The sequence below is a fragment of the Micromonospora sp. NPDC049139 genome, assembly GCF_055586845.1.
This window is the reverse complement of sequence record NZ_JBVJHK010000017.1, coordinates 1-53,697: the sequence shown is the minus strand read 5'-3', so window position 1 is coordinate 53,697 and position 53,697 is coordinate 1. Positions and strand designations below refer to the sequence as shown.

Annotated in this window: 62 protein-coding genes, 1 tRNA gene and 2 pseudogenes (1 of these 65 only partly in view); 38 read left to right on the top strand and 27 right to left on the bottom strand. The window is 74.6% G+C overall.

Features of this window, described 5'->3' with window-relative positions:
* Positions 1-736 carry the 5' portion of a hypothetical protein gene (locus ACZ6Q9_RS25130; protein WP_393453071.1) on the bottom strand. 677 nt of this gene lie to the left of the window's left edge, so only the first 736 of its 1,413 coding nucleotides appear in the window; the start codon lies at positions 734-736; the stop codon falls past the left edge of the window.
* A gap of 124 nt (positions 737-860) precedes the next feature.
* Between ACZ6Q9_RS25130 and ndhC the strand changes: the two genes are divergently transcribed.
* On the top strand, positions 861-1,238 hold the full coding sequence (ndhC, locus tag ACZ6Q9_RS25125; protein ID WP_350678128.1) for an NADH-quinone oxidoreductase subunit A: 378 nt from the start codon (positions 861-863) through the stop codon (positions 1,236-1,238).
* Between the two features lie 95 nt (positions 1,239-1,333).
* Here the strand turns inward: ndhC and folP are convergent, their stop codons facing one another.
* Positions 1,334-2,203 carry a dihydropteroate synthase gene (gene folP, locus ACZ6Q9_RS25120; RefSeq protein WP_393258144.1) on the bottom strand — a complete coding sequence of 290 codons (870 nt, stop codon included), beginning with the start codon at positions 2,201-2,203 and terminating at the stop codon, positions 1,334-1,336.
* Between the two features lie 214 nt (positions 2,204-2,417).
* Between folP and ACZ6Q9_RS25115 the strand changes: the two genes are divergently transcribed.
* The 4 genes from ACZ6Q9_RS25115 (at position 2,418) to ACZ6Q9_RS25100 (ending at position 5,114) form a co-directional block, all read left to right on the top strand.
* A complete protein-coding gene (locus ACZ6Q9_RS25115; protein ID WP_393453068.1) occupies positions 2,418-3,224 on the top strand; it encodes a DivIVA domain-containing protein in 807 nt (268 codons plus the stop codon).
* Positions 3,221-3,718: an SRPBCC family protein gene (locus ACZ6Q9_RS25110; protein WP_393453065.1), complete on the top strand. Its 498-nt coding sequence runs from the start codon at positions 3,221-3,223 to the stop codon at positions 3,716-3,718. Before ACZ6Q9_RS25115 ends, ACZ6Q9_RS25110 begins: the two co-directional genes overlap by 4 nt.
* 177 nt (positions 3,719-3,895) lie before the next feature.
* The gene (locus ACZ6Q9_RS25105; protein ID WP_393453062.1) at positions 3,896-4,477 is read left to right on the top strand and encodes a DNA-3-methyladenine glycosylase I; all 582 of its coding nucleotides are present in this window, start codon (positions 3,896-3,898) and stop codon (positions 4,475-4,477) included.
* Positions 4,478-4,490: 13 nt separating this feature from the next.
* Complete coding sequence (locus tag ACZ6Q9_RS25100; RefSeq protein WP_393453059.1) at positions 4,491-5,114, top strand: hypothetical protein; 624 nt, start codon at positions 4,491-4,493, stop codon at positions 5,112-5,114.
* 105 nt (positions 5,115-5,219) lie between these two features.
* On the opposite strand, the gene ACZ6Q9_RS25095 is transcribed toward ACZ6Q9_RS25100, so the two are convergent.
* Together ACZ6Q9_RS25095 and ACZ6Q9_RS25090 are read right to left on the bottom strand one after the other, a co-directional pair.
* Positions 5,220-6,011: an enoyl-CoA hydratase/isomerase family protein gene (locus tag ACZ6Q9_RS25095; RefSeq protein WP_393453056.1), complete on the bottom strand. Its 792-nt coding sequence runs from the start codon at positions 6,009-6,011 to the stop codon at positions 5,220-5,222.
* Positions 6,008-6,832, bottom strand: coding sequence for a PaaX family transcriptional regulator (locus ACZ6Q9_RS25090; protein ID WP_393258155.1), 825 nt, complete (start codon positions 6,830-6,832; stop codon positions 6,008-6,010). The genes ACZ6Q9_RS25095 and ACZ6Q9_RS25090 overlap by 4 nt, the downstream gene beginning before the upstream one ends.
* 190 nt (positions 6,833-7,022) lie before the next feature.
* Between ACZ6Q9_RS25090 and ACZ6Q9_RS25085 the strand changes: the two genes are divergently transcribed.
* Together ACZ6Q9_RS25085 and ACZ6Q9_RS25080 are read left to right on the top strand one after the other, a co-directional pair.
* Positions 7,023-7,190, top strand: a complete 168-nt coding sequence (locus tag ACZ6Q9_RS25085; protein WP_007455245.1) for a DUF3117 domain-containing protein — start codon at positions 7,023-7,025, stop codon at positions 7,188-7,190.
* A 129-nt stretch (positions 7,191-7,319) separates the two neighbouring features.
* The gene (locus tag ACZ6Q9_RS25080; RefSeq protein ID WP_396829767.1) at positions 7,320-8,792 is read left to right on the top strand and encodes a leucyl aminopeptidase family protein; all 1,473 of its coding nucleotides are present in this window, start codon (positions 7,320-7,322) and stop codon (positions 8,790-8,792) included.
* A 40-nt stretch (positions 8,793-8,832) separates the two neighbouring features.
* On the opposite strand, the gene ACZ6Q9_RS25075 is transcribed toward ACZ6Q9_RS25080, so the two are convergent.
* Positions 8,833-9,420, bottom strand: a complete 588-nt coding sequence (locus ACZ6Q9_RS25075) for an O-methyltransferase (RefSeq protein ID WP_357693991.1) — start codon at positions 9,418-9,420, stop codon at positions 8,833-8,835.
* A 299-nt stretch (positions 9,421-9,719) separates the two neighbouring features.
* On the opposite strand from ACZ6Q9_RS25075, the gene ACZ6Q9_RS25070 reads away from it, so the two are divergent.
* Positions 9,720-11,045, top strand: a complete 1,326-nt coding sequence (locus ACZ6Q9_RS25070) for a S1C family serine protease (RefSeq protein WP_396829765.1) — start codon at positions 9,720-9,722, stop codon at positions 11,043-11,045.
* Positions 11,046-11,120: 75 nt separating this feature from the next.
* A complete protein-coding gene (locus tag ACZ6Q9_RS25065; RefSeq protein ID WP_393258163.1) occupies positions 11,121-11,543 on the top strand; it encodes a twin-arginine translocase TatA/TatE family subunit in 423 nt (140 codons plus the stop codon).
* Positions 11,544-11,757: 214 nt separating this feature from the next.
* Here ACZ6Q9_RS25065 and ACZ6Q9_RS25060 read toward each other — a convergent pair whose 3' ends face one another.
* The 3 genes from ACZ6Q9_RS25060 to ACZ6Q9_RS25050 form a co-directional block, all read right to left on the bottom strand.
* A complete protein-coding gene (locus ACZ6Q9_RS25060; protein ID WP_393258165.1) occupies positions 11,758-12,906 on the bottom strand; it encodes an Mrp/NBP35 family ATP-binding protein in 1,149 nt (382 codons plus the stop codon).
* A gap of 156 nt (positions 12,907-13,062) precedes the next feature.
* Complete coding sequence (locus tag ACZ6Q9_RS25055) at positions 13,063-13,680, bottom strand: DUF1003 domain-containing protein (RefSeq protein WP_393258168.1); 618 nt, start codon at positions 13,678-13,680, stop codon at positions 13,063-13,065.
* Positions 13,673-14,956: a magnesium transporter MgtE N-terminal domain-containing protein gene (locus tag ACZ6Q9_RS25050; RefSeq protein WP_350701507.1), complete on the bottom strand. Its 1,284-nt coding sequence runs from the start codon at positions 14,954-14,956 to the stop codon at positions 13,673-13,675. Before ACZ6Q9_RS25050 ends, ACZ6Q9_RS25055 begins: the two co-directional genes overlap by 8 nt.
* Before the next feature lie 33 nt (positions 14,957-14,989).
* Between ACZ6Q9_RS25050 and ACZ6Q9_RS25045 the strand changes: the two genes are divergently transcribed.
* Both ACZ6Q9_RS25045 and ACZ6Q9_RS25040 read left to right on the top strand, forming a co-directional pair.
* Positions 14,990-15,859 carry a PhzF family phenazine biosynthesis protein gene (locus ACZ6Q9_RS25045; protein ID WP_396829764.1) on the top strand — a complete coding sequence of 290 codons (870 nt, stop codon included), beginning with the start codon at positions 14,990-14,992 and terminating at the stop codon, positions 15,857-15,859.
* Positions 15,860-15,951: 92 nt separating this feature from the next.
* A complete protein-coding gene (locus tag ACZ6Q9_RS25040) occupies positions 15,952-16,461 on the top strand; it encodes a hypothetical protein (protein ID WP_393258174.1) in 510 nt (169 codons plus the stop codon).
* Positions 16,462-16,501: 40 nt separating this feature from the next.
* Here ACZ6Q9_RS25040 and ACZ6Q9_RS25035 read toward each other — a convergent pair whose 3' ends face one another.
* On the bottom strand, positions 16,502-17,284 hold the full coding sequence (locus ACZ6Q9_RS25035; RefSeq protein WP_393453047.1) for an HAD family hydrolase: 783 nt from the start codon (positions 17,282-17,284) through the stop codon (positions 16,502-16,504).
* A 104-nt stretch (positions 17,285-17,388) separates the two neighbouring features.
* On the opposite strand from ACZ6Q9_RS25035, the gene ACZ6Q9_RS25030 reads away from it, so the two are divergent.
* Together ACZ6Q9_RS25030 and ACZ6Q9_RS25025 are read left to right on the top strand one after the other, a co-directional pair.
* Entirely contained in the window at positions 17,389-18,348 is a 960-nt protein-coding gene (locus ACZ6Q9_RS25030) for a DMT family transporter (RefSeq protein ID WP_393258180.1), read from the top strand.
* A gap of 137 nt (positions 18,349-18,485) precedes the next feature.
* On the top strand, positions 18,486-20,687 hold the full coding sequence (locus ACZ6Q9_RS25025) for an APC family permease (RefSeq protein WP_393258183.1): 2,202 nt from the start codon (positions 18,486-18,488) through the stop codon (positions 20,685-20,687).
* Between the two features lie 28 nt (positions 20,688-20,715).
* On the opposite strand, the gene ACZ6Q9_RS25020 is transcribed toward ACZ6Q9_RS25025, so the two are convergent.
* Complete coding sequence (locus ACZ6Q9_RS25020) at positions 20,716-21,468, bottom strand: GNAT family N-acetyltransferase (protein WP_396829763.1); 753 nt, start codon at positions 21,466-21,468, stop codon at positions 20,716-20,718.
* 40 nt (positions 21,469-21,508) lie between these two features.
* Entirely contained in the window at positions 21,509-22,333 is an 825-nt protein-coding gene (locus ACZ6Q9_RS25015) for an SDR family NAD(P)-dependent oxidoreductase (RefSeq protein ID WP_396829762.1), read from the bottom strand.
* Positions 22,334-22,461: 128 nt separating this feature from the next.
* Here ACZ6Q9_RS25015 and ACZ6Q9_RS25010 point away from each other — a divergent pair, with 128 nt between their 5' ends.
* Positions 22,462-23,418 (top strand): HpcH/HpaI aldolase/citrate lyase family protein, encoded by a 957-nt coding sequence (locus tag ACZ6Q9_RS25010; protein ID WP_396829760.1) that lies wholly within the window; start codon positions 22,462-22,464, stop codon positions 23,416-23,418.
* 57 nt (positions 23,419-23,475) lie between these two features.
* On the opposite strand, the gene ACZ6Q9_RS25005 is transcribed toward ACZ6Q9_RS25010, so the two are convergent.
* The gene (locus ACZ6Q9_RS25005; RefSeq protein ID WP_396829759.1) at positions 23,476-23,982 is read right to left on the bottom strand and encodes a DUF4190 domain-containing protein; all 507 of its coding nucleotides are present in this window, start codon (positions 23,980-23,982) and stop codon (positions 23,476-23,478) included.
* 120 nt (positions 23,983-24,102) lie between these two features.
* Between ACZ6Q9_RS25005 and ACZ6Q9_RS25000 the strand changes: the two genes are divergently transcribed.
* Entirely contained in the window at positions 24,103-25,008 is a 906-nt protein-coding gene (locus tag ACZ6Q9_RS25000; RefSeq protein WP_350701482.1) for an SDR family NAD(P)-dependent oxidoreductase, read from the top strand.
* 19 nt (positions 25,009-25,027) lie between these two features.
* Here the strand turns inward: ACZ6Q9_RS25000 and ACZ6Q9_RS24995 are convergent, their stop codons facing one another.
* Positions 25,028-25,579, bottom strand: coding sequence for a DUF4190 domain-containing protein (locus ACZ6Q9_RS24995; protein ID WP_396829758.1), 552 nt, complete (start codon positions 25,577-25,579; stop codon positions 25,028-25,030).
* Between the two features lie 174 nt (positions 25,580-25,753).
* Here ACZ6Q9_RS24995 and ACZ6Q9_RS24990 point away from each other — a divergent pair, with 174 nt between their 5' ends.
* Positions 25,754-26,950, top strand: coding sequence for an acyl-CoA dehydrogenase family protein (locus ACZ6Q9_RS24990; RefSeq protein WP_393258201.1), 1,197 nt, complete (start codon positions 25,754-25,756; stop codon positions 26,948-26,950).
* Between the two features lie 12 nt (positions 26,951-26,962).
* On the opposite strand, the gene ACZ6Q9_RS24985 is transcribed toward ACZ6Q9_RS24990, so the two are convergent.
* From ACZ6Q9_RS24985 to ACZ6Q9_RS24970, 4 genes are read right to left on the bottom strand one after another with little or no spacing between them, the layout of a single operon-like run.
* Positions 26,963-27,100, bottom strand: coding sequence for a hypothetical protein (locus tag ACZ6Q9_RS24985; protein WP_396829756.1), 138 nt, complete (start codon positions 27,098-27,100; stop codon positions 26,963-26,965).
* Between the two features lie 45 nt (positions 27,101-27,145).
* Positions 27,146-27,553 (bottom strand): CoA-binding protein, encoded by a 408-nt coding sequence (locus tag ACZ6Q9_RS24980; protein WP_396829755.1) that lies wholly within the window; start codon positions 27,551-27,553, stop codon positions 27,146-27,148.
* A 22-nt stretch (positions 27,554-27,575) separates the two neighbouring features.
* A complete protein-coding gene (locus ACZ6Q9_RS24975) occupies positions 27,576-28,316 on the bottom strand; it encodes a hypothetical protein (protein ID WP_393453023.1) in 741 nt (246 codons plus the stop codon).
* A gap of 23 nt (positions 28,317-28,339) precedes the next feature.
* Positions 28,340-29,389: an Rv2578c family radical SAM protein gene (locus ACZ6Q9_RS24970; protein ID WP_393453670.1), complete on the bottom strand. Its 1,050-nt coding sequence runs from the start codon at positions 29,387-29,389 to the stop codon at positions 28,340-28,342.
* A gap of 101 nt (positions 29,390-29,490) precedes the next feature.
* On the opposite strand from ACZ6Q9_RS24970, the gene ACZ6Q9_RS24965 reads away from it, so the two are divergent.
* A complete protein-coding gene (locus tag ACZ6Q9_RS24965; protein ID WP_350701473.1) occupies positions 29,491-29,910 on the top strand; it encodes a thiol-disulfide oxidoreductase DCC family protein in 420 nt (139 codons plus the stop codon).
* Here the strand turns inward: ACZ6Q9_RS24965 and ACZ6Q9_RS24960 are convergent.
* From ACZ6Q9_RS24960 to trxA, 3 genes are all read right to left on the bottom strand, one after another.
* A complete protein-coding gene (locus ACZ6Q9_RS24960) occupies positions 29,874-30,791 on the bottom strand; it encodes an HTTM domain-containing protein (RefSeq protein ID WP_396829752.1) in 918 nt (305 codons plus the stop codon). The two genes, ACZ6Q9_RS24965 and ACZ6Q9_RS24960, sit on opposite strands and share 37 nt — an antisense overlap.
* Positions 30,788-31,228, bottom strand: coding sequence for a hypothetical protein (locus ACZ6Q9_RS24955; protein WP_393258212.1), 441 nt, complete (start codon positions 31,226-31,228; stop codon positions 30,788-30,790). Before ACZ6Q9_RS24955 ends, ACZ6Q9_RS24960 begins: the two co-directional genes overlap by 4 nt.
* 134 nt (positions 31,229-31,362) lie before the next feature.
* The gene (gene trxA, locus ACZ6Q9_RS24950; RefSeq protein ID WP_091098340.1) at positions 31,363-31,725 is read right to left on the bottom strand and encodes a thioredoxin; all 363 of its coding nucleotides are present in this window, start codon (positions 31,723-31,725) and stop codon (positions 31,363-31,365) included.
* A 547-nt stretch (positions 31,726-32,272) separates the two neighbouring features.
* Between trxA and ACZ6Q9_RS24945 the strand changes: the two genes are divergently transcribed.
* The 11 genes from ACZ6Q9_RS24945 (at position 32,273) to ACZ6Q9_RS24895 (ending at position 40,940) form a co-directional block, all read left to right on the top strand.
* Positions 32,273-32,788, top strand: coding sequence for a MaoC family dehydratase (locus tag ACZ6Q9_RS24945; RefSeq protein ID WP_350678051.1), 516 nt, complete (start codon positions 32,273-32,275; stop codon positions 32,786-32,788).
* Between the two features lie 61 nt (positions 32,789-32,849).
* Positions 32,850-33,374 (top strand): hypothetical protein, encoded by a 525-nt coding sequence (locus tag ACZ6Q9_RS24940; protein ID WP_393258217.1) that lies wholly within the window; start codon positions 32,850-32,852, stop codon positions 33,372-33,374.
* Between the two features lie 124 nt (positions 33,375-33,498).
* Positions 33,499-34,122, top strand: coding sequence for a TrmH family RNA methyltransferase (locus ACZ6Q9_RS24935; protein WP_357694048.1), 624 nt, complete (start codon positions 33,499-33,501; stop codon positions 34,120-34,122).
* 83 nt (positions 34,123-34,205) lie between these two features.
* Positions 34,206-34,904 carry a DUF6758 family protein gene (locus ACZ6Q9_RS24930; protein ID WP_396829748.1) on the top strand — a complete coding sequence of 233 codons (699 nt, stop codon included), beginning with the start codon at positions 34,206-34,208 and terminating at the stop codon, positions 34,902-34,904.
* Between the two features lie 133 nt (positions 34,905-35,037).
* A complete protein-coding gene (locus ACZ6Q9_RS24925; protein WP_007455302.1) occupies positions 35,038-35,196 on the top strand; it encodes a hypothetical protein in 159 nt (52 codons plus the stop codon).
* Between the two features lie 6 nt (positions 35,197-35,202).
* Positions 35,203-36,078: a PH domain-containing protein gene (locus ACZ6Q9_RS24920; RefSeq protein WP_350678039.1), complete on the top strand. Its 876-nt coding sequence runs from the start codon at positions 35,203-35,205 to the stop codon at positions 36,076-36,078.
* 102 nt (positions 36,079-36,180) lie between these two features.
* Positions 36,181-37,110, top strand: a complete 930-nt coding sequence (locus ACZ6Q9_RS24915; RefSeq protein ID WP_396829746.1) for a SigE family RNA polymerase sigma factor — start codon at positions 36,181-36,183, stop codon at positions 37,108-37,110.
* A gap of 56 nt (positions 37,111-37,166) precedes the next feature.
* Positions 37,167-38,393, top strand: a complete 1,227-nt coding sequence (locus ACZ6Q9_RS24910; RefSeq protein ID WP_396829744.1) for a hypothetical protein — start codon at positions 37,167-37,169, stop codon at positions 38,391-38,393.
* 47 nt (positions 38,394-38,440) lie between these two features.
* Positions 38,441-39,307: a PHP domain-containing protein gene (locus ACZ6Q9_RS24905; RefSeq protein WP_396829742.1), complete on the top strand. Its 867-nt coding sequence runs from the start codon at positions 38,441-38,443 to the stop codon at positions 39,305-39,307.
* A 40-nt stretch (positions 39,308-39,347) separates the two neighbouring features.
* Entirely contained in the window at positions 39,348-39,962 is a 615-nt protein-coding gene (locus tag ACZ6Q9_RS24900) for a MarC family protein (protein WP_357457187.1), read from the top strand.
* Positions 39,963-40,097: 135 nt separating this feature from the next.
* On the top strand, positions 40,098-40,940 hold the full coding sequence (locus ACZ6Q9_RS24895) for a RecB family exonuclease (protein ID WP_393259190.1): 843 nt from the start codon (positions 40,098-40,100) through the stop codon (positions 40,938-40,940).
* A gap of 5 nt (positions 40,941-40,945) precedes the next feature.
* Here ACZ6Q9_RS24895 and ACZ6Q9_RS24890 read toward each other — a convergent pair whose 3' ends face one another.
* Together ACZ6Q9_RS24890 and ACZ6Q9_RS24885 are read right to left on the bottom strand one after the other, a co-directional pair.
* A complete protein-coding gene (locus tag ACZ6Q9_RS24890; protein ID WP_396829739.1) occupies positions 40,946-41,803 on the bottom strand; it encodes an oxygenase MpaB family protein in 858 nt (285 codons plus the stop codon).
* Between the two features lie 164 nt (positions 41,804-41,967).
* Entirely contained in the window at positions 41,968-42,396 is a 429-nt protein-coding gene (locus ACZ6Q9_RS24885) for a Fur family transcriptional regulator (protein ID WP_350701451.1), read from the bottom strand.
* A 194-nt stretch (positions 42,397-42,590) separates the two neighbouring features.
* Between ACZ6Q9_RS24885 and ACZ6Q9_RS24880 the strand changes: the two genes are divergently transcribed.
* A complete protein-coding gene (locus ACZ6Q9_RS24880) occupies positions 42,591-43,073 on the top strand; it encodes a DUF2231 domain-containing protein (protein ID WP_396829737.1) in 483 nt (160 codons plus the stop codon).
* A 108-nt stretch (positions 43,074-43,181) separates the two neighbouring features.
* Here the strand turns inward: ACZ6Q9_RS24880 and ACZ6Q9_RS24875 are convergent, their stop codons facing one another.
* Positions 43,182-43,508 carry a hypothetical protein gene (locus ACZ6Q9_RS24875; protein ID WP_396829735.1) on the bottom strand — a complete coding sequence of 109 codons (327 nt, stop codon included), beginning with the start codon at positions 43,506-43,508 and terminating at the stop codon, positions 43,182-43,184.
* Between the two features lie 250 nt (positions 43,509-43,758).
* Between ACZ6Q9_RS24875 and ACZ6Q9_RS24870 the strand changes: the two genes are divergently transcribed.
* The gene (locus ACZ6Q9_RS24870) at positions 43,759-43,941 is read left to right on the top strand and encodes a hypothetical protein (protein WP_396829734.1); all 183 of its coding nucleotides are present in this window, start codon (positions 43,759-43,761) and stop codon (positions 43,939-43,941) included.
* A 307-nt stretch (positions 43,942-44,248) separates the two neighbouring features.
* Positions 44,249-44,470, top strand: coding sequence for a hypothetical protein (locus ACZ6Q9_RS24865; RefSeq protein ID WP_393453710.1), 222 nt, complete (start codon positions 44,249-44,251; stop codon positions 44,468-44,470).
* A gap of 14 nt (positions 44,471-44,484) precedes the next feature.
* Here the strand turns inward: ACZ6Q9_RS24865 and ACZ6Q9_RS24860 are convergent.
* Positions 44,485-44,625: pseudogene (locus ACZ6Q9_RS24860) on the bottom strand (FmdB family zinc ribbon protein); the annotation flags it as partial.
* A 113-nt stretch (positions 44,626-44,738) separates the two neighbouring features.
* Entirely contained in the window at positions 44,739-45,374 is a 636-nt protein-coding gene (locus ACZ6Q9_RS24855) for a 5-formyltetrahydrofolate cyclo-ligase (RefSeq protein ID WP_393452999.1), read from the bottom strand.
* An 85-nt stretch (positions 45,375-45,459) separates the two neighbouring features.
* Here ACZ6Q9_RS24855 and ACZ6Q9_RS24850 point away from each other — a divergent pair, with 85 nt between their 5' ends.
* From ACZ6Q9_RS24850 to ACZ6Q9_RS24825, 6 genes are all read left to right on the top strand, one after another.
* The gene (locus ACZ6Q9_RS24850; RefSeq protein ID WP_396829732.1) at positions 45,460-47,922 is read left to right on the top strand and encodes a diguanylate cyclase; all 2,463 of its coding nucleotides are present in this window, start codon (positions 45,460-45,462) and stop codon (positions 47,920-47,922) included.
* A gap of 9 nt (positions 47,923-47,931) precedes the next feature.
* On the top strand, positions 47,932-48,894 hold the full coding sequence (locus ACZ6Q9_RS24845; protein WP_396829731.1) for a UTP--glucose-1-phosphate uridylyltransferase: 963 nt from the start codon (positions 47,932-47,934) through the stop codon (positions 48,892-48,894).
* A complete protein-coding gene (locus tag ACZ6Q9_RS24840) occupies positions 48,891-50,204 on the top strand; it encodes a molybdopterin molybdotransferase MoeA (RefSeq protein WP_357694079.1) in 1,314 nt (437 codons plus the stop codon). Before ACZ6Q9_RS24845 ends, ACZ6Q9_RS24840 begins: the two co-directional genes overlap by 4 nt.
* Before the next feature lie 131 nt (positions 50,205-50,335).
* On the top strand, positions 50,336-50,944 hold the full coding sequence (locus tag ACZ6Q9_RS24835; protein WP_393258250.1) for a GNAT family N-acetyltransferase: 609 nt from the start codon (positions 50,336-50,338) through the stop codon (positions 50,942-50,944).
* 178 nt (positions 50,945-51,122) lie between these two features.
* Positions 51,123-51,914, top strand: a complete 792-nt coding sequence (sepX, locus tag ACZ6Q9_RS24830) for a divisome protein SepX/GlpR (RefSeq protein WP_396829730.1) — start codon at positions 51,123-51,125, stop codon at positions 51,912-51,914.
* Positions 51,915-52,101: 187 nt separating this feature from the next.
* A tRNA-Ala gene (locus ACZ6Q9_RS24825) sits at positions 52,102-52,178 on the top strand.
* Positions 52,179-52,239: 61 nt separating this feature from the next.
* Here ACZ6Q9_RS24825 and ACZ6Q9_RS24820 read toward each other — a convergent pair.
* On the bottom strand, positions 52,240-52,998 hold the full coding sequence (locus ACZ6Q9_RS24820) for a tyrosine-type recombinase/integrase (RefSeq protein ID WP_396829729.1): 759 nt from the start codon (positions 52,996-52,998) through the stop codon (positions 52,240-52,242).
* On the opposite strand from ACZ6Q9_RS24820, the pseudogene ACZ6Q9_RS24815 reads away from it, so the two are divergent.
* Positions 52,990-53,226, top strand: a pseudogene (locus tag ACZ6Q9_RS24815) (NUDIX hydrolase); the annotation flags it as partial. The gene ACZ6Q9_RS24820 and the pseudogene ACZ6Q9_RS24815 sit on opposite strands and share 9 nt — an antisense overlap.
* On the opposite strand, the gene ACZ6Q9_RS24810 reads toward ACZ6Q9_RS24815, so the two are convergent.
* Positions 53,196-53,606: a phosphohydrolase gene (locus tag ACZ6Q9_RS24810; RefSeq protein ID WP_396829728.1), complete on the bottom strand. Its 411-nt coding sequence runs from the start codon at positions 53,604-53,606 to the stop codon at positions 53,196-53,198. The pseudogene ACZ6Q9_RS24815 and the gene ACZ6Q9_RS24810 sit on opposite strands and share 31 nt — an antisense overlap.
* Positions 53,607-53,697: the final 91 nt, after the last annotated feature.

Sequence of the window (53,697 nt, the reverse complement as noted above, 5' to 3'; positions counted from 1 at the left end):
CGGTGACCTGGACGGAGCCGCTGAGGGGCATCTGCCGCCAGGCGTCGCCGCTGACGCGTACGCGGATCAGGGTGCTGAACCGGGCACCCGGCGCGCTCGTCCACTCGCCGCAGCGGTGTGCCCCGCCGCCGACGTGGGCGCAGCCCCGGGTGCCGGCGTCGGTCAGCCCGGCCGGGAGCGTGTAGGCGAGCCGGATCCGGGCGGGCGCCGCCCCGGTGTTGGTGACGGTCACCCGCAGCGTGGTCACGGTGCTCGGCGCGTTCCAGTAGGCGGCGGTCAGGGTGATGTCGCCGGTGGTGACGCGGACCGCGGCCGGGGGAGCCGCCGGGCTGCCCGGGGCGGGCGCGCTCGGGCGCACCGGCGGCACCGACGGCGCCGTCGGCGGCGCGCTGAGGGTCGGTGCGGCGGTGGTCGGCGCCGGGTCCTCCGGGGCCGTGGTCGTCGGGGTCGGCTCGGTCGTCCCGGCCGGCGGCGTGGACTCCGGCGGCGGAGAGGTGGTCGGCGGCGCCTCGCTGGGCACCGGTCCGGTGTCCGTCGGGTCCGCCGTCGACGGCTCCGCGCCGGGCTCGCCGACCGGGTCCGTGGCGGCGGTGGCGACCCGGGCGGCGGTGGGGGCCGCAGCCGCCCAGCCCGGCACCGCGGCGACCGTGAGCCCGACCGCGAGGGAGATCGCCAGCAGGGGAACGGTACGCCGGTCACCCGCCCGCCGGCCGGGCCGTACGTCCACGCGGGCCATCTGTCCTCCGTGACGATGAGTGAGGGTTCCAATGTTCGGCAACCGTTGTCCACTGGCACTAGTCCCGCCCGGAAACAAGTCCGTAACGCTCGGCCGGCCGCGCGGGGCGGTAGGCTGATCGACCGTGACCGGTTACCTGGGCTCGTACGCGACGCTCGGGCTGCTGCTGCTCGCCAGCGTCCTCTTCTTCGTTACGGCGTTCTCGGCCAATCGGGTGTTACGTCCTGCCCGTCCGGCCGATCCCTACGGCAAGCGGGCTAGCTACGAGTGCGGCCTCGACCCCGTTGGCGCCGACTGGGCCCAGATGCAGATCCGTTACTACGTGTACGCGTATCTCTACGTGTTGTTCGCCGTGGAGTCCGTGTTCCTCTTCCCCTGGGCGGTGGTCTTCGACCGGCCGGGGTTCGGGATGGTGACGGTCGTGGAGATGGCGGTCTTCGTCGCGGTGCTGGCGCTGGGCATCCTCTACGCCTGGCGGAAGAACATCCTGCGCTGGACCTGACCTGAGCCCGGCCGGCCCGGGCGCCGGCGACCGTCCGGCTCCCACCGCCCGCGTCGGCCGCCGTGATCAGGTCGGGCCGCGCGAGGTCGTCGTGGTCAGGCCAGGCCGCGCCGGGTCGCCGCGGGCGGGCGGTCACCGCGGATCGACGCGACCATGTCGAGCACCCGGCGGGTGGGGCGTACCTGGTGCGCCCGGAACACCCGGGCGCCCAGCCAGGCGGAGACGGCGGTGGCCGCCAGCGTCCCTTCCAGCCGCTCGGCCACCGGCAGGTCCAGCGTCTCGCCGACGAAGTCCTTGTTCGACAGGGCGACCAGCAGCGGCCAGCCGGTGTCGGTGAGCTCGTCGAGCCGGCGGGTGATCTCCAGCGAGTGACGGGTGTTCTTGCCGAAGTCGTGCGCCGGGTCGATCAGGATCCCGTCGGCCCGTACGCCCAGCCCGACCGCGCGCTCGGCGAGCCCGGTCACCGTCGCGACCACGTCGGCGACCACGTCGGGGAAGGCCGCCCGGTGCGGCCGGGTCCGGGGCGCCAGACCACCGGCGTGTGAGCAGACCAGCCCGGCGCCGGTCTCCGCCGCCACCCGGGCCAGGACCGGGTCGGCGCCGGACCAGGTGTCGTTGAGCAGGTCGGCGCCCGCGGCCACCGCCTCCGCCGCGACCTCGGCCCGCCAGGTGTCGATCGAGATCACCACGTCGGGGAAGGCGGCCCGGACGGCGGCGATGGTCGCCACCGTGCGCCGGATCTCCTCGGCGACGTCGACCTCGGCGCCCGGGCCGGCCTTGACCCCGCCGATGTCGATGATCTCGGCGCCCTCCTCGACCGCCCGCTCCACGGCGCGCAGCGCGCTGTCCTGGGCGAAGGTCGCGCCCCGGTCGAAGAACGAGTCCGGCGTCCGGTTGACGATCGCCATCACCACCAGCTCGCCCGGGCCGAACGTCCGCCCACCGAGCCGAAGCGCCCCGGCCATACCGCCTCCTGAAAGGTCCGCGCCGTCGTCCCGTCCCCGTCGCCGGCCGATCACGACGCTATCCGGTCCGCCGCCGCCGGGCCCGGTCGGTCGTCGCCGTGTCGTCGCGCTCGCTCCGCCCGTCGTCGCCGCCCGCCGGGCCGGCGCCCCGGTTCCGGTGCGCCGGTGGGGTGGTGGGGTCGCTCCGGCCCCTTCGACATGCCACGATCTGTGCATGGATCAGGTTCTGCTCCTGCTTGTCGTCGCGCTGACCGTCGCGGCCGTGGTGTTCGGTGTGACCGTGCTGGTCACCGGCCGGGATCCCGGCCTGACGCCGGCCGAGCCGGACGGGCGCGCCGTGCCGCTGCCGGCCACCCGCCCGCTCCGCGAGGCCGACGTGGGTGAGGTCCGGTTCGACACGGCGCTGCGCGGCTACCGGATGGACCAGGTCGACCAGGCGATGCGCCGGGCGGCCTACGACATCGGCTACAAGTCCGAGCTCGTCGGCGTGCTGGAGGCGGAGGTCGCCGCGCTGCGCGAGGGGCGGACCGCGGACGCCGACGCCCTGCGCCGCGCCCGGGAGCAGGCGGCCGGGACGACCGCCGCCGAGGCGTCGCCGCAGGCACGGGGGGCGGTGCCGGTCGGGGCCGACCGGCCGGACGCCGCCGGGAACCGGGACCTGGTCGTCGAGCCGATCCCCGCGTTCGTAGACCCGGGCACCGCCCCGGCGACGGGTGACGCGCCGCCGGCCGGGTCGACCGGGTGGGCGGCGTCGGCTCCCGGCGCCGACTCCACCGGGCGCCCCGACGACGCACCCGCCGCCCCGGCGGGCGGCGACGGCACCGGGGACCGGACCGGCCGCGTCGCCGCCGGGGAAGAACCACGTGAGTCCCGGCGCGAGGACCTGACCGGCGGCGACGACCGGGCGATGTCACCGTCGGGCGACGATCGGGTGACGGCACCCTTGGGCGACGACGACACGACGGCGCCGGCGGGCGACGCCGGGCGGCAGGGGCCGGTGGTCCGGTCGGAGTCGGCGTGACCGGGCCCGTGGGCGGCGACAACCTGCGCGAGGCGGCACAGCCCGGCGCGGGCGAGGTCACCGCCACGGTGATCGTCGACGCGCCGGCGGAGCGGGTCTTCGCGGCGCTGACGGCCTGGGAGCGGCAGTCGGACTGGGTCCCGTTCACCACCGTCCGTGTGGTCGAGGGGGACGGCGGCGAGGGCAGCCTCGTCGAGGCGGTCACCGCGCTCGGCCCGGCCGTGCTACGCGACGAGATGCGGGTGGTCCGGGTGGACGCGCCCTACGAGGTCCGGGTGGTGCACTGCGGGAGGCTGCTGCGCGGCCCCGGCGTGCTGCGCTGCACGCCGCTGGCCCGGGACCGCACCCAGGTGGTCTGGCACGAGTGGTTCCACCTGCCCGGCGGCCCGGCCGGGCGGGTGACCTGGCCGGTGCTGTGGCCCGGCTCGAAGTTCGGCCTGACCCAGGCACTGAAGAAGTTCGGCCGGCTGGTCGAGCAGGGCCGGCTGCCCTGACCGTCGGGCGACTGCATGATCGACTCGACATCCCTGACAGTCGGGGTGTCGACCCGACCGGGACGCCCCGATCTCATTGACCTCGGGCTGACCGAGCCGTGCCCGCGGCGCGCGTACGGACGCCGGAGGGCGACCGCGGGCGACGGGGCCGTCGGGCCCGTGCCCTAGCGTGGACGCGTGACTGACCTGGTGATCGGCGCCGACGGGCTGCCGCGCTGCGGCTGGGGGACCAGCACCCCGGACTACGCCGCCTACCACGACATCGAGTGGGGCCACCCCCTGCACGGCGACGACGCGCTCTACGAACGGATCACGCTGGAGGCGTTCCAGTCGGGGCTGTCCTGGCTGACCATCCTCCGCAAGCGCCCGGCGTTCCGGCTGGCCTTCGACGATTTCCGGATCGAGACGGTGGCCGGCTACGGCGAGGCCGACGTGGCCCGGCTGCTCGCCGACGCCGGCATCGTCCGCAACCGTGCCAAGATCGAGGCGGCGATCGCCAACGCCCGGGCGGCGCTGGAGCTGCCCGAGGGGCTCTCCGCGCTGCTCTGGTCCTTCGCCCCACCGCCCCGACCGGCCCGGCCCACGTCCTTCGCGCAGGTGCCCGCGCTGACCGCCGAGTCCACCGCGATGGCCAAGGCGCTCAAGAAGCGCGGCTTCCGGTTCGTCGGCCCCACCACGGCCTACGCGCTGATGCAGGCCACCGGGATGGTCGACGACCACCTTGCGGGCTGCCACGTCGTGGCGGCGCGGGCGGCGTGATGGGATGGAGGGCATGACGACCGACACCGCGCACCGGGTGGACGGGGCGGCCCACGCCGACGGCACGGGGGCCTGGGCCGTGCTGCTTCCCGGCGGGCGCTACGAGGCCGAGCGGCTCGTCCACCACGACACGCTCGAACTGACCGGCCTGGCCGCCGCCGACCGGCCCCGTCCCGGCGACCGGGTGGCGGTGCTGGCCGACGAGCCGCCCCGGCTGGTGGCGCTGGGTCGGGTCGCCGCGGCCAGCGGACAGGAGCGGGAGGACCCGGAGGATCCGCTCTCCGACCGGGGCGAGGCGCCGCTGGTGGTGGCGTACACCCGGCGGGCCTTCGACGAGCCGGTGCCGGCCGAGGCGGTGGCGCTCGACGGGCCGGTGACCGCGCTGGACCCGACGGTGTTCCGGGAGTTGGCCGACAAGCTCGGCCCGCCGCCGCAGCGGCGCTCCTGGCTGGTCAGCCTCGACCTGCCGATCGAGGCCGCCTCGCCCGCCGAGGCGGTCCGGCTGTTCTGGGCCTACGTGCAGGAGCTGGGGCCGCGTGAGCTGCCCGCCTTCGTCTCTCCCTCCGGCGACGAGCTGGCCATGCAGGCGTTCGTGCTCGGCGCGGAGGCCAACCAGGATCCGGAGGAGGACGACTGACCTGACCGGGGCGACGTCGCCGCGACGGCGCCGGGCCGGGGCGGTTGCGCCGATGCCGGGCCACCCGGGCGGTCGCGACGCGACGCCCGGGCGGAGCCGGAGGCGTCAGCGGCCCTCGAAGGCCGGCTTCTGCTTGTTGACGAAGGCGACGGTGGCGGCCCGGTGGTCGGCGGTGCCCCCGCAGATCGCCTGCGCCTGCGCCTCGGCGGCGAGGGCGTCGGCGAGGGTGCCCGCGTCGGCGATGGAGAGCTGCCGCTTGATCGCCCCGTACGCGACGGTCGGGCCGGCGGCCAGCCGGGCGGCCAGCTCCTGCGCGGTCGGCAGCACCTGCTCGTCGTCCTCCACCAGGCGGTTGAGCAGCCCGAGCTGGCGGGCGTCCGCCGCGCGCACCGGCTCGGCCAGCATCAGCAGCTCGACCGCCTTGGCGTGGCCGACCAGCCGGGGCAGCGTCCAGGAGGCGCCGGTGTCGGCGGCGAGCCCGACCCTGGCGAAGGCCATCAGGAAGCTGGTCGACGGCCCGCCGATGCGGATGTCGGCCAGGAAGGCGAGCGAGGCGCCCGCCCCGGCGGCCATCCCCCGCACCGCCGCGACCACCGGCTTCGGCAGGTTGGCGAGCCGGGCGGCGATCGGGTTGTAGTGCGCCCGGACGGTGTGGAGCGGGTCGCCGTCGTTGGACTCCAGCGTCTGCACGTGCTCGCGCAGGTCCTGGCCCGCGCTGAACGACTGGCCCGCGCCGGCGAGCACCACCGCCCGGCAGGAGCGGTCGTTCTCCAGCTCCGCCAGGGTGTCCCGCAGCGCCTCCTTGAGCGCCACGTCGAGCGCGTTCATCGCCGTCGGGCGGTTCAGTGTCAGGGTGACGACGGCGTCGGTGCGGTCGACGAGCAGGGGCTCGGTCACGTCTCACGACCCTTCTGTCGGGCGAGGCGGTTGCCGGCGTCGAGGCACTGCTCGACGTACCGGTCTGCGGCCGGCCGCAGCCGGGCCGCGTGCCGGTCGAAGAAACTGGCCGCGGCGGTGCCGGGCCAGCGTTCGGGGAGCAGCGCCGGCGGCAGCTGCGGGTCCCGGAAGAGGAAGGTACGCCACGCGTGCACGAGCCGGAACCGGGCGGCGTACGCCTCCTCGTCCTGGCTGCGTACGGTGACGCCGGCCAACAGCGGCCGCTGCTCGGCGACGAACTGCTCGTACGCCTGGCCGATCTCGGTCAGGTTCCAGGCGCGGCGCACGACGCCCATCGCGCCGGGGGTGCCGGAGGTGTGCGCGGCGGTGAACCGTTCGTAGCGCACACCCGCCTCGTCGAGCAGCACGTCCACGTCCTCGCCGGGGCGGGTGGCCACCCAGGTGCAGTCGTCCAGGGCCCCGTAGCCGAGGAAGGTCAGGTTGGCGGCGAGGCGTTGGCGCTCCCGCCGCGCGGCGGGTGCCTCCAGCACCAGCAGGTCGAACCGGCCGTCCCAGGTGATCCGGCCGGTCCGGTAGATCCGGGCGGCTGCCTCGTCCAGTCGGCGGGCGGCTTTCGGTGTGATCGAATATCCCGGGCCGGAGGTGAGCCGGCACGGATCCAGCCACCCCTGGCGGACCATCCGGGAGACCGCCGTACGCACGGCGGGCGGGGCGATCCCGAGCGGCGCCAGCAGCTTGACCAGGGCGGCGACGGGTGCCCGGCCGCCCCTCGCCCGGAGGTGGTCGCCGTACAGGTCGAAGAGTGCCGACCGTGCCTGCATGACCGCACATTGTGACAGGCCTTCTCAGGATAAGCTAGATGCTGTTACATCAATGCTGCTTCGGTTTGGGTCCGGCGGTGTTCATCAGGGAAAATCGTTGGTCGACACCCCCGCGTACGTTGCGGGTGGTCAAGACGAAGTGGCTGTGGGGCAACCCACCGACCCTGGTGTAGGTCTGAGGGGAGACAACATGGCGGCGATGAAGCCGCGGACGGGCGACGGTCCGCTGGAAGTCACCAAGGAGGGCCGGGGCATCGTCATGCGGGTCCCGCTGGAGGGCGGTGGCCGGCTCGTCGTCGAGATGACTCCCGACGAGGCCAACGCGCTCGGTGACGCGCTCAAGGCGGCTGCCGGCTGACCGAGGAGCGGTCCGCGCGCCCGCGCGGGCGTTTCGTCAACCCCTGAGCCACCGGCCCGGCCGGTGGCTCAGGGTCTTCATTCCCCGCGGAGCCCGGCTCCGCGAGCTTTCCTGGAGGTACGGCTCCGCGTGCTCGCCATTCGTCTGCTCGTCGAGCCGGAACGGCCCGACGTCCTCGTGCTGCCCGTGCGGCCCGCCGCGGCCGACGACGCCCCGGCCCGGCCGGTCCCGACCGACGTGGCGCTGCCCGACGGTGTGGCCGAGGAGGCCGCCGCCCTGGTCCCGGCCGCGCGCGCGACCGGGCGGCCCGGCGAGGTCCAGGCGCACCTCCGGCCCGGGCGCGACCCCGGCCGCCTGCTGCTGCTCGGGATCGGCGAGGGCGACGAGGCGGAATGGCGGACGGCCGGCGCGGCGCTCGCCCGGGCCGCCAAGGATGAGACGCGCGTCACTCTGGTCATGCCGGCCGGGGCCACCCCGGCGGCCGTACGCGGGCTCGTCGAGGGGCTGCTGTTGGCGTCGTACCGGTTCCGGCTGACCGAGGCGGGCGCCGCCGCGGCGCTGGCCGGGGTCGACGTCGTGGTGGCCGATCCGGACGCGCACGGGCCGGCCGTGGCGGCTGCCGGCACGACCGCCCGGATGACCAGGTTCGCCCGCGACCTCACCAACACCCCGTCGTCGGTCAAGAACCCGGAGTGGTTCGCCGGCCAGGTCGCGCTCGCCGCGGCCGAGGTCGACGTGCCGGACCTGCACCTGCGGGTACGCGGCCCGGAGGAGCTGGCGGCGGAGGGCTTCGGCGGTATCCTCGCGGTCGGCGGCGGCTCGGCCAGCGCGCCGCGCCTGGTCGAGCTGGACTGGCGACCGGCCGGCGCGCGTACGCACGTGGTGCTGGTGGGCAAGGGGATCACCTTCGACACCGGCGGCATCTCGATCAAGCCGGTGCCGGCGATGAAGCTGATGCGCAAGGACATGGCCGGCGCGGCGGCGGTGGTCGCGGCCACCCTCGGCGCGGCGGCGCTGCGCCTGCCCGTCCGGGTCACCACGCTCGCGCCGCTGGCGGAGAACATGCTCAGCGGCTCGGCGTTCCGCCCCGGCGACATCGTCCGCCACTACGGCGGCACGACCAGCGAGACCACCAACTCCGACGCCGAGGGGCGGCTGGTCCTCGCCGACGCGCTCGCCTACGCGGTCGCCGAGCTCAAGCCCGACCTGCTGGTGGACCTCGCCACGCTGACCGGGGCGAACGCGGTCGCGCTGGGCAAGCGGATGGGCGCGCTCTACAGCGAGAACGACGGACTCGCCGCCGACGTGCTGGCCGCGATCGGGGCCGCCGGCGAGGCGGCCTGGCGGATGCCGCTGCCCGCCGACTACGTCGAGCACCTCGGCAGCGACCTGGCCGACCTGCACAGTTCGCCGGACCGGGGCGCGGGCTCGGTGATGGCCGCCCTGTTCCTGCGGGAGTTCACCGGCGAGCTGCGCGACCGGTGGCTGCACGTGGACATGTCCGCGCCGTCGTGGGCCGAGGGCGACGACGCCGAGCTGACCAAGGGCGCGACCGGCTGGGGCGTACGCTCGCTGCTGCGCTGGCTGGCGACGCTGGGCTGACCGCCGGGCGGCGCCGGCCCCCGGCGGGCCGGCGCCGGCGTCAGCACTTCACGGCGGCGAGCAGCCCGTGGCCGACCGGCAGCAGCGCCGGGGTCCAGTGTTCCGACTCCCGGACCGCCTTGATCGTCTCGCGGATGGTGACCGTCTCGACGTCCCGGGCGGCGGGGTCGGCGATCCGGCCGTCGGCCAGCATGCCGTTGAGCGCCAGCACGCCGCCGGGCCGCAGCAGCCGCAGCGCCGCGTCCACGCAGGCGGCGAACCCGGTCGACTCGGCGTCCACGAAGACCAGGTCGTACGCGCCGTCGGCGAGGCGGGGGAGCACGTCCAACGCCCGGCCGGTGATGATCCGGGTCCGGCCGGCGGCGAAGCCCGCCTCGGCGAAGATCCGGCGGGCGATGCGCTGGTGCTCCACCTCCACGTCGATCGTGGTGAGTACGCCGTCGGCGCGCATGCCGCGCAGCAGCCAGACCCCGCTGACCCCGGTGCCGGTGCCGATCTCCACCACGGCGCGGGCGCTGCCGGCGGCGGCGAGCAGCCGCAGCGCCGCGCCGGCGCCGGGGGTGACCGCGTCGAGGCCGACCTCCCGGGCCAGGCTGCGGGCGGTGCGCAGTACGAGGTCCTCGGTCACGTAGGACTCGGCGAACTGCAGGGCCTGGGTCGTCGAACTGCCGGAACCGGCGACCGTGGCGATGGGACACCTCCGGGCGGCGCGAGTGGTGCGGGGGCGGGTGGGCACTGTGAGCCTAGAGGCGACGTCGAACGGACGCAGCCGCGCGTCCGCCACCCGACGATCACGGCCGGCAACCGGTGACTGAGTCCGTGGCATCCGTGTAATCCTGGAAGCGGTATTCCGTCGATCGCGACCGGGCGGCCCCCTCGCCGGTTCCGTGGCGCGCGGGATCCGGGGAAGGACTGGGAGGCACCGACGTGACCGACGGCTGGGACTGGCGCCAGCCCGGGGGGACTCCGGCACCGGCGCGACCGCCGGGGCCCGGGTACCCGCCGGCGGGGCCGCCACCGGCGCTCCAGGGCGCCGCGGGCGGCACGACCTCGCCCTGGTGGTCCGACGCGCTCGCCGACCCGTGGCGCGACCCGGCCGCGCCGGCCGCCGTGGTGCTGCCGGCCGCCCCGAGCCCCGGCACCGAGCCCGAGCCGGTCAGCGACCCGGACGCACCGGGCCGGCCGACGCTGCGCCAACTCCTGCTCATCCCGCTGATCACCGCGCTGCTCGCGGGCAGCCTCGGCGGTGCCCTCGGGTACGCCTTCGCGGTGCGCGGCGGCGCCGGGGGCGGGCCGGTGCTCGGCGCCGACCCCCAGGCCCCCGGCCTGGCCCAGCGCCGGCCCGAGTCGCTCGCCGGGGTCGCCGAGCGGGTGCTGCCCAGCGTGGTGACCGTCCGGGTGGCCAGCCTCGGCGGCACCAGCGAGGGCTCCGGCTTCGTCGCCAGCGCCGACGGGCACGTGATCACCAACGACCACGTGGTGGCGGGAGCGACCGGCGGCAAGGCGTCGGTGATCTTCAACGACGGCAGCTCGGCCCCGGCCACCGTGGTCGGGCAGGACCCGGAGTCCGACATCGCGGTGATCAAGGTCTCCCGGACGGGCCTGCGCCCGGTCGAGTTCGGCGACTCGGACGCGCTGGCCGTGGGCGACCCGGTGCTGGCCATCGGGTCGCCGCTCTCGCTGGCCAACACGGTCACCGCCGGCATCGTCAGCGCGCTGGACCGGACGATGCAGGCCGGCGAGCCGGGCGGCCCCACGCGTTACTACGCGGCGATCCAGACCGACGCGGCGGTCAACCACGGCAACTCCGGCGGCCCGTTGGTCGACGGGGCCGGCCGGGTGATCGGCGTCAACTCGACGATCAAGTCGCTGGTCTCGGACGGGCAGGAGGCGGGCAACATCGGCCTCGCCTTCGCCATCCCGATCAACCAGGCCAAGCGGGTCACCCAGGACATCATCGGCACCGGCAAGGCCCGGCGGACGGTCATCGGCGCCCAGGTGGGCGGGCAGGGCGCGGGCGCCAGCGGGGCCGGCGTACGCCTCGCGGCCGTCGAGCCGTCCGGGCCGGCGGCCGGCGCGGGGCTGAGGGCCGGCGACGTGATCCTCAAGCTCGCCGGGCGGCCGATGACCGAGCCGACCGACCTGATCGCCCTGGTGCGGAAGTTCGCGCCGGGTTCGGTGGTGACGGTGGAGTACCGCCGGGGCTCCGACCGGCAGAACGCCTCAGTGACGCTGGCCGCAGACGCCAAGTAGCAGCCGGTCACCCCCTCCCCGCGCGGCGTCCGACGTGCGTAGTCTTGCTGCTGACGCGGAGAGGAGGCCCGTGCAGTGTTCGACAACCTGAACTGGTGGGAGATCGGTGGGCTGCTGCTCCTGGCGCTGCTGATCTTCGGCGACCGGCTGCCTGCCGTGATCAGTGACGGCCTGCGGATGGTGCGCAACCTGCGCAAAATGGCCCACAGTGCCACCACCGACCTCAGCCGGGAGTTGGGCACCGACATCCAGCTGGAGGATCTGCACCCCAAGGCGTTCATCCGCAAGCACCTGCTCAGCGAGGAGGACGAGCAGGCGATCCGGAAGCCGCTGCAGGGCGTCTACGACAACCTGCGCGCGGACGTCACCGGCGTGCACAACGAGCTGAAGGACGTCGCCTCCGCAGCGGACCTGCGGTCGAAGGGCACCCGCCCGAGCACCACCACCGGCGGCGCGCCGGCCCCCGCCCCCCGCGTCAGCTACGACGACGCCACCTGAGACCCCGCGCCCACCGCTTCGGCCTGACCAGCGCCCCCGGCCTGCCCGGGCATCGTTGCGACGGGGTGCCGGGCCCGGCGCACCGGCCCGACGCCCGCGGGTCGCCGGGCCGGTGCCACGCCGTACGCCTCGTGGGAACGGCGACGGGGCGGCGCTCCCGGGGGAACGCCGCCCCGGTCGGGTGGCGACAGCGCCGGCGGGGCCGGCGGGCGGATCAGCGGCCGGCGGGCTTGAGACCCAGCGGCTTGCCGAGCAGCGACTCCCGCCGCAGGGCGAGCCGGTCGGCGACCTGGCCCAGCGCCTTCGCGGCCGGCGACTCCGGCTCGGCCAGCACGATCGGCGTGCCCTCGTCACCGGCCTCGCGGACCCGGGTGTCGAGCGGCACCTGCCCGAGCAGCGGCACCTGCGCGCCGATGGTCTTCGTCAGCGACTCGGCGACCGTCTGGCCGCCGCCCGCGCCGAAGACCTCCATCCGCGAGCCGTCCGGCAGCTCCAGCCAGGACATGTTCTCGATGACGCCGACGACGCGCTGGTGCGTCTGCAGGGCGATCGCGCCGGCCCGCTCCGCCACCTCGGCGGCGGCGGTCTGCGGCGTCGTGACGACCAGGATCTCGGAGTTGGGCAGCAGCTGGGCCAGCGAGATGGCCACGTCGCCGGTGCCCGGGGGCAGGTCGAGCAGGAGCACGTCCAGGTCGCCCCAGTAGACGTCGGCGAGGAACTGCTGCAACGCCCGGTGCAGCATCGGGCCCCGCCACACCACGGCGGCGTTGCCGGCGGTGAACATGCCGATCGAGATGACCTTCACGCCGTGCGACTGCGGCGGCATGATCATGTCCTCGACGCGGGTCGGGCGGCCGTCCGCGCCGAGCATCCGGGGCACCGAGTGGCCGTAGATGTCCGCGTCGACCACGCCGACGGAGAGCCCGCGGGCGGCCAGCGCCGCGGCCAGGTTGACCGTCACGCTGGACTTGCCGACGCCGCCCTTGCCGCTGGCGACCGCGTACACCCGGGTGCGGGAGCCCGGCTGGGCGAACGGGATGACCGGTTCCTGGGAGGCGCCGCCGCCACGCAGCTTCGCCTGGAGCTCCTGGCGCTGCTCGGGGCTCATCACACCGAACTCGATCTCCACGCCGGTCACCCCGGGCACCGCGCCGACCGCCGCCGTGATGTCCGCGCGCAGCTTGTCCTTCAGTGGGCAGCCGGCGACGGTGAGCAGCAGCTCGACCCGTACGACGCCGTCGTCGCCGACCTCGGCGGAGCGGACCATGCCCAGCTCGGTGATGGGCCGGCGGATCTCCGGGTCGTTGACGGTGGCCAGCGCGGCCTGGATCGCGTCGGAGACGGTGCTGACGGGTGCTGACATGCCCGCAATGCTACGTCGGGGGTGACCCCGCGCCGCCGCCAGCGGGGCCCGGTGTGAGCGAATCGATGACGACGGTTGGGGGTGGACCGCCTGCGGCGCGAAATGGGACGTTCAACCCGAACGCCGCCCGCCCGGCCCCCCGGGGCGAGCGGCATTTCACGCGTCCCGGGCCTCCGGCCGGCCGTCCCGGGCCCAGTCGCCGTCCAGGTCGTCGCGGGGCTCGTCGAGCCCGCCCCCGCCCTGCTCGAGCTGCGTGGACCGCTCCTGGTGGCGGCGCTCCAACCGCTGCCGGCGCTGGCTCGCCTCGTCCAGCTCCTCGGCCAGCCGGGCCAGCTCCGAGCGGAGGAAGTCCCGGGTCGCCACCTCGCCCATCGCGTTGCGCAGCGCGGCGATCTCCCGCGCCAGGTACTCCGTGTCGGCCTTCTGCATGGTCGCCCGCCGGCGGTCCTCCTCCAGCGCCACCCGGTCCCGGTCCGCCTGGCGGTTCTGCGCCAGCAGGATCAGCGGGGCCGCGTAGCTGGCCTGGAGGGACAGCACCAGGGTCAGGAACGTGAAGGTGTACGGGTCGAAACGCAGGTGCGCCGGGGCCAGGGTGTTCCAGCCGAACCAGAGCGCGATCACGACCGTCATGTAGACGATGAAGTTCGCCGTCCCCATGCCCCGGGCGATGCCCTCCGACCACCGCCCGAACGCCTCTGGGTCGAACCGGGGCAGCTTGACGCCCCGGGGCTCGCGTGGCTGGTCGAGCCGCGGCGCCCGTCGCTGGTCAGCCATCCGCGCCGCCCACCGGCTCGGTGGCGGCCGGGCTCGCGGCGGCGTCCCGGTCCCGCCAGTCCCGGGGGAGCAGGTGGTCCAGCACGTCGTCGACCGTGACCGCGCCCACCAGCCGGTTGTTGCGGTCGACCACCGGCATGGCCACCAGGTCGTACGTGGCCATCCGGCGGGTGATCTCCGGCAGCGGGGTGGTGGCCCGCAGCGGGTCGATGTCGTTGACCACCACCCCGCCGAGCAGGTCGGCCGGCGGTTCGCGGAGCAGCCGCTGGAAGTGCACCATGCCGAGGTAGCGGCCGGTCGGGGTGGTCATCGGCGCCCGGGACACGAAGACCTGCGCGGCGATCGCGGGCGACAGCTGCGGCTCCCGGATCCGGGCCAGGGCCTCGGCGACCGTGGCGTCGGGCGGCAGGATCACCGGCTCGGAGGTCATCACGCTGCCCGCCGTGCCGGGCGTGTACTTGAGCAGCTGACGCACCGGGTCGGCCTCGTCCGGCTGCATCAGGTCGAGCAGCACGTCCTGCTCCGGGGGCGGCAGCTCGCTGAGCAGGTCGGCCGCGTCGTCGGGGTCCATCTCCTCCAGGACGTCCGCGGCCCGCTCCCGGTCCAGCGCGGCCAGGATCTCCACCTGGTCGTGCTCCGGCAGCTCGCTCAGCACGTCCGCCAGGCGCTCGTCGTCGAGTGCGGCGGCGACCTCGTTGCGCCGGGCGTCGGGCAGGTCCTGGAGGGCGTTGGCGAGGTCGGCCGGGCGCATGTCCTCCAGCACCGCGAGCAGGTTGGCGGTGCCCCGGCTGTCGGCGATGCCGCTGAGCCCGCGTACCCGCTCCCACTCGACCTGGTGCAGGTGACCCCGGCGGCTCAGCCGGCCCGTCTGCTCGCGTACGGCCACCCGGGTCAGCGACCACTCGCCGCCCCGGCTGCACTCCATCGCCACGTCGACCACCGAGCCCGGCTGCCCGCCCGGCTCGACCTGCACCCGCCGGTCGAGCAGCTCCTGGAGCACGAGCAGCTCGTTCGGGCGCTTCTCGAAGCGCCGCAGGTTGAGCGTGCCGCTGCCGAGCACGACCGCGTCGGCGTCGATGGAGGTGATCCGGTTGATGGAGAGGAAGATGCGCCGCCGCATCGGCATCTCGGCGACCAGCCCGACCACCTCCGGTGGGCGCTGCGTCGGCCGCAGCCGGGCCACCGCGTCGCGGACCCGGCCCACCTGGTCACCGTTGGGGTCGAAGACGGCGACCCCGGCGAGCCGGGCGATGTAGATCCGGGTCGGCGTGCTCACGGGCACCAGCCTAAGCGCCTAGTGTTTATCAACATGTCGACCTTGGCCTACGAGATCGTGGACGTCTTCACCGACCGCCCGTTCGCCGGCAACCCGCTGGCCGTGGTGTTCGGCGCCGAAGCGCTGGCCACCGAGCAGATGCAGGCGCTCGCGTGTGAGTTCAACCTCTCCGAGACGGTGTTCGTGCTCCCGCCCACCCAGGTCGGCGCCACCTACCGGGCCCGCATCTTCACCCCGGCCGAGGAACTGCCCTTCGCCGGGCATCCCAGCGTCGGCGCGGCGGTGACCGCCAGCCGCCGGGGACTCTTCCCGGCGGGGCAGGTCACCCAGGAGTGCGGCGCGGGCGTGCTTCCGATCGAGGTGACCGCGACCGGGGCCACGCTGACCGGCGGCGTCCCCACCCTCGGCCCCGAGCTGGACCCGGAGCCGCTGCTGGAGATGGCCGGCCTGACGGCGGACGACCACGTCGGCCCGGCGCCCCGGGTGGCCGGCTGCGGGCTGGAGTTCCCGTACCTCCCGGTCCGCCCGGACGCGGCGGCCCGCGCCACGGTGAACGCGGCGGCGGCACAGCGGTACGGAGTGGAGCACGTCAGCGTCTTCTCCTGGGACGCCGCCGCGCAAACCGCGCACGCCCGGGTCTTCGTTCCCGGGCTGGGCGTGCCGGAGGACCCGGCCACCGGCTCGGCCGCCCTGGGCCTCGGGGTGTGGCTGGTCGCCAGCGGCCTGCTCCCCGCCGACGGGCGCGCGGAGTACACCGTCCACCAGGGCATCGAGATCAACCGGCCGTCCGTGCTGGCCTGCACGGTGACCGCCGCCGGCGGCCAGGCGGTGGGCGCCACCGTGGCCGGCCACGTCATGCCGGTGGCCCGGGGCGAGATCATGGTCCCCCCGTTCGTCGGCTGACCTGCGCCATCCGTGCCGCCACGGCCACCGGCCACGCGGCCGGACGCCGGGCGGCGCTGACGGGACTGGGGCGGGTGCGGGAGGATGCCGGTGTGACCGACGCGGACCGGACCAGCACGCCGCTGGTCGACGAGGCGATGAAGAAGGCCGCCGTGGCGTGGGTGAGCGTGCCCGGTGGGCCGGCGCTCGCTCTCTGGTGCGTCCCCCTGGAGGGGGCGCTCTTCGTGGTCAGCGGCCCGGGGGAGCAGTCCGCGCCGGGGCTGGCCGACGCCACCGACGCCCAGGTCACCCTGCGCGGCGACCACGGCGGGCGGATCGTCACCTGGCCGGCCCGGGTGAGCCGCCTCGTGCCGGGCACCGAGCACTGGGAGAGCACGGCCCCGCTGGTGGCCGCGAAGCGGCTCAACGCGCCCGGGCCGACCACCGAGCTGGTTGACCGCTGGGCGGCCGACGGCTGCGCGGTGAATCGGTTGGCCCCGGCCGGGGAGCCGCTCGCCGGCGCCGCGCTGCCCGCGGGCTCGCTGGCCGAGGTGCCCCGGGAGGCGCCGGTGGTCCGGGCGATCCGCAAGCCGTTCCGCCTGCACCGGGTCCGCCGCCGCTGAAACCGGGCCGGTCACGTCGTGGGCCGCGGGCACGGCCGGGTCAGGAGAGGCAGCCCGCCGGCACGGGTGGCCCCGTCGACACGGATGCCCCCGCCGGCACGGGTGCCGCCGCCGGGGTCGGCGTGCCCGCCGGCATCGGCGACCGGTCGACCAGGTCGACCACCTCGTCGAGCGAGCGCAGCACCGGCCCGCGCCAGGCCGCGTCGGCGTTGAACACCATGTGCTCGGCCAGGTCCGGCGCGGCCAGCCGCACCGCGGTCATGCCGGCCCGCTCCGCCCCGGTCAGCTCCTGGCTGCCGCCGTCGCCCACGTAGAGGCAGTCCGCCGCGGCCACGCCGAGCCGCCCGCACGCCGCCTGGTAGAGCGCCAGGTCCGGCTTACAACGCCCGACCTGCACCGAGAAGACCCGCACGTCGAGCAGCGGGGCGACCGGCAACTGCGGCAGGAACGCCGGCAGCTCGTGGGTGCAGTCGCTGATCACCCCGGTTCGCAGGCCGCGCCGGCGCAGCGCGGCCAGCGTGGGCACCGCCTCGTCGCGCAGCCGCGTGTCGGCGCGTACGGCCCGGTGGCGGGAGGCCACCGCCGACCGGACCGCGTCGTCCGAGGGGTGCACGCCGGCCTGCTCGCAGACCCAGCGCAGAGTCGCCTCGGCGTTGCCGTACCGGCCGCAGGCCCGCTCGTAGAAGGTGCGGTCGAGCACGTCGACGAGCGTGCGGGGCGGGCAGCCGAGCAGCTCGGCGGTCGACCGGTGCGCCGCGCCCCGCTGCACGGAACGGGTCAGCGTGCCGAAGAAGTCGAACAGCACCGCCTGGTAGGTGGGCATGGGAGCGCCTCCGGGCGGTCGAGGGGTCGCCGGCGCGGACAGGCATGATCGTAACCGAGCGTTGACGGTCCGTGGTGGCCCGTGCCGTGTGAGGATTGCTCCCCGTGTCCACCGCACCGCTCCGCCCGACGCTCGACCCGGTGACCACCGGGGCGCTCGTCCTGGCTGTCGTCGCCGTCTCGTCGTCCGCGCCGCTGGTGGCCTTCGCGGCGGCACCGGCCCTGGCCGTCGCGTTCTGGCGCAACACGCTCTCGGTCGCCGTGCTCGGCCCGTACGCGCTGTGCCGGCGGCGCGCCGAGTTCCGGTCGCTGACGGTCGGCGCCGGGCGGCGCGAGGGCCTCTACTGCGTCCTGTCCGGGGTCGCCCTCGCCGCCCACTTCGCCACCTGGATGCCGAGCGCCCAGCTCACCTCGGTCGCCGCGGCGACCGCGCTGGGCGCCACCCAGCCGGTCTGGCAGGGCCTGATCGCCCGCGGCCAGGGCCGCCGCCTGCCGGTCGCGGTGTGGGTCGGCATCGGGGTGGCGGTCGCCGGGGCGGCCCTCGCCACCGGGGCCGACTTCGGCGTCTCGGGTCGGGCCTTCGCGGGCGACCTGCTGGCGGTGGTCGGCGGGATGTTCGCGGCGGTCTACACCGCGTTCGGCGAGCGGGCCCGCACGACGATCAGCACGACCACGTACACCACCATCTGCTACGGGGTCTGCGCGCTGCTCCTGCTGGTGGTCTGCCTGGTCGGCGGGGTGCCGCTGACCGGCTTCGACACCGGCACCTGGGCCGCCGTGCTGGCCCTGGTGGCCGGCGCCCAACTGCTCGGGCACTCGATGTTCAACTATGCGCTGCGCCGGGTCTCGGCGACCACGATCAGCGTGCTGGTCCTGCTGGAGGCCCCGGGCGCGGCCCTGATCGGCTGGGCCTGGCTGGGGCAGCTGCCCCGGGCCACCGCCCTGTCCGGGCTGGCGCTGCTGCTGGCCGGCGTCGCGGTGGTGGTGCTCGGGGGCGCCCGCGCCGCCCGCCGGGTCCCGGCGTCCACCGCCGTCCCGGCCGACGTGGGCCCGCTGCGCGACTGACCCCCCGCCGCACCGTGGCCCCGGGCACGGTCGGCCGGCCGCCAACACTCTTTGCCGCGAGAACCGCCGTTCCGCCCGCCGGAGACGGCCGCGTCCGTGAGAGTGCGGGGGAGGGAAGACACGGGACGGGACGGCGGATGGCGAAGCGGGACGGCGGCGAGGGCGATCGTGGCACGGTCGTCACGCCGTCGGCCGAGTTCCCGCCACTCGACCCGGACGAGCTGCGGGCGCTGCGCCGGATCGGCGACCGCTGGCGGGCCGCCCGGCCGGGCCGACCGCCCGGCGGGGACATCCTGCCCGTCGATCCGACGCTGCGCCGTCATCCCGGCCAGCCGGCCCCAACCCGGTTCGGCCGGCTCGCCCCGATCGCGATGTTCCGGGTCGGGGAGCCGGACGAACTGGTCGCCGCCGAGCCGGCAAACCTGCCCGGCACCCGTTTCGGCCGGGCGGGCACCCGGTTGCGGCGGGTGCTGTTCGGGCCGCCGCTGAGCAGCGCCGCCGTGCTCTACGAGCGGATGCGCAAGCTGGTCGCCCTGCCGGTGCTCTCCTCCGACCTGCTCAGCTCGGTGGCGTACGGGCCGGAGGCGATGCTGGCCGTGCTGCTGCTCGCCGGCAGCGGCGCGCTCGGGCTGTCCCTGCCGCTGGCCGCCGGGCTGGCGCTGCTCATGGTCGCGGTCGGCGTCTCCTACCGGCAGACCGTGGCCGCCTACCCGCACGGGGCCGGCTCGTACATCGTGGCCGGCGACAACCTGGGCGCGGGGGCGGGCCTGGCCGCGGCGGCGGGTCTGATGATGGACTACGTGCTGACCGTGGCGGTGTCCGTCTCCGCCGGCGTCAAGGCGGTCACCTCGGCGGTCCCGGGGCTGACCGGCTGGACGGTGCCCCTCGGGCTGGCCGTGGTCGGCGTGCTGCTCGCGGGCAACCTGCGCGGCGTCCGCACCGCCGGCAACCTCTTCGTGCTGCCCACGTACGCCTTCGTGGTCGCGCTGCTGGCGCTGCTCGCGGTCGGCTGGTTCCGGGTGGCCGAGCGGGGGTTCGTCCCGGTCGACCCGCCGCCGGTGCCGGCCGTCGAGGGGCTGGGGCTGCTGCTGGTGCTCCGCGCGTTCTCCTCCGGCGCGGTGTCGATGACGGGCATCGAGGCGGTCTCGAACGCGGTGCCCGCGTTCCGGCCGCCGGAGTGGCGCAACGCGCGCACCACGCTGACCTGGATGGTCGCGATGCTGGTGCTGTTCTTCCTCGGGCTCATCGGGCTGATCCACCTGTCCGGGCTGGTGCCCACCGCCGAGCAGTCGATGCTCTCCCAGTTGGCCCGGGTCACGTTTCCCAGCGGTCCCTGGTACGGGCTGCTCCAGGCCGCGACGGCGATGATCCTGCTGTTGGCCGCGAACACCGCCTTCAACGACTTTCCCCGCCTGCTGTTCTTCATGGCCCGGGACGGCCACGCGCCGCGCCGGTTCCTGCACATGGGGGATCGGCTCGCCTTCAGCAACGGGCTGGTCGCGCTGACCGCCGCGGCAGCGGTGATCCTGGTGGCCTTCCGGGGGCGCACCGAGGCGCTGATCCCGCTCTACGCGGTCGGGGTGTTCCTGGCCTTCACCCTGTCCCAGACGGGGATGGTGGTGCACTGGCGCCGCCGGCGCGGGTCCGGCTGGCGACGCCGCGCGACGATCAACGCGGTGGGCGCCGTCTTCTCGGGGCTGGTCCTGGTCACCGCGGCGGTCGCCAAGTTCACCGAGGGCGCCTGGGTGGTGGTCGTCGCCGTGCCGCTGCTGATCCTGCTGTTCCGGGCCATCCAGCGGCACTACCGGACGCTGCACCGCTCCCTCGCGCTGCACCCGCCGCCGGCCGGCCCGGTGCCCGGGCCGCCGGTGGTGCCGGCGCGGCCGCCCACCGCCGGGCCCGCCGCGCCCGAGGACGAGGAACTACCCGAGCAGGTACGCCACCTCGTGGTGGTGCCGGTCGCCCGGCTCAACCGGTCCTCGCTGCGGGCCCTGGCGTACGCGGCCTCGCTCGGGCAGCCGACGCTGGCCGTGCACATCGCCCCCGAGGAGCCGGAGGCGGACCGGTTCCGGGAGCAGTGGCAGGCATGGGGCGACCACCTGCGGCTGGAGACGATCGTGTCCCCGTACCGGGCGGTGATCGGGCCGCTCGCGCACTACCTGGAGGCGCTGCACGCCTCCCGCGCCGACCTGGTGCTGACCGTCGTCGTGCCGGAGGTGGTGGTGCGCAGCCGCTGGCACCGGCTGCTGCACAGCCGCACGGAGCAGCGGCTCCGCGCGGCGCTGCGCCGGCTGCCCGGGGTGGTGGTCACCAGCCTGCCGGTGCACCCGGACGAGTAGGTTCCTCGCCGGCCGGTGGCGGCGGCCGTCAGACCTCGTGGACCTCCAGCACCCGGGCGGCCGGGGCGGCGTCGCCCAGCGCGGCCCGCAGGGCCACCCGCTCCGGGTCGGCCAGGAAGGCGTCGTAGCCGTCGCGGGTGTCGAACCGGATCAGGTGCACCTCGGTGTGCCCGTCGCCGGTCCGCAGCCGGCGCTCCAACCGCCCGCCGTGCCGCCCGAGCAGGCCCAGCACCGTGTCCTCGTACCGCCGACCGCCCTCCACCTCGGGCAACTCCACCAGGGCGACCAGGCGCAACGCCGCAGCCGGATCGGTGACCAGCGACTTCCAGAAGTGGTGGTCGACGTGGCCGCCCGGGATGCCCTCCCGACGCCCGGTGTCGAGGTAGCCGTTGCGACGGTAGAACTCCGGCGCCTGGAACGAGAACGAGGCGACCGACATCTGGGTGCAGCCGCGCCGGCGAGCCTCCTCCTCGGCGGCGCGCAACAGCCGGCCGCCCCAGCCCTCGGCCCGCCGGTCCTCGCGCACCCACACCATGTTGATGCCGGCGCAGTCGCCCCAGGTCCAGCCGGTCAGCCCGGCGACGAGTTCGCCGGCAGCGTCGGTGACCCGGACGGAGAGGTCGGCCTCGTCGGCCGCGCCGGTCGCCCGATTGTTGAAGGCGGTCAGCTCGGCGTCGAGCCGGGCCGCCAACTCCTCGTCCGCGCCGAGCACCCGTAGCGTGTCGCCGTTGCCGCCGCCGGCCGTGGCGTCGCGCGCGGCGGTGCCGTTCCCCGTCGTCATGCGGCGGAGTATGGCAGCGGGGCGGCCACGGGCGACACCGCTATCCTGCGACGCCGACCGCCTCGGCGCTGGTCGCCCAGAGCCGGGCGGCGAGCTGCGGGTCGGCCGCCTTGCGCAGCGGCCGACGCGGCTGCCGGTCGGCGTAGTAGCCGCCGGTACGCAGCCGGGACGGATCCTGGTTGGCGAGCCAGACCAGCGTCTCGGCCCCCTTCTCGGGGCTGCGGAACGGCAGCAGCCGCATGCCCAGGGCGACCAGCCGGCTGTCGTTGGCGAACCGGGTGCGCACCACCCCGGGGTGGAGGCAGTACGCCGGGATCTCGGGCCAGCGCCGGGCCGCCTCGGCCGTGAAGAGGATGTTCGCCTGCTTGCTGGTCCCGTACGCCTGCATCGGCCGGTAGCGGCGCAGCGGGGCGTTCAGGTCGTCCGGGTCGAGCGCGCCGCTGCGGTGCGCGGCGGAGGCGGTCACCACCATCCGGCCGATCCGGTCCCGCAGCAGGTTGCTGAGCAGGAACGGGGCCAGGTGGTTGGCCTGGACCGTCAGCTCGAAACCGTCGACGGTGGTGAGCGGCTGGAGGACGATCGCGCCGGCGTTGTTGGCCAGCACGTCGATCCGGTCGTACGCGGCCCGCAGCTTCTCCGCCAGCCGGCGGACGTCGTCCAGCACCGCGAAGTCGGCCCGGAACAGCTCGGGCCGCTCGCCGGACGCCTCGCGCACCTGCTCCGCCGCGGCCTGGAGCCGGGCCGGGTCCCGGCCGACCAGTACCACCTGGTCACCGCGGCGCGCCAGGTCGACGGCGGCCGCCAGCCCGATGCCCGAGCTGGCCCCGGTCACCACCACCAGCCGACGCCCAGTGAAATCTTCCACAGGTCCATTCACCCCGGTCACGGCACGAGGTTACCGTGGCGTCACAAAGCCCTTTGGGATCGTTAAGTTCTCGCCTTTCTCGTCAGGTGGCGTCGGCGTGCCCGCCGCACGCTGGAAGGAGCGCATCCATGGCCGCAGTCGGTCGCCCCCGCCGGTCCTGCCTCGCGGTACCCGGCTCCAGCGTCAAGATGCTCGGCAAGGCCCAGGGCCTCCCCGCCGACCAGGTCTTCCTGGACCTGGAGGACGCGGTCGCCCCGCTGGCCAAGCCCGACGCCCGGAAGAACATCGTCGCGGCGCTCAACGAGGGCGACTGGTCGGGCAAGACCCGGGTCGTGCGCGTCAACGACCTGACCACCCCGTGGACCTACCGGGACGTCATCGACGTGGTCGAGGGGGCCGGCGCGAACCTCGACTGCGTCATGCTGCCGAAGGTGCAGAACGCGGCCCAGGTGCAGTGGCTCGACATGACGCTGACCCAGCTGGAGAAGACGCTCGGCCTGGCGGTCGGCCGGATCGGCATCGAGGCGCAGATCGAGAACGCCGCCGGCCTGGTCAACGTGGACGCCATCGCCGCCGCCTCGCCCCGCGTCGAGACGATCATCTTCGGCCCGGCCGACTTCATGGCCTCCATCAACATGAAGTCCCTGGTGGTCGGCGCCCTCATCCCGGACTACCCGGGCGACCCCTACCACTACATCCTCATGCGCATCCTGATGGCCGCGCGGATGCACGACAAGCAGGCCATCGACGGCCCGTTCCTGCAGATCCGCGACGTGGACGCGTTCCGCGAGGTGGCGAAGCGCTCTGCGGCGCTCGGCTTCGACGGCAAGTGGGTGCTGCACCCGGGCCAGATCGACGCCGCGAACGAGGTCTACTCGCCGGCCCAGGCCGACTACGACCACGCCGAGCTGATCCTCGACGCGTACGAGCACTACACCTCGGAGGCGGGCGGTCGGCTCGGCGCCGTGATGCTCGGTGACGAGATGATCGACGAGGCGTCGCGCAAGATGGCCCTCGTGGTCGCGGCGAAGGGCCGGGCCGCGGGCATGACCCGGACCTCGTCCTTCACCCCGCCGGCGGAGTAGTCCCGCCGGGACCGACGATCCGTGCCGCCCCGGTCCACACCGGGGCGGCACCGTCGTTCAGTAGCTGCTGCTGGTGTCTGCCTGGCTGATCGCGAAGATGATGATCCCCACGTAGAAGAGGATGCCCAGCACGATCAGGCCGGTGAGGATCCAGCCGATGATGATGGCGGCCTTCGCCATGCCCTCGCCGCCCTCGCCGGTCTGCTGGATCTGCTTGGCCGCGACGTGACCGAGGATCGCGCCGACCGGCGCGGTGATGCAGGATGCGAAGCCGACCAGGGAGAGCACCAGGGCGGCGATCGCCATGCCGTTGGTCCTCTGCGGGGCGCCGTAGCCGTACGCCGGGTAGGCCGGCGGCGGCGGGTATCCGGCGGGCGTGGACAGGTCCGCCTGCTTCATGCCGGCGTACGGGTCGCCGCCCGCGTACGGGTCCGCCGGGGCGTACGGGTCGGCGGTGGGTTGGGTGGGGATGGGCTGGCCGCTCGCCGGGTCGGCGGGCGGGCTCGACTGCTGGCCCGACCACGCCGGGTCGTTCCAGCCGCCGGACGGCGGGGGATATGTCATTCGTCTACTCCGTTGGGTGCGGGTGCGCCCGTCAGGGTAGTCACGCCGGCGCAAACCCTGGGGGGTCGCCACCGGGTGTGCCGCGTTGCCCGGGCCCCGGGAAGCGGGCAGGATCCTGGCATGGTGATTGACGCGCGAGCCGCGGACCGCTCCGGAAGCCGACCGAGACGGGACGTGAGCCGCCCCGGCCTGGCCCGGCGCACCCGGGCCGCCGCCGCGGCGAGCCCCGCCGGCACCGACGAGCCGGCGCCGCTGCCGGACCCGGTGACGATGCGACTCGACGGGAAGGTCGCCCTGGTCACCGGGGCGGGCAGCCCGGACGGCATCGGGTACGCGACGGCGCGCCGGCTGACCGATCTCGGCGCCCGGGTGGCCATCGTCTCCACCACCCGACGCATCCACGAGCGGGCCAGCGAGCTGGGCGTCACCGGTTTCGTCGCCGACCTCACCGACGAGTCGGAGGTCGGGGCGCTCGCCGACGCGGTCACCGAGCAGCTCGGCGACGTGGAGGTGCTGGTCAACAACGCCGGGCTGGCCAGCCGGGCGAGCCCCGAGGTGCTGCGCCCGGTCGCCCAGCTCAGCTACGACGAGTGGCGCGGCGAGATCGACCGGAACCTCACCACCGCGTTCCTGTGCAGCCGGGCCTTCATCGGCGGCATGGCCGAGCGGGGCTGGGGCCGGATCGTCAACCTCGCGGCCACCGCCGGGCCGGTCAACGCCCTGCCGACCGAGGCGGCGTACGCGGCGGCCAAGGCGGGCGTGGTCGGGCTGACCCGGGCACTGGCGATGGAGATGATCGCCGACGGGGTGACCGTCAACTCGGTCGCCCCGGGCACCATCCACACCGCGGCCTCGACCGTCGCCGAGATCAAGCAGGGCCTCGGCACCCCGGTCGGCCGCCCCGGCACGCCGGACGAGGTGGCCGCGGCGATTACCTTCCTCTGTTCGCCGGCCGCGTCGTACATCACCGGGCAGATGCTGGTGGTGGACGGCGGCAACAGCGTCCGCGAGGCACAGTTCCGCTGACCCGGGCCGACGGCGGGCGTCAGTAGGTGGTGCCGTGGTCGCCGGCGGCGATGACCAGGGCGATCCAGCCGCAGCAGGCGACCAGGCCCAGCCCGGTGAAGACGTAGCTGAGGACGAGGCCCCAGGTGGCGAGCTGGTCGCCCTCCTCGCCCGTGGTGCGGATCTGCCGCTTGGCCAGGTGCCCGAGCACGATGCCGGCCGGGGCGAACACGAACGCGAGCACCAGTGACAGGATGGCCAGCACGTTGGTGCCCCCGCCAGGGCGGGGGCCGGACGGCGGGCCGTACTGCCCGTAGGGCACCTGCGGGGCGTACGGCGGCTGGTGCGCCCACTGCTGGCCGTGCGGCGGCTCGCCGGGCTGCTCGTAGGAGGGCTGCCCGTACGCCGGCTGCCCGTGGGACGGCTGCCCGTAGGACGGCTGCTCGTGGGCGGGCGGCTGCCCGTACGGCGCCGGCGGCTCGGACCACGACGGTGGCGGCTCGGACCGCGACGGGTCGTGGCCCGGCGGGGGCTCCCAGGGCGACGGCGGCCGGTCCGGATCGGGCGGGCCCGGCGGCGGTGGCTGGCTCACGGTCTCCTCCTGCCGGTGGCGGATCACGTCCCCTCTTGCCGGACGCTACCCGCAGCGGTGAACCTTTTCACAGCGGTTGTGTGGACTGGTCACCTTGGCCTCGCCCGCCAGGCGGCTGATACTGACCGAGCGTTCAGTTACCCATGAGTAAGGCGCCGACCCCCGGAGGCTGAGATGGCCCGACTCGCCCAGACGCCCGGCCTGACCGATGTGCAGCGGTCGATCCTGGAAACGGTCCGGGAGTTCGCCGACAAGGAGATCATCCCGCACGCGCAGCGGCTGGAGCACGCCGACGAGTACCCGACCGACATCCTCGACGGGATGCGCGAGATGGGCCTCTTCGGCCTCACCATCGACGAGGAGCACGGCGGGCTCGGCGAGTCCCTGCTCACCTACGCCCTGGTGGTCGAGGAGCTGTCGCGGGGCTGGATGTCGATCTCCGGCATCGTCAACACCCACTTCATCGTCGCGTACCTGATCTCCCAGCACGGCTCGGCCGAGCAGAAGGCCCGGCTGCTGCCGAGGATGGCCACCGGCGAGGTGCGCGGCGCCTTCTCGATGTCGGAGCCGGAGTGCGGCTCCGACGTCTCGGCGATCAAGTCGAAGGCCGTACGTGAGGGCGACCGGTTCGTCATCAACGGCCAGAAGATGTGGCTGACCAACGGCGCGTACTCCTCGGTGGTGGCCACCCTGGTCAGGACCGACACCGGCGCGGACTCGGTCTACGGGAACATGAGCACGTTCCTGCTGGAGAAGGAGCCCGGCTTCGGCGAGACCGCGCCCGGCCTGACCATCCCCGGCAAGATCGACAAGATGGGCTACAAGGGCGTCGAGACCACCGAGATGGTGCTCGACGGGGTCACCGTCCCCGAGACCGCCGTCCTCGGCGGCGCGGAGAAGGTCGGCCGCGGCTTCTACCAGATGATGGACGGCATCGAGGTCGGCCGGGTCAACGTCGCCGCCCGCGCCTGCGGCATCTCCATCCGCGCCTTCGAACTCGCCGTCGCGTACGCCCAGCAGCGCCGCACCTTCGGCCAGCCGCTCGCGAAGCACCAGGCGGTCGCCTTCAAGCTCGCCGAGATGGGCACCAAGATCGAAGCCGCGCACGCCCTCATGGTCAACGCCGCCCGCCTCAAGGACGCCGGCCAGCGCAACGACGTCGAGGCCGGCATGGCCAAGCTGCTCGCCTCGGAATACTGCGCCGAGGTCGTCCAGGAGGCGTTCCGCATCCACGGCGGCTACGGCTACTCCAAGGAGTACGAGATCGAGCGGCTGATGCGGGAGGCCCCGTTCCTGCTCATCGGCGAGGGCACCTCGGAGATCCAGAAGACCATCATCTCCCGCGGCCTGCTCAAGGAGTACAAGCTCTGACGGGCGCGCCGGTCACCCACCGGCCGGCTCGACGGCCGGTTCCGGTGCGGTGACCGGCCCCACCGCCAGCACCTGCGGCCGTTCCCGGTACGCCTCGATCGCGGCCGCCAGGCGCGGCCGCCGCGACCAGGAGCGCCAGCCGTACGACACGGCGGGCGGCCGTTGCCGTTGTGGCGAGACCCTTCCCGAGCCGGGTCAGCTCAGTCGGGTGAGGCCACCAGCGGCACGCTCCACGATCAGGCAGCGGTCCTCGACGTAGTCGATGCCCGCCTCGGTGGCGATCCGCCGCGCCTCGGCCGAGACGATGCCGAGCTGCAACCAGACCGCCGGGGCGCCGATCGCCACCGCCTCGCGCACCACCTCGACCGCGTCCTGCGCCGGCCGGAACACGTCGACCAGGTCGACGGGGTGCGGGATTTCGGCCAGCGACCGGTAGACCCGTTCGCCGAACAGTTCGTCGGCGGTCGGGTTGACCGGGATGATCCGCCAGCCGTACCGCTGCATCTGCAACGGCACGCTGTGCGCGGCCTTGCGCGGGTCGCGGGACGCGCCCACGACGGCGATCACGGCGGAGTCGGCGAGGATCTGCTGAGCGGAACGCACCCGCCGACTCTAACCCCGCCGCTCAGCCGCCGCTCCCGAGCGCGCGGCGCAGCCGGGCGTACTCCTCGGACGTGCCGATGGCCGCGCGGTGCTCCGGGTGGGCGAGGTAGTGCCGGATCGCCCCGACCAGCGGCTCCGGCGCGACGTCCAGCTCCCCGGTCTCCATGGCCACCGCGCGGCGCACGCCGAGGCCGCGGTGCCGGATCAGCTCCGGTCGCCGCACCGGCAACCGGAGGAAGCCGGACTGCCGCGGCGAGCGGACCCGTACCGCCGGGTCCAGGGCCTCCCACGGCACGTGGAGGTGCCGCAGCGGGTCGCCCGCGGTGATCCCGTCCGGCGTCAACGCGACGGTGGGTACGCGTCGCCAGAGGGCGACCGTCAGCGTTACGGCGAACAGCCCGGACAGGAGCCCCAGGAGCCACCGCCACCCGTCCGGTGTCGAGGCAGCCGGGTGGCTCGCCTGGTACGTCGCCTGGAAGGCGAGGAAGCCGAGGAGGGAGCAGCGGTAGCCGATCCCGTGCTTGGGCGGCCCGAAGAAGGCGCGTTCCTGCTCCGCGACCCGCAGCTCGGCGGTGCTCGGCCGTCCGAACAGCCGCAGCAGGCTCCAGCAGAGCGCGAGCAACGGCGGCAGCGTGAGCAGGGCGCCGGTATCGCCCGTGCGCAGCGCCCACCCGGTCGCCACGCCCCACAGCAGCCCGACTGCCAGCGCGACCGTCACCGCGATCCGTTGCCGGCGCAGTGCCCGGTCGATCCTCTCCCGCACGGCGGCAGGGTATCGGCCGGCGTCTACAGCAGGCTGAGCTGCTCGGCGGCTGGCGGCGCGGGTGTCGGGTCGGGCAGGCGGCGGTCGTCTCCGCGCTCGCCCCGGTGCAGCCCGTGCCGGCGTGACGCGATCCGCACCCGCGCCGTCAACTCCCGCTGGTAGGACTGCGGGGCGTACGCGCCGGAGCGGTAGAGCTCGCGGTAGCGGGGGACCAGATGGGGGAACTCGCGGCCGAGCCAGCGCGCATACCACTCCCGGGCTCCGGGGCGCAGGTGCAGCGCCAACGGGGTCACGCTGGTCGCCCCGGCCGCCGCGATTGCCGCCACCGTGGCGTCGATCGAGGCGTCGTCGTCGCTGAGCCCGGGCAGGATCGGCGCCATCAGCACCCCGACGTCGAAGCCGGCGTCGGTCAGCGCCCGCACCGCGTCCAGCCGCCGCCGCGGGCTGGGCGTGCCCGGCTCGACCGCGCGCCAGAGCCGCTCGTCGACGAAGCCCACCGAGAAGGAGACGCCGACCCGGGTCACCTCGGCGGCCTGGCGCAGCAGCGGCAGGTCCCGCAGGATCAGCGTGCCCTTGGTGAGGATCGAGAACGGGTTGGCGAAGTCGCGCAGCGCCGCGATGATCTGCGGCATGAGCTGGTAGCGCCCCTCGGCCCGCTGGTAGCAGTCCACGTTGGTGCCCATCGCGACGTGCGCGCCCCGCCAGCGCGGCGCGGCCAGCTCCCGCCGGACCAGCTCACCCGCGTTGACCTTGACGATCACCTTCCGGTCGAAGTCCGTACCGGCATCGAGGTCGAGGTAGGTGTGAGAATTTCTCGCGAAACAGTAGACGCATGCATGACTGCATCCCCGGTACGGGTTGATCGTCCACTCGAAGGGGACACGGGAGGCGCCGGGCACCTTGTTGATGATCGACTTGGCCCGGATCTCGTAGAACGTCATGCCGGCGAAGCCCGGGGTGTCGAAGGTGCGGGCGATCGCGCCGGGCAGCGCCAGCGGCAGGGGTGGCGTCGCTGGCGCTGCCCGATCGGGGACCCCCTCGTCCGGGGGAGCGGAGAGGTTGTCCCAGCGCATGACCTTCATTCGAACACGCGTACGAGCGGAGTGCAAGCGAATCGCCGTGTTCCCGCCCACCTCGGCGTTCGGTCAGTGGCCGGCGGGTGGAGGATGGAGGCATGGAGAGGTCGACGTTCGTCTACGACGGGGACTGCGCGTTCTGCACCCGGTGCGCCGAGTTCATCGACCGGCGGATCCCCACGGGTGTGCACGTGGTGCCGTGGCAGTTCGCCGACCTCGACGCGCTCGGGCTGACCGAGGCGGAGTGCGAGGAGGCGGTGCAGTGGGTCGGGGCGGACGGCTCCCGCGCGGCCGGCCCCGACGCGATCGCGAAGCTGCTCGGCGACAGCGGCCCGCTCTGGCGGGTGGCCGGCACCGGCCTCCGGTTCCCGCCGGTACGCGCCGCCGCCTGGCCCGCGTACCGCTGGGTCGCCCGCAACCGGCACCGGCTCCCCGGCGGGACGGCCGCCTGTGCGCTGCCGCAGGAGGCGCGGGAGCGCCTCTACGGCCCGTCCGGTCGGCCGGCGGCGGACGCCTGACCGGCGAGTGACGGCGCGGGGCCGCCCGCGTCGGCGGGCCGTCCACCGTCCCCCGCGCGGCGGGTGAGCAGCCGGCGCGCCCAGACGACCGGCCGGACCCGTTCCAGCGGCAGGAAGCTGGTCATCGCGGCCAGGTGCGGGGCGAACGAGATGGTGATGGTCGCGACGGTGACCAGGTGGAACGAGTAGAAGAAGCCCACCGTCGCCAGCCGCCAGCGTTCCCGCAGCAGGAAGACCACCGGGCTGAGCAGTTCGAACGCGACGATGCCGAACTGCGCCACGATCAGCAGGTACGGCACCGAGGCGATCAGGTCGGCCAGTTCGGTGCCGCGCCGGAGGATCGCCCGGGCCAGCACCGAGCCGGTCAGCCAGTCCAGCCCGCCGAAGCGCAGCTTGGCCCAGGCGGCCAGGAAGTATGTGCAGATGACGGCGATCTGGGTGACCCGCAGGGCCCAGCCGCCGGCCTCGGAGCGGGTGGCGTCGCCGTGCCGGGCCCGGCCGGCGGTGGGCAGCACGGCCAGCGCGACGAGCAGGCCGAACCGGTCGTGGTCGACCTTGCCGTAGCTCATCGCGACGATCATCCACTCGAAGTAGAGCGCGAAGACGGCCCAGCCGAGCAGTCGGGGCGCCCGGCCGGTCGCGGCGAGCAGGGCGAGCAGCAGCAGGACCCAGAAGATCACGGCGACCAGCGCCGGGGTGGGCGTGGGCAGCGGCACCACCCGCCCGATGAGCAGCGGCTGGTAGAGCTCCCCGGGCACGGCGACCCGGGTGCGGATCCACGGGGTGAACACGACCAGGTCGGCGGCGACGAAGAGGTAGATCAGCGTCCGGAAGGCGGCCACCCGGCCGTGGGGCACCGGCTCGGTCAACCAGCGGCTCATCGGTCCGCCTGCCAGGAGACCACCGTCTCGTCGGTCCAGCGGCCGGTGGGCCGGCCGTCGCGGATGCCGTGCCAGCGGATCACGATGCGGACCTCCACCAGCTCGGCCGCGTCGGGGTGGCGTTCGGCGTACGCGTCGGCGACCTCGGTGAGCAGTTCGGGGTCGGCGGCGTAGCGGTCCTGCTGGCCCTCGATCTCGGCCCGGCGGATGCCGGTCGCGCGCTCGCCCAGGTCGACGACCGCGCCGGTGCTGTCGACGCCCTCGACCCGGGTGTCCGGGGCGGGGGAGTTCGGCGGGTTGGAGGTCGAGTACATCCGGAACGGGCCGAACGGGAAGTGGTCGTCGGTGCCCCAGACGGTGCCGGCGAGCAGGACGGCCAGGCCGAGGGCGGTGGCGGCGAGCCGGATCGCGCGTCCACGGCTGGTCAAGGTCTCCATCGGGTCGTGACGATACGGGATGTACCGCCCGCTCCGGGTCCCTCCGACGGCCACTTGTCGTCGCCGGGCGGACGGGGTCGCGGACGCGACGACGGCCGGGCCCGTGGGGCCCGGCCGTCGTGGAGTGGGTCGGCTCAGTGCTGGTGACCGGCCAGCTTCTGCCGGACGTCGTCCATGTCGAGCGCCTGGACCTGCTCGATCAGGTTCTCCAGGGCGGACTCGGGGAGGGCGCCCGGCTGGGCGAAGACGATGACGCCGTCGCGGATCGCCATGATGGTCGGGATGGAGCGGATGTCGAACTTGGCACCCAGCTCCTGCTGCGCCTCGGTGTCGACCTTGCCGAAGACGATGTCGGGGTGCTTCTCCGAGGAACGCTCGTAGACCGGGGCGAACCGCTTGCACGGGCCGCACCACTCGGCCCAGAAGTCGACGAGCACGATGCCGTCGCTGCCGGCCACCTCGTCGAAGTTTGCCGTGGTCAGCTCTACGGTTGCCATGAAAGTCTCCGATCGGCGCGGAATAGCTACGTCTGGTGGAACCAGGGCGTACCGCGTGGAATTCCCGACAGTTGCGCGCCGAAACGCGCGCCCACGGCCCGTGAGGGTGGTCCCGCTCCCATCGACGGAGGTGGCTTTGCCCGAGGTGCTGATCGCAAGTGCACGACGCATTTGCGTGACCAGCGGTGATGGGAGCGCTTCCATGAAGATCGACTCAACGGATCGTCGTAATTCAGCAATCTGGCGGTTGACAAGCGGCTATCCGATGTGCGGAGATCGCCGACGGCTCCCGATGTGATGACGCAGGGTAGTGTTACGAAAAGATAAATGTGACCTCTGTCTCTGTTCGGCCCTCGTTCTCGTACGGCAGAATCTTCCGCATCAGAGCGTGGGCGGCGGGTGCCGGGGAGGGCCCCGCCGCTCATTGCGTCTCCCCTCGGTGGCGCCGGTGTGACATTTCCGCACGGCCCGCGCCCCACCCATCGCCTTAACACTCCATAAGGCATGCTGTGCCGAACTCCATCGCCGCCCGTCGAAGGGGACAAGGATGCAGTTCGGCCGCTACTACGAGGAGTTCGAGGTCGGCGCGGTCTACCGGCACTGGCCCGGCAAGACGGTCACCGAGTACGACGACCACCTCTTCTGCCTGCTCACCATGAACCACCACCCGCTGCACCTGGACGCGCACTACGCCGAGTCCGCGAGCCAGTTCAAGCGCAACGTGGTGGTCGGCAACTACATCTACTCCCTGCTGCTGGGCATGTCGGTGCCCGACGTCAGCGGCAAGGCCATCGCGAACCTCGAGGTCGAGTCGCTGCGGCACGTGGCGCCGACCTTCCACGGCGACACGATCTACGGCGAGACCACGGTGCTGGACAAGCGCGAGTCGTCCTCCAAGCCCGACCGGGGCGTGGTCTCGGTGGAGACCCGGGGTTACAACCAGGACGGCACCATGGTCTGCGTCTTCCGCCGCCGGGTGATGGTTCCCAAGAAGGAGTACGCGGCCACGACCGTGCCCGAGGGCGTGGACCCGGAGCGGCCGAGCTTCCCCGAGCCGCGCTGACGTCGACGGCCCCTTCCCGCCGGGTTCGTGTGGAAGGGGCCCTTTTCCCCTTCCGGGGCATATGCTGGCGCCGGAGGTCCCCATGAGCCACTCCGTCGCCGGAGAGCCGCCCTCTGCCGGCCGCCGGGCCGCACCGCTGACCACCGCCGTCTACTCCGCCGCCGAGTGGGATCTGCTGACCAGCCTGCCCGGTCGGGTGATCGTGGCCGCCGCCGCGCCCGGCCCTGGGCGGCCCCGCCGGGGGGTCTCCGCCGGGCTCGCCGGCCTGGACGCGGTCGCGGCGGGTCGGGCCTTCGACAGCGATCTCGTCCGCGCGGTGGTCGCCGCCATCTACGCCCGCCACGACGGGGCCTCCCCGTCGGTCGACCGGCCCGCCGACCTGGTGGACCTGCTGGCCGTCTGCCGCGCGGCGACCCGGGTGCTGCGGCGGGCCGATCCCGCCGACTCGGCGGCGTACCGGCAGTGGGTGCAGTCCGTGGCGGCCCGGGTCTGCCGGGCGGCGACGCCCGGGGCCGAGGCGCTGCCGCCGGCACCCGCCGACCGCCGCTTCCTCGACCGGCTCGGCGGCGCACTGGGGCTGGGCTGAGTCGCCGCCGGTCGACCCGTCGGCGCCCCGGGCCCGGTGGCCCGCCGATCCGGCTGCTGCCGGACCGGGCCGCCGCCGGGGGCGCGGCCCGGGGTCGGGCACGTGGGCCGTACCCTGCGTGACCGTGACCGGAGACCAGCTCGACGTCGGCGTGGGACCGTGGCCGGGGGACCCGCCGGACGACCCGCGGTACGACCCCGAACTGCTCGCCGAGGGCGACCGGCGCAACGTGGTCGACCGGTACCGCTACTGGCGGCGCGAGGCCGTGGTGGCCGACCTGGACCGGCGCCGGCACGACTTCCACGTGGCGATCGAGAACTGGCAGCACGACTTCAACATCGGCACGGTCGTCCGCAACGCCAACGCCTTCCTCGCCGCCGAGGTGCACATCGTCGGCCGCCGCCGGTGGAACCGGCGCGGCGCGATGGTGACCGACCGCTACCAGCACGTGCGGCATCACGAGACCATCGAGGAGTTCGTGGCCTGGGCGGTCGCGCGGGAGTTGCCGGTGGTCGGCATCGACAACCTGCCCGGGTCGCGCCCGCTGGAGACCACCACCCTGCCGCGACGCTGCGTGCTGCTCTTCGGGCAGGAGGGACCGGGCCTGTCCGACCCGGCCCGCACCGCCTGCGACCAGCTCTTCTCCATCGCGCAGTACGGCTCCACCCGGTCGATCAACGCCGGCGTGGCCAGCGGCATCGCGATGCACGCCTGGATCCGCGCGCACGCCGGCCCGCCGCCCGCCTGAGCGGGTCGTTCCCGGCACCGGCCGGCGGCACCGAAACCGGCGCTCCGCTTGACGGGGCGGCGGCGCGGGGCGACGGTGGGAAGGTGAGTGTCGCGGTGAGTTGTCCGAGATGTGGCGGGCCCGTGCGGGCGCCGGACCTGATGCACACCGAATCGCGTTGCCTGGACTGCGGGCCGGTCCCCCCGCTGCACGTGCCCGAGCACATCGGCGCGGAGATCGTCGCCAGCGTGGTGGACCGCATCACCGCCGCCGCCGACCTGCCGCGCCGGCCGGCGACGCCGCTCTGGTGCCCGTGGCCGCTGCCGCCGGGCTGGACCATGACCGGGGTGGCGTACGCCGGGGACGACCGGACCGGCGTGCGCGCCACGGCGGTCGCCTGCGCCGGGCCCGCGCCGCTCGGCGAGGGCCCCGCCGATCTGGTCTTCGTGGCCGAGGAGCCGGGCGTCGGCCTGGGCACCCGGTTCGCCGGGATGGCCGGCCCGGACCCGGGGCCGGAACTGGCCGAGGCGTTGACCGACCCCGGGCCTGGTCACCCGGAGCACGTCGGGCAGGCCAGGATCAAGGTGGCCGGTCACCCGACTCCACTGTGGCTTGTGAGCTCGCCTACGGATCGAAGCGCGTACGCCGGCGAGGCTCGGGGAATGTGGCTCCATGCGATAGCCTGGCCGGCGAGTGCGGGTCACCTGCTCGCGGAAGACGTCGTGCTGCACGACCTGACCGAGTGGACACCGCCCGAGCTCGTGTACGGCGCACCGTCTCCGTATCTGCACGGGAAGGCTTGACAAGCTCCAGGGCTTGACAGGTCTCCCGGAATGACGGAGAACGGACGCAGATATTCACTGTACGACATCACACTGATACCCTGGGTGCCGCTGCGGTAATGGGACCCGGCGCCGCGCGAGAGGATGGCCCGCCATGGTCAAGAAGGTCCTCACCTGGGCCGGAATCGCATTCTTGATCTTCTTCGTCGCCTACCGGCCAAATTCCGCCGCGGACGTGTTCAAGTCCCTGGGCGGCGGCATCATGGACATCGCACAGGGCTTCGGCGACTTCTTCACCAGCCTCGTCGCCTAGCCGCCGATGGGTAACCCCTCCGGTCCACCGTTCGACCCCGACGACCCCGACCGGGAGCGCCGGGAGCGAGACACGGAGCCGATCCCCCGGCTCGGGCCCGACGACGGGCCGGGCTACGGCACCGGCCCGGGTCTCGGCGACGGCCCCTCCCTTTCGGACGACGCCGGCTTCGGCGACGGCCCGGCGTACGCCGGGGAGGGGCGGTCCGGTCGAGCCTGGATCCGTGATCCCGAGGCCGGCTACCAGCCGCCGCAGATCTCCGAGGACGAGCTGGCCGGCCTGCGGGCCGACGCCGCCGGCATGGCCCCGCGCCGGGTGCTGCCGCTGGAGGACGAGCCCAGCTCGCTGGTCGCGCGCTACCTCTTCCCGACCGAGCGCTACCGGGGCGAGTGGAAGCGGCACTGGATCCACCTCTCCACCCCGCTGCTGGTCGGCATCGCCGCGACGTTCGTGCTCGGCTACCTCTCCGGCTTCCTCGCCGGGCAGGACGTCGGCGCGCTCACCACGATCGCCGTGCTGCTCTGGTTCGCGGTGATGGGCTGGGTGGCGTGGAAGGTCGCCGACTGGTGGTACGACCGCTTCATCCTGACCAACAAGCGGGTGATGGTGGTCAACGGCATCATCACCCGGCGGGTCGCGATGATGCCGCTGGTCCGGGTCACCGACATGAAGTACGAGCAGACCCCGACCGGCCGGGCGCTCAACTACGGCACGTTCGTGCTGGAGTCCGCCGGTCAGGAGCAGGCGCTCCGCGAGATCAAGAATCTGCCCAACCCGAACGAGCTCTACCTGCGCGTCGTCGAGGAGATGTACGAGCCGCAGGCGGTCGAGGCGCGGCTGGGCAAGGAGGCCGACGAGGCCAAGGCCGACGACGGGGCGTGAAACTTTTCGTCCGAACATCGGAGGAACTGCGCACCATTCGCCGTCGACCCGACCTGCCCGGCCGTGGCAACCTGCCAGGGAGACGGGGCGCGGAGGTGGCTGATGGCGAGCAGGGATCCCTTGGAGGAGGAGTTCCGCGACTTCGTCGCGGCCCGCTCCGGCGCCCTGCTGCGCACCGCGTACCTGCTCAGCGGGGACTGGGCGACCGCGGAGGACCTGCTACAGACCGCGTTGACCAAGACCTACCTGGCCTGGAAGCGGCTCGGCGGGATCGAGGCGATCGAGCCGTACGCCCGCCGGGTCATGGTCAACACCTCGACGAGCTGGTGGCGCCGGCGCTGGCACGGTGAACGCCCCACCGAGGTGCTGCCGGAGCGCGCCGCGGTCGACGAGATCGAGCATCAGCTCGACCGCGACCTGCTCTGGCGCCACCTGAGCGCGCTGCCCACCCGGCAGCGGGCGGTGCTCGTGCTGCGCTACTACGAGGACATGTCCGAGGCGCAGACCGCCGCCCTGCTCGGCATCTCCCCGGGCACCGTCAAGAGCCAGACCTCGCGTGCCCTGGGCACGCTGCGCCGCCGGATGGGCGCCGAGGCCGCCCTCGACCTGCCGAGCGGGGCCGCGCCGACCCCGCCCCGGCCCCGGCGCGCTCCCGCCGACCGGCCGGCGCCCGCACCCGCCGGCGCCGGACGGCCGCCGGCGTACGGCGCACCGAGGATGGTGGTGGGCGCGGACGCGGCGGCCGTGGTCGCGGCGACCAACGCCCCGCCGCGCGTCGACGCACCGGACGTCGGGCCCGCGCCCGCGTTGCCCGCCTCCGCCGCCGGGCTGCCCGGGCCGGACGCCGGGTGCACGCCGCCCGTGGGCGAGCCGGCGGCGGAGCCCGTTCCCGTGTCGTCGGGGGCGGCGCGGGCGGGCCGTGGGGAAGGATCTGCCCCGGGAACCCCGGCCGGCCGGGCGGGGGCCGACCGCGACGAGGCGCGAGGCCTGCCGGTCGTACCGGCCGGCACCGGCGCCGGAGAGCGTCGGTGAGCCGCCCGGCGGGCCCTGCTGACAACCGGACCGGCGGCCCGAGGCGTCCATACGGCGTGACCGAGGACGAGCTGGAGCAGGCGGTGCGGGAGACGTTCGCCCGCCGGGTCGCCGTCGCCCACCCGCTCGCCGCCGACCCGGCGGGCCTGGCGATCCGCCGGGCCGACCGGGCCCGGCGCCGGCGCACCGTGGTCGGGCTGGCGCTGGCCGCGGTCACCACCGTGGGGATCAGCACCGGGATCGCCCAGCTGGGGCAGCAGCCCGGCCGGCCCACACATCCGACCGTCGTGCTCGGCGACCCGTACGCCTCGCCCCTGCCGAACCTGACCCCGTCGCTGCCGGTCGCCCCACCGACCGACCCGGCGCAGGGCGCGGGCCGGGGCGAGGTGGACCTTATCCTCGGCGCGGTGCTCGCCACCACGAGCGGGCAGCGGCTGACGCTGCCCGACGTGGGCCCGGTCGAGCGCGCCCAGCGGCTGCCGGACGGCACCGGCTGGGCCGTGGTCGGTGCCCCGACGGCGGCCGGCCAGGCGCTGTGGGTGGTGCAGCCCCACGGCGCGGTGCACCTGCTCCTGGCCGGGGCGCGGGACATCGCCCTCAGCCGCGACGGGCGCCAGGTCGCCTGGCGGGAGGGCGCCGAGCTGGTCGCCGCGGGGATCGTCGGCACCCAGGTCGTCGCCGCCGCCCGTACGCCGGCGCCGGCCGGGGCGGTGCCGGTCGGCTTCGCCGGCGACGCCGTCCTGGTGCGCCTCGACGCGGACCGGCCCGGCCACACCCTGTGGCGCCCGGCGCAGGGCCCGCTGAAGAGCGGGGGCGACCGCGCGACCGTGCGGGTCTACGGCACGCGCCCCGACGGCGTGGTGGTCGCGCAGGTGTCCGCGGGCACGCCGCGCCGGCCCTGTCTCGCCCTGCTCGACCCGACCCGAAACCTCGCGTCCGCCCGGACCGGCTGCGGGCCCACCCTCGGCGACGACGGGCACGGCGGCGTCTCGGCCGACGGCCGGTGGCTGCTGGTCAACGGGCGGGTGGGCGGCGAGGACCGGGCGCTGCTGGTCGACCTGGACCGGCTGGGCGCCACCCGGGCGGTCCGCCCGGCCGGGCCGCCCGTGCACGGGCCGGTGGCGTGGACGCCCGAGGGGAGGGCGTACTACTCCGACGCCCGTGCCGGCCTGGTGCGCGTCGACGTGAGCCGGGTGCTCGCGGGCGAGGAGTCGTCGGGCGCCCCGGTCGGCGGCATGGGCGACGGGCAGCGCCCGATCCCGGTCGGCCGCGACGGTTCCTGACCACGCCCGCGCGCCGGGCGTCGGCGGTGGCCGGTAGCGTCGGGGCGGTGAGCGCGCGCCCCCGGATCGACCTGCACACCCACTCCACCGCCAGCGACGGCACGCTCGGCCCCGCCGAGCTGGTGCGGGCGGCGGCGGAGTCGGGGCTGGACGTCGTGGCGATCACCGACCACGACACCACCGCCGGCTGGGAGCCCGCGCTGCGGGCGCTGCCGGCCGGGCTCAGCCTCGTCCGTGGGGCGGAGATCTCCTGCCGCTGGTACGGCGAGGAGCCGGCGGTGCCGTTGCACCTGCTGGCGTACCTCTTCGATCCGGACGCCCCGGAGCTGGTCGCCGAGCTGGCCCGGGTGCGAGCCGCGCGGGAGGAGCGGGGCGAGCGGATCGTGGCGCTGCTGCGGGCCGACGGGATCGACGTGAACTGGCCGGAGATCCTGGCCGGCGCGGCGGGCGGCTCGGTGGGCCGGCCGCACATCGCCCAGGCGCTGATCCGGGCCGGCCTGGTGGCCACCACCACGGAGGCGTTCGGGCCGGACTGGCTGGGCGAGCGCTACCGGCTGCCGAAGGAGGACATCGACGTCTTCCACGCGGTCCGGCTCGTCCGCGCGGCGGGCGGCGTGCCGGTCTTCGCCCACCCCCGGGCGACGCGGCGGGGGCGGATCGTGCCGGACGCGCTGATCGCCGACCTGGCCGCGGTGGGCCTGGCGGGGCTGGAGGCCGACCACGAGGACCACTCCCCGGCCGAGCGGGCGCACGTCCGCGCCCTCGCCGGTGAACTGGGCCTGCTGGTGACCGGCTCGTCGGACTTCCACGGCACGCACAAGACCGTCCGGCTCGGCGCGTTCACCACGGCCCCGGAGGCGTACGAACGGATCATCGCCGAGGCGAGCGGGGTGACCGGGATCGCTTCCGGCTGATCCGCGTTTCAGTCTCCGGCGGCGCGGCTACGTTGATCACGTGGATGCCAAGCTGTTCGGTGAGGTCTTCGTGACCCTGCTGGTGATCGTCGACCCGCCGGGCATGATGCCCATCTTCCTGGCGCTGACCGGCCCGCTCACGGCCCGGGACCGCAACCGGGCGGCCTGGCAGGCCGTCGCCCTGGCGCTCGGCGTGATCGTCATCTTCGCGGTGGCCGGCCAGACGCTGCTCGACTACCTGCACGTCGACCTGCCGGCGTTGCAGGCCGCCGGCGGGCTGCTGCTCATCCTGGTGGCGTTGGAGCTGCTGACCGGCAAGGCCGACGACCCGAGCCAGCAGGTCACCTCGAACATCGCGCTGGTGCCGCTGGGTACGCCGCTGCTGGCGGGTCCCGGCGCCATCGTCGCCACCATGCTCTTCGTCAAGGAGGCCGACGGCGGGTCGGACTACACCGCCATCGCCGCCGCGATCGTCGCGGTGATGGTCGCGGTCTGGGTGGTGCTCCGGTTCTCCGGTGGGATCGTCAAGATCCTGCGCCCGGGCGGGATCGAGGTGCTGACCCGGATCGCCGGCCTGCTGCTCGCGGCGATCGCGGTGCAGCTCATCGCGGACGCGGTGGCCGCCTTCGTGACCCAGTACGCCAACATGGCCTGACCGCCGCCCGGGTTTGTCGGGGCCGGATGGCAGGATCCAGGTGTGCGACGAGCCTCTTCAGCCGGACGGTCCTCCGCCACGGGCCGGGCGCCCCGCCCCCGGGGCGACCAGCCCGAGCAGCTCGGCTTCGAGGGCATGCCGGAACGGCTCTTCGTCTGCACCCCCAGCAAGCTCGGCGCCTACGCGGACTGCCCCCGGCGCTACCGCTACTCCTACGTCGACCGTCCGGCCCCGCCCAAGGGCCCGCCGTGGGCGCACAACTCCCTCGGCGCGAGTGTGCACACGGCCCTGAAGAACTGGTATGCCCTCAGCCCCGAGCGGCGCCGGCCCGAGGCGCTCGCCGCGCTGCTCAAAGGCACCTGGGTGCGCGAGGGCTACCGGGACGAGGAGCAGGAGCGGGCGGCCTACCGGCGGGCGCTGGGCTGGCTGGAGTCCTACGTCGAGACCCTGGAGCCGGGGGTCGACCCGCTCGGCGTGGAGCGGGTGGTGGCGGTCAAGACCGGGGTGCTGGCGTTCAACGGCCGGGCCGACCGGATCGACTCCCGCCCCGGGCCCGAGGGCCCCGAGCTGGTCATCGTGGACTACAAGACGGGCCGCACCGGGCTGGACGCCGACGACGCGCGCGGCTCCCAGGCCCTGGCGCTCTACGCGTACGCCGCCGAGCGGGTGTTCCGCCGGCCGTGCCGCCGGGTGGAGCTGCACCACCTGCCCACCGGCACGGTCGCGGCGCACGAGCACACCGTCGAGTCGCTGGCCCGGCAGCTCACCCGGGCCGAGGAGACCGCGCGCGACATCATGGCCGCCGAGCGGGCGGTCGCCGACGGGGACGACCCCGACGACGCCTTCCCCACCACGCCGGGTCCCCGCTGCGGCTGGTGCGACTACCGGCGCACCTGCCCGGCGGGGGCGCAGGCGCCCGGCAAGGAGCCGTGGGCGGCCGTCGAGCAGCCCGCCGACCGGCTGCCCGGCCGGGACTGAACCGTTCAGGCGGGGGTGCGGGCGAGGCGGGCGGCGCGTTCCTTCGCGGTCTGCTGCAACGGCCCCTCCCGCCAGCGGCGGGGCACCGCGGCGAGGGTCAGCCGGAGCGCCCGCACCGTCAGGTCGGCCGAGAGCGCGGTGGTCGGCAGGCCCAGGCCGCCGTACAGCCGCCGGGCCCAGGCGGGCAGCAGCGCGAACGCGGTGCCGGCGATGCCGAAGTACGCCCAGCGGGCCGGTCCCAGGTTGAGCCCGATCCGGGCGGGCAGGCTGAGCTTCCACGGGATCGGCGGGGCGGTCAGGAAGAGCGCCGTCTCGGCCGCCTCGCGGGTGATCCGCAGCTCCGGGCGGATCCGCCGGTAGTAGTCGGCCACCTCGGCGGCGGTGCCGGGGACCGTCTGCGGGTCGAGGCCCACCAGCGCGGCGGCGCGCCGCTGCTCGGTGTAGTAGCCGTCGATCTCGTCGGCGGTCAGCGGCAGCCCCGCCCGGCGGGCCGTGTCGAGGAACGACTCGACCTCGGTGACGTGCACCCAGCGCAGCAGGTCGGGGTCGTCGACGCGGAACTCCTCCCCGGTGGACGGGTCGGTCGCCCGCAGGCGGGCGTGCCGCCGGCGTACCCGCCGCCCGGCGGCCTCCGCCTCCGCCGTGGTGCCGTAGATGGTGGTCGCCACGTAGGTGGCGGTGCGCACCAGGCGACCCCAGGCGTCGGAGCGGTAGTCGCTGTTCTGGGCGACCCCGGCCATCGCGCGGGGATGCAGCGCCTGGAGGTAGAGCGAACGCAGGCCGGCGACGATCAGGATCGGCTCCTCGTGCACCTTCCACGTGACCGAACCCGGACCGAACAGACCGAGGTCATCGGAGTCCACCGACCAAGCGTGCCATGCCCCGCGACCCTCCGCCCCGGGCAACGGACGTCAGCCCGTCGGCCGTCCCGTCTCGGCGGGGACGGTCGGTTGTCGGCGGAGCGGCCGAGCCAGGGCCCCACGGAGCGGTCAGGCGTCGGCGGCGCGGCGGATCCGGCGCGGCTGGGTCAGTCGTCGGCGGAGCGGCGGGCCTGGCAGGTGGGGCAGAGGCCCCAGAAGGTCACTTCCGCCTCGTCGACCTCGAACCCGTGAGCGATGTCCGGGTCCAGGCAGGGGGCCCTGCCGACCGCGCAGTCGATGTCGGCGATCTCGCCGCAGCCCCGGCAGACCACGTGGTGGTGGTTGTCCCCGGCCCGCGCCTCGTAGCGGGCGGGGCTGCCGGCCGGCTCGATCCGGCGGGACAGCCCGGCCCGGGACAGCGCGCCGAGCACGTCGTAGACGGCCTGGGTGGAGACGGAGTCGAGGCGCTCGCGGACCCGCCGGGTGATCTCGTCCACCTCGAGATGGCCGCCGGCGGCCAGTACGTCGAGCACGGCGAGGCGCGGCCGGGTGACCCGCAGGCCCCTCGACCGGAGCAGCTCCTCCCCGCCGGACATCTGTCAATGACAGCACGAGGTGACCGGGTCGACAACCGGCCTCCGGCAGAGGGTGGCCCCGGCCACAGCCAGCCTGCCCGTCCGGGCGGTGAACCGGACCTGTCCGGGGTGCGTGTAGCGGATCGAGAGTTCTGGGCGGGGCGGCCGGCGCACCGTACGCTGGCAACCCGCGACCGCGTACGCCGGAGGTGTGGATGTTCAAGGAGATCCTGGGCCTGCCGGCCCACGTGCTGGTGGTGCACGCGGTCGTCGTGCTCGTGCCGCTGCTGGCCCTGCTCTCCGCCGCGTACGTGGCGCTGCCCCGGTTCCGGCCCCGGCTGGACTGGGCGGTGGCGATCCTCGCCGTGGCGGCGCCGGTGACGGCCTTCGTCGCGGTCGAGTCCGGCGAGGAGCTGAACGACGCGTTCCTGGCCCGGGGCATGCAGGGCCCGATCGTGGACCAGATCCTGGAGCACTCGCGCTACGGCGACCTCCTGTTCTGGTACGCCCTGCCGCTGGCCGTGGCGTCGCTGCTGCTGCTCGTGGTGACGAGCGGGCACCCGCGCGTGCCGAGGCTGCCGCCCTGGATCACGCCGGTGCTGTCGGTCGTGGTGGTCGCGCTCGGCGTCGTGAGCCTGGTCTACGCCTACCTCACCGGCCACTCCGGCGCCGAGGCCGTCTGGGGCAACACCCTCTGACACCCGCCCCTGGCCTCCGCGATCTTGCGCTTTCGACCCGCCTTCTGTCCCCGTTCGCGCGCTTTGCCAGGGCGGTAACTGCAAGATCGCGCTGGGGAGTGGGGTGGGTCAGAAGATCAGGCGTGAGCAGAGCAGGCAGACCAGGATCACCAGCACCGCGCCGGCCAGCGCGCCGACGCCGTACGTGAGTCGCTGCGCCCGCTGTTCCGCCGTGTCGAGCCCGGCCATGTCCTGCGGCGGCAGCCGCCGGGGCGGTGGTGGTCGCAGGTGCACCGGCGGTCGCCACCCGGCCGGGGGCGGGGTGGTGGCCGGCGGGCCCGCGTAGCCGCCCCCGGGCGCCGGCGTCGGTGCGGCCCGGGTCCCGGACTGCTCCAGCGCGGTGTCGGGCCGCCGCCAGTACTCGTCCGGGGCGCTGCCGGAGGTGGGGGTCGTCACGCCGTCCGACGCTACCAACGCTCCGGCCCGGTGACCGGCCGGACGCGGCCGGCCCACCGGCGGGTCGGCGCGGACACCCCGGTCAGCCGTGGCCGGGCAGCCTGGAGAGCCCCGGTCAGCCGTGGTCGGGCAGCCTGGCGAGCCGTGACCGGACGCCCACGGCCAGCCGTGTCGGCGGAGCCACCGGGGCACCGTGGCGGACCTGGTTCGACGCGGTGACCCGGTCGCGGCTGCGCTAGTCTTGCCGCTCGTGAGCACCGAGTTCTCTCCGACGCCGGCGGTACGCGGCGACGACGACCGTACGGTCGACCTGAGCGACGACTTCGTGGTGCTGCCCGAGCAGACCGCCGACGACACCGATCGGGGCTGGGGCGAGCGTTCCGGCGGCAACGACGACTGGCTGCTCGCGGAGCGCCCGCCGCACTGGGACTGAACCGCCTGCCAGGCGACCCACCGACATCCGAGGCTGCTTCCGCGCCTGTGGAGAAACCCCGGCGGCCTGTGGACAACGCCCCCGGGCCTGTGGATGACGCGGGCACCCTGTGGACAACCGCCTGCCGGCGACCGCGCGACCACCCCGTCGCGCCCACGGGCGTCACCAGGCGATCCGAGACGCCGCCGCGGTCGACCAGGGACCCGGGACGGCGAGCCAGGAGGCGGGGGCCGTGTCCCTAAACCGGTGGCCCGCACAGCGGGACGTGCCCGGGGCGGGCGGGGCCGGCCCCGGGACAGGATGTGGCGTGCGTCAGGAGGCGCTGGCGGTGCTGGCGGCCGGGGTCTTGCTCGCTCCGCCGCCGGAGCCGTTCGAGCTGGACGACGACGAGGACGACGAGGACGAGGCGGCGGTCGAGCCGCTCGACGAGCCGGAGTCGCCGCCGGAGGAGGACGAGTCGGACTTCGCCGGCTTGGCGGCGCCGCCGCTGCCGGTGTCGCTGCCCGAGGTGCGGGAGTCCGTGCGGTAGAAGCCCGAGCCCTTGAACACGATGCCGACCGAGTTGAAGAGCTTGCGCAGCTGCCCCTCACACGCGGGGCACTCCGTCAGCGGCTCGTCAGAGAAGGACTGCACCGCCTCGAGCTGGTGGCCGCACGCGGTGCAGGCGTACTGGTACGTGGGCACGTTCTCCTCCGGATCTGGCACGGCCGGTTGGCACTCGACGTCTTCGAGTGCCAATGGTGCGTCATCGCCCCCGGATTCGTCCAGCGGAAGTGTGGGGCGCGACACCGCCGCCCTCAGGCGCGACCCGCCGCGTCCCCGGGGGCGGCGTCAAGCGTACGCAGGCCGTCGGCGGGAGTGACCACCGCGCGCACCGGGCGGTCGTGCGGCTCGGCGGGCAGCGACCCGACCAGCTCCCCGTCGTGCAGCGGCACCACGGTCAGCGCGGTCGCGGGCACCCGGGCCAGCGCCCGGTCGTACGAGCCGCCGCCCCGGCCCAGCCGCAGCCCCCGGCGGTCCACCGCCAGCGCCGGCACCACCACCAGCTCGGCCGCCGCCACCGCGTCCCGGCCCAGTCGCGGCCCCGCCGGCTCGCGCATGCCCCGGCCGGCGGCCACCAGCGCGTCCGTGCCGGCCCAGGCCGCCCAGTCCAGGTCGAGGTCGGCACAGAGCACCGGCAGCAGCAGCTCGGCCCCCGGCGGCAGCGCCGCGTGCAGCACCGCCGGCAGGTCGGGCCCGCCCGGCTCGGAGCCGACCGGCACGTACGCCGTCATCCGGCGCGGGCGCAGCCGGCGGACGAGGGCCACCAGCTCGGCCTGGACGCGCCCGGCGGCCTCGGCCCGCGTCGGCGCGGTCAGCGCCCGGCGGGCGGCGAGCACGGCGGCGCGCACGTCCCGCTTCGCCGCTTCCGCTTCATGAGAAAAATCGGGCACGCAACACTCCTGACGCAACGTTTGTCACCTGGTTGCTCTGTGTCAGCATCGCAAGCGACGGCGGCGGAACTTCCGGGGGGACCGAGTGACGCTACGCGGGCGGTTGACCACAGCCTTCCTGGCGGTGGTGCTCGGCCCGGTCCTGCTCGGGGCGTTCTTCGTCGGTTCGACCGTGGTGGCCGTCGACCGGAGCCGTTCCACCGAGCGGCTGGCGGTGGCCGCCGCGACCGTGCGCACCTCGGTCGACGCCCTCTGTCAGCAGCTGCGGGCCGCCGCCGACGCGGTGGCCCTGACCGGCGACCGGCCCGGCGCCGCGGGCCAGGTGGTCAGCCGCGGCCTGGCGGCCGCCGTGCGGGTCACCGACGTGGCCGGCCGGGTCACCTACGCCTCGCCGGGCGGGCCGCCGGAGCCCTGGCGGGACTGCTCCACCGCCGCGCCGGCCGCCGGCCCGGTGCGGGCGCTCGCCGCCCGGGTCGACCTGCGCGACCGGTCCGGCGGGCCGCTGGGCACGGTCGCCGCGGCGCATCCGGTCGACCCGGCCTTCGTGGCGCGGCTCGCGGCCGTGACCGGCGTGGCGGTCACCCTGCTCGACGACGCCGAGGCGCCCGTCCGGCTCGCCCACACCACCGAGTCGACCGGGGTACGCGACGCCGTGCTCGCCGCCGCCGGCACGGTCGACGGCGAGCGGGTCACCGAGACCGCCGACGGCCGGTACGTCCGCCGGGTCGGCCCGTCCGCCGGGCAGCCCCTGCCGCTCGTGCTCTCGGTCCCCAGCGACCAGCCGCCCGGCCTGTACGCCGCCCTGGTCGCGGCGGTGCTCGTGGCGGCCCTGCTGGCCGTGGTGGCCGCCGGGCGGCTGGCCCGGGTGACCACCCGGCCGCTGGTGGAGCTGGCGGGCGCGGTCGACCGGGTGGCCCGCGGCGACCTGACCGCCCGGGTGCCGGTGCGCAGCCGCGACGAGATCGGCCGGCTGGCCGGCGCGTTCAACCGGATGACCCGGGAGACCGGCACCTACGTGGCGGCGCTGACCAGCAGCCGCGACCAGTTGCGCGGGCACCTCGCGGTGCTGGGGGACACCCTGGCCAGCACGCACGACCTGCAACGCATCCTGCGGGTGATCCTGCACAGCGCGATCGCGGCGACGGGCGCCCGGGCCGGCGCGGTGCTGCTGGTCGACGACGGCGGGGTGCTTGTGGCGCAGTGCGCGGAGGGGCTGGACGGGCGCTGCCCGCCCGAGGAGCGGGCCGGGCCGCTGCGGGTGCCGCTGGGCAGCGGCGTGCTCGGGGCCGTCGCGGCGACCGGCGAGCCGCAGCGCGGCCGGGCGGAACCCTCCGCCGTGCCGCCGGGCGAGCCGCGCTGCCGGACGTACGTCGCGGTGCCGTTCGCCGCCCCGGGCGCCACGGGCGCGGTCGACGCCGCCGCCCGCGCGGACGCCCCGCCCGCCCGGCCCTGGTCGTCGGAGCCGGCCTCCCCGGCCGGGGCGCTCGGTGTACTGGCCCTCTACGACCGGCTCGGCGCGGACGAGTTCGACGACGACGACCTGGTGACCCTGCGGACCTTCGCCGGCCACGCCGCCGTGGCGGTGGACAACGTGCGGGTGCACGAGGAGGCGCAGCGGCTCTCGCTGACCGACCCGCTGACCGGGCTATGGAACTACCGCTACCTGCGGGAGTCGATCCGCCGGGAGGTCGAGCGGGCGAACCGGTTCGGCCGGATGCTCAGCGTTCTCGCCCTCGACCTGGACCGGTTCAAGGACGTCAACGACACGCACGGGCACGCGGCCGGCGACGCCGTGCTGGCGGAGTTCGCCCGCCGGGTGCGCGGCGAGATCCGCGAGGTCGACCTGGCCTTCCGGCAGGGCGGCGAGGAGTTCGTGGTGCTGCTGCCGGAGACCGACGCCCGGGGGGCGGCGATCGTCGCGGAGCGGCTCGGCGCGGCGATCCGGGAGGCCCCGATCACGGCCGACGGGCACGGCGGGGCCGCGCCCGTGGCCATCGCGGTGACCGTCTCCATCGGCATCGCCGTCTATCCCGGCCACGCCAGCACGGGCCAGGAGGTGCTGGACGCCGCCGACGACGCGCTCTACGCCGCCAAGGCGGCCGGCCGGGACACCTGGCGGATCGCCGACGACCGGGCCGACGACGAACCGGCTGACCCGGGCCCGGCGCACGACGAGCGGGCGGACGGCGGCCGGGCGGACGACGAGCGGGCGGGCGGCGGCCGGGGCGGCGAGGAGCGGCCGGGCGGCGGCCGGGCCGGCGAGGAGCCGGTCGCCCACGGCCAGGCCGACCCGCCGGCCCGGGAGATCCCCGTCCCGGCGGGCGCGGTCAGCCCCGAGGACGGGCTGCCGCGCGCCGGCGCCCCGCGCCAGCCGGCCCGGACCCGCCCCGAACCGGCCGATCCGGTCGACGCCGAGCCGCGCGGCGCGCCGGCCGGACCCGGGGCCGAGCCGCGGACCGCGCCGGCCGGACCAGGTCCCGCGCGGCCCGGCACGAGCGGCGGCGCGTCTTCCGGTCCTCACCCTCCACGGCAGAGCCGTGGCCGATAGTCTCGCGACATGTCGGAGCACTCAGCGAACCCCTCAACGGCGACCGCCGCAACCGGTCGCTCCCGCGCGGTCAAAGCAGTCATCCCGGCCGCCGGACTGGCCACCCGGTTCCTGCCGGCCACGAAGGCGGTGCCCAAGGAGCTGCTCCCGGTGGTCGACCGGCCGGTGCTGCAGTACATCGTCGAGGAGGCCACCCAGGCCGGCATCGGCGACGTCCTGCTGATCACCGGGCGGGGCAAGACGTCGATGGTGGACCACTTCGACCGCCGCCCCGACCTGGAGGCCCGGCTGGAGGAGAAGGGCGACGCCGAGCGGCTGGCCGCCGTGCGCCGCCCCAGCGAGCTGGCCGAGATCTACACCTGCCGGCAGCCCGAGCAGCTCGGCCTCGGCCACGCCGTCGGTTACGCCGAGTCGCACGTCGGCGACCAGCCCTTCGCGGTGCTGCTCGGTGACGAGTTCGTGAAGCAGTCCGAGCCGCTGCTGCCGGCCATGTTGGAGCTCCAGGCCCGCACCGGCGGCGTCGTGCTGGCCTTCTTCGAGGTCGACCCCTCCGAGACCAAGCGCTACGGCATCGCCTCGGTCGAGCCGGCGGAGGCGGAGCTGACCGACATCGGCGAGGTCGTCCGGGTCACCGGCATGGTGGAGAAGCCGAAGCCGGAGGACGCGCCGAGCAACCTCGCGGTGCTGGGCCGCTACGTGCTGCCCGCCAGCATCTTCGACGCGATCCGGCGTACGAAGCCGGGCAGCGGTGGGGAGATCCAGCTGACCGACGCGATGGAGCTGCTGCGCAACGAGGGTACGCCGGCGCACGCGATCGTCTACCGGGGCACCCGCTACGACACCGGCATGCCGCTGGGCTACCTCCAGACCGTGGTGCAGATCGCCGCCGAGCGCGACGACCTCGGCGGCGAGTTCCGCAAGTGGCTGGCCGAGTTCGTCAACTCCGACGTGTCGGGCGTGACTGGTACATGACAGCGTCGGCCGACGCCGAGGCGGCCGCGAACGAGTTGATGCCGCTCGCCGACTACCTGGGCAGCGTGCTGCGCAGGTTACGCGCGCTGCCTCCGCTCGACCTCGACCTCACCCAGGCGCACGGCAACGTCCTCGCCGAGGACGTCGTCGCGCCGCACTCCTTCCCTGCCTTCGACCAGGCGGCCGTGGACGGGTACGCGGCCCGCTGGGAGGACATCTCCGGAGGCGGTCGGGGCGTGGGCTACGTCCCGACCCAGTCCGGCGGGCCGGGCGGGCGCAACGTCCGGCTCAACGTCGTCGGCGACCTCGGCGCGGCGAGCTGGCGCCCGGTGCGGCTCACCCCCGGCGCGTGCTTCTCCGTCGCCGCCGGGGCGCCGCTGCCGCTCGCCGCGGACGTGGTGGTCCCCGTCGAGTGGACCGACCAGGGCATGGCCGCGGTGGAGATCTTCCGCGTCCCCAAGCGCGGGTACGGGGTACGCCGGGCCGGCGAGGAGCTGCCCGCCGGGACCCTGCTGGCCCGGGCCGGCACCTACGTCTCCCCGGCGCTGGTCGCGGTGTTCGCCGCCACCGGCATCGGGCACGTGGTGGTCCGGCCCAGCCCCCGGGTGGTCATCGTGGCCACCGGCGACGAGCTGGTCGACGTGGGCCGGGGCAGCCAGCCCGGCCAGACGGTCGACGCCAACTCGCACGCGCTCACCGCGGCGGCGGCCGAGGTGGGCGCCTTGGCGTACCGGGTGGGCATCTGCGACGACGACCCGGAGGGGCTGCGCGGGCTGCTGGAGGACCAGACGCTGCGCGCCGACCTGATCATCACCACGGGGGGCACCGGCACCGGGCCGGGCGACATGGTGCGGCGGATCCTCTCCCGCCGCGAGGGCGGCCGGGCCGGGCCGGTCATGTTCACCGAGGTGGCGCTCTATCCCGGCACCTCCCTCGGCTTCGGCACGGTCGGCGCCGAGGAGGTGCCGGTGGTGTGCCTGCCCGGCGACACGGGCGCCGCCCTGATCGGCTTCGAGGTGCTGGCCCGCCCGGCGATAAACCTGCTCGCCGGGGCGGAACCGGTGTTCCGGCCCAGCGTCCGCGCGCACCTGCTGGAGACGATCTCGTCCCCGGTCGGGCTGCGCGAGTTCCGCCCCGCGCACGTCGCCGAGCGGCGCGGCGGCGGCTACACGGTCCAGCCGCTCAACGGCGGGCCGTACACCCTCTCCGGGTTGGCCGAGGCGAACGGCCTGTTGGTGCTCGGCGAGCGGGTGACCACCGCGGCGGCCGGGTCCACCGTGGACGTCCTCCTGCTGGACCGTCGCCGGTGAGCGTGGCCTCCCGGGCGCGGCTGGACGGACGGTGCGGTGCGGGCAGGAGTGCGCTTGCGATGACGCGGTCGTGAGCGGAAGCTGACGCGGTGAATCTGTTCGGGGGTGGGCGGGCGCCGGGGTGGCCGACGGTGCTGAACGATGGCCCGGTGGTGCTGCGGCCCTACCGGCGGGCGGACGCCGCCGCCTGGTCGGAGGTGCGCCGCGCCAACCAAGAGTGGCTCGCGCCGTGGGAGTCGTCCCTGCCGGGAAGCTGGCACGAGCTGAACTCGCCGGCCGCGTTCCGCTGGGTGCACCGCGACCAGCGCCGGTCGGCGCGCAGCGGCGAGGGGATGCCGTTCGCGGTCTGCCTGCGCGAGGACGGCCGGGAGCGGCTGGTCGGCCACCTCAACGTGGGCAGCATCGTCCGGCGGGCGTTCTGCTCCGGGTACGTCGGCTACTGGGTCGACTCCCGGGTGGCCGGTCGCGGCATCATCCCGACCGCGTTGGCGCTCGCCGTCGACCACGCCTTCGGCGCGGGCGGGCTGCACCGGGTCGAGGTGAACATCCGCCCCGAGAACCGGCCGTCCCGCCGGGTGGTGGAGAAGCTGGGCTTCCGCGAGGAGTCGTACCACGTGCGCTACATGCACATCGACGGTGCGTGGCGGGACCACATCGGATACGCGATGACCAGTGAGGAGGTCGCCGCCGAGGGCGGCCTGCTGGGCCGCTGGCACCGGATCCGCGCCGTCGCGGGGTGAGCCGTCCCACGGACGGGATCGGCGCGGCGCGTCACCATCCGCGTCGGCGGCCCGTAACCTCAAGTGACTGCAAGCTGTGGCAAGCGCTGCTCCACCCGTACGATCCACGCACCCGACCACGCTCGGTGGAAGATCCTGCGGTCGGGCGGCGGTTGCTCCGAATTCGGTGACGGGAGGGGTGAGGGTGCCGACCTCGGTGCTCCTCGCCGTCCTCGCCGCCGCCGGCCTGCTCGCCCTCGCGCCGGCGCTGGTCCGCCGGTACGACGCCACCGAGCGGCTGGTGGCGGAGCGGGCGCAGTCGACGGCGCGGGTGCTCCAGCGCCGCCGGCGGCGTCGTACTGTCCCGGGACGGAAGCCGGTCCACCCGCCCCGATCCCTCGTCGTCACCCTGAGCGAGAGCAAGGACGCGGGGGGTCTCGCGGCCCCGGTCTCCGCGCCACCCGCCGCCCGCCGGTCGAGCCGGCTGCGCGCCGTGCCGCCCGCCGGGAAGAAGAACCGCCGCCGCCCGCCGCCCCGCCGGCAGCACACCCCCGCCGTCTACCGCCGACGCCGGGTGCTCGCCGCGCTGCTCCTGCTCAACTTCGTCGAGCTGATCGGCGTGATCGTGGTCGGCCCCGGCTTCTGGATCAGCTTCGGGGTCACCGCCACCCTGCTGGTCGCGTACGTCGTACACCTGCGGGCGCGGGCGGTGGCGGATCGCCGGCGGCGGCGTGCGCAGGCCCGGGAGGCGGCCTGGCTGGCCGCCCGGCAGGCCGAGGTGCGGCGGGAGCAGGCCCGTCGGGCGGCGGCCCGCCGGGAGGCGCAGCGCCGCCTGGCGGCCCAGCGCGAGGTGATACGCCGCGCCGCGATGGGCCTGGACCGGCCGGCCGACCTGCCCGCGGCGGCCAACGGCGGCTCCGTGTCCTACCGGCGTACGGGCGGCCTGCGGGGCCGCCCGTACCAGTCCGGGCGCGGCACCCACTCGGCTTGAGTGTCGGTTTCCGACGCGGCCCGGATGTCCGCTTCTGGCGTCGCCGATCCGATCCTCCGAGGGTCGGTTCTCGCCAAGATCCCGCCGCGCCGGGGGTGGATTCGCGGCGGGGGCGGTCGACCTGTTAGCCTTGGCGCCGGCCCGCCCGGTGAAAGCCGGGTGGGACCGACGCCGGTTCGCCGGCGGAGGGGCTGTGGCGCAGACCGGTAGCGCACCTCGTTCGCATCGAGGGGGTCAGGGGTTCAAATCCCCTCAGCTCCACCAGTAACACCGATGAGCAGCGGAAACGCCGCTCCAAGGTCATCCGGCTCAGATCGGGCACAAGTCAGATCCGATCTTGGTGCTCGGGTGGCCTTTTTCGGTTCTCCGCCGCCTGCCGCAGTGCCGTGCTGACGACGTTCCGGCGGCGGTTCTTCTTGGGCCACCAGTGCACGTAGGTCTCCAGCGTGATCCGCAGGCTGGAGTGCCTTAGCGCCCGCTGAACGTCCGTGGGGTCGGCGTGGGCCGCGATCAACGCGGTGGCGAAGTAGTGCCGCAGGGAGTGGAAGGTGCCGGTGTCGGGCCAGCCTGCCCGCTTCCGCCAGCCGCGCCACATGTCCGACCACCGCTGGTCGTGGATCGGCCGGCCCCACGGGTCGGCGAACAGCAGCGCGACATGTCGGCGGGTCGGGCTCTTGCCCGGGTCCGGCGTGCCGGCGGTGATGTCCGGCAGTTCGACGGTGGCCGGCGGGTGGTCGCGGACGTGATCGGCGAGGACGGCGGCCACCTGGTCGTCCAGGTCGACGTCGCCCACTGAGCCGGACTTCGGTGGGGCCAGGTAGAAGCCGCCGTAGGCGACCTTGTGGAACCGCAGTTGCTGAACCACGTGGACCTCTTGGTGCTCGTAGTCGATGCACCGGGGGCTGTCCTCCATGCCCAGCACTTCGCCCAGGCGTAGACCCTCACCCGCGCCGAGCCAGATGGCCGCTCGGTACTCGGCGGGGACGACTTCGACCAGGGCGAGCACGTCGTCGGCGGTCGGCACCCACTTGGGTGCCCGAGAGAATCCCCGCAGGATCGCCGACAGCCGGATCGCCCCCACCATGTGGTCGAGTACAGCGACGGTGAGGTGCGGCAACAATTTTCGATCTGCTTTAGAGGCCGTTACATCAGCGGTGCCCCGACGATTAGCGACGAGTCATCAGCCGTGCGGTGGGTCGGCCACGACGAATTGGACCTCCTGTCGATCCACCCGTCGATGCGTCTTCGTATCGACCACGGCTTTGAGGGGCGGAACGAGCCCTATATCGGTTTAGCCGACAAGCGAGCCTGAGTGCGCCGCACGACCTCCAACAGTGGGCCCTCGGCCCTTTGCCAGAATCGCGCCGCTAGATCCTCAGGACCGTACCGCTCCCGGATCTCGGCAAGCCGCTCCTCGACCGTCAGGTCTTGGCCGTCCGGCCCTGTGGTCATGTCGGCGTACCAGAGAGCATCCGCAGTGGGTGTCTCCTCACGCTCAAACTCATTCGTCAGAACGTCGAGCATTCCCCTCTCGTCGCCTTCATAGGCGGCGCATGAGTGATGCGCGACCAAACCGGCAACGCGGTAGCTGAAACCTTGGCGCCGGAGCCACCTGGCCCCGTCCAGCGCATGAAATCCAGTTTCTGTGATACTCGGTGCATATCCGATGTCATGCAGCCATGCCGCAGCCACTAACTTGATCTTTAACCTGCGAGGGTTGGTCGGTGACCCCGACTGATCATGGGGACAGCCCTTGGTTGATCATTCTTCTTGTCGAGGGAAG

Coding starts and splice junctions, on each gene's coding strand:
- ACZ6Q9_RS24920 (WP_350678039.1), top strand. CDS start 35,203: ATGGGTAACCCCTCCGGTCCACCGTTCGACCCCGACGACCCCGACCGG.
- ACZ6Q9_RS25010 (WP_396829760.1), top strand. CDS start 22,462: ATGGCCGCAGTCGGTCGCCCCCGCCGGTCCTGCCTCGCGGTACCCGGC.
- ACZ6Q9_RS24880 (WP_396829737.1), top strand. CDS start 42,591: ATGTTCAAGGAGATCCTGGGCCTGCCGGCCCACGTGCTGGTGGTGCAC.
- ACZ6Q9_RS24960 (WP_396829752.1), bottom strand. CDS start 30,791: ATGAGCCGCTGGTTGACCGAGCCGGTGCCCCACGGCCGGGTGGCCGCC.
- folP (WP_393258144.1), bottom strand. CDS start 2,203: ATGGCCGGGGCGCTTCGGCTCGGTGGGCGGACGTTCGGCCCGGGCGAG.
- ACZ6Q9_RS25020 (WP_396829763.1), bottom strand. CDS start 21,468: ATGACGACGGGGAACGGCACCGCCGCGCGCGACGCCACGGCCGGCGGC.
- ACZ6Q9_RS25035 (WP_393453047.1), bottom strand. CDS start 17,284: ATGCCCACCTACCAGGCGGTGCTGTTCGACTTCTTCGGCACGCTGACC.
- ACZ6Q9_RS24945 (WP_350678051.1), top strand. CDS start 32,273: ATGCAGTTCGGCCGCTACTACGAGGAGTTCGAGGTCGGCGCGGTCTAC.
- ACZ6Q9_RS24845 (WP_396829731.1), top strand. CDS start 47,932: ATGTCGGAGCACTCAGCGAACCCCTCAACGGCGACCGCCGCAACCGGT.
- ACZ6Q9_RS24915 (WP_396829746.1), top strand. CDS start 36,181: ATGGCGAGCAGGGATCCCTTGGAGGAGGAGTTCCGCGACTTCGTCGCG.
- ACZ6Q9_RS25090 (WP_393258155.1), bottom strand. CDS start 6,832: ATGCAGGCACGGTCGGCACTCTTCGACCTGTACGGCGACCACCTCCGG.
- ACZ6Q9_RS25025 (WP_393258183.1), top strand. CDS start 18,486: ATGGCGAAGCGGGACGGCGGCGAGGGCGATCGTGGCACGGTCGTCACG.
- ACZ6Q9_RS24895 (WP_393259190.1), top strand. CDS start 40,098: ATGCCGGAACGGCTCTTCGTCTGCACCCCCAGCAAGCTCGGCGCCTAC.
- ACZ6Q9_RS25085 (WP_007455245.1), top strand. CDS start 7,023: ATGGCGGCGATGAAGCCGCGGACGGGCGACGGTCCGCTGGAAGTCACC.
- ACZ6Q9_RS25115 (WP_393453068.1), top strand. CDS start 2,418: ATGGATCAGGTTCTGCTCCTGCTTGTCGTCGCGCTGACCGTCGCGGCC.
- ACZ6Q9_RS25045 (WP_396829764.1), top strand. CDS start 14,990: ATGTCGACCTTGGCCTACGAGATCGTGGACGTCTTCACCGACCGCCCG.
- ACZ6Q9_RS24925 (WP_007455302.1), top strand. CDS start 35,038: ATGGTCAAGAAGGTCCTCACCTGGGCCGGAATCGCATTCTTGATCTTC.
- ACZ6Q9_RS25100 (WP_393453059.1), top strand. CDS start 4,491: ATGACGACCGACACCGCGCACCGGGTGGACGGGGCGGCCCACGCCGAC.
- ACZ6Q9_RS24955 (WP_393258212.1), bottom strand. CDS start 31,228: ATGGAGACCTTGACCAGCCGTGGACGCGCGATCCGGCTCGCCGCCACC.
- ACZ6Q9_RS25000 (WP_350701482.1), top strand. CDS start 24,103: ATGGTGATTGACGCGCGAGCCGCGGACCGCTCCGGAAGCCGACCGAGA.
- ACZ6Q9_RS24840 (WP_357694079.1), top strand. CDS start 48,891: ATGACAGCGTCGGCCGACGCCGAGGCGGCCGCGAACGAGTTGATGCCG.
- ACZ6Q9_RS24820 (WP_396829729.1), bottom strand. CDS start 52,998: ATGGTGGGGGCGATCCGGCTGTCGGCGATCCTGCGGGGATTCTCTCGG.
- ACZ6Q9_RS25005 (WP_396829759.1), bottom strand. CDS start 23,982: ATGACATATCCCCCGCCGTCCGGCGGCTGGAACGACCCGGCGTGGTCG.
- ACZ6Q9_RS24885 (WP_350701451.1), bottom strand. CDS start 42,396: ATGTCCGGCGGGGAGGAGCTGCTCCGGTCGAGGGGCCTGCGGGTCACC.
- trxA (WP_091098340.1), bottom strand. CDS start 31,725: ATGGCAACCGTAGAGCTGACCACGGCAAACTTCGACGAGGTGGCCGGC.
- ACZ6Q9_RS24990 (WP_393258201.1), top strand. CDS start 25,754: ATGGCCCGACTCGCCCAGACGCCCGGCCTGACCGATGTGCAGCGGTCG.
- ACZ6Q9_RS24965 (WP_350701473.1), top strand. CDS start 29,491: ATGGAGAGGTCGACGTTCGTCTACGACGGGGACTGCGCGTTCTGCACC.
- ACZ6Q9_RS25060 (WP_393258165.1), bottom strand. CDS start 12,906: ATGTCAGCACCCGTCAGCACCGTCTCCGACGCGATCCAGGCCGCGCTG.
- ACZ6Q9_RS24940 (WP_393258217.1), top strand. CDS start 32,850: ATGCTGGCGCCGGAGGTCCCCATGAGCCACTCCGTCGCCGGAGAGCCG.
- ACZ6Q9_RS25055 (WP_393258168.1), bottom strand. CDS start 13,680: ATGGCTGACCAGCGACGGGCGCCGCGGCTCGACCAGCCACGCGAGCCC.
- ACZ6Q9_RS24970 (WP_393453670.1), bottom strand. CDS start 29,389: ATGCGCTGGGACAACCTCTCCGCTCCCCCGGACGAGGGGGTCCCCGAT.